61 protein-coding genes and 1 pseudogene are annotated in these 54609 nt (G+C 67.6%); 51 read left to right on the top strand and 11 right to left on the bottom strand.

All coding sequences use genetic code 11. The features are described from left to right. Nucleotides 1–179: 179 nt before the first annotated feature. The 21 genes from AB0O89_RS12160 to ccsB all read left to right on the top strand — a co-directional run bounded on the left by AB0O89_RS12160 (nt 180) and on the right by ccsB (nt 19163). On the top strand, nt 180–461 hold the full coding sequence (locus AB0O89_RS12160) for a metal-sensitive transcriptional regulator (protein WP_228179440.1): 282 nt from the start codon (nt 180–182) through the stop codon (nt 459–461). A 32-nt stretch (nt 462–493) separates the two neighbouring features. Continuing rightward, nucleotides 494–823 (top strand): cation transporter, encoded by a 330-nt coding sequence (locus AB0O89_RS12155; protein ID WP_228179439.1) that lies wholly within the window; start codon nt 494–496, stop codon nt 821–823. Next, nucleotides 820–3093, top strand: a complete 2274-nt coding sequence (locus AB0O89_RS12150) for a heavy metal translocating P-type ATPase (protein ID WP_228179438.1) — start codon at nt 820–822, stop codon at nt 3091–3093. Before AB0O89_RS12155 ends, AB0O89_RS12150 begins: the two co-directional genes overlap by 4 nt. A 217-nt stretch (nt 3094–3310) precedes the next feature. Next, on the top strand, nt 3311–5317 hold the full coding sequence (locus tag AB0O89_RS12145; RefSeq protein ID WP_228179443.1) for a heavy metal translocating P-type ATPase: 2007 nt from the start codon (nt 3311–3313) through the stop codon (nt 5315–5317). A gap of 35 nt (nt 5318–5352) precedes the next feature. Continuing rightward, entirely contained in the window at nt 5353–5790 is a 438-nt protein-coding gene (locus tag AB0O89_RS12140; RefSeq protein WP_363497899.1) for a DUF6153 family protein, read from the top strand. Nucleotides 5791–5886: 96 nt separating this feature from the next. Continuing rightward, nucleotides 5887–6498, top strand: coding sequence for a DUF305 domain-containing protein (locus tag AB0O89_RS12135; protein ID WP_363497896.1), 612 nt, complete (start codon nt 5887–5889; stop codon nt 6496–6498). A gap of 67 nt (nt 6499–6565) precedes the next feature. Further along, complete coding sequence (locus AB0O89_RS12130; RefSeq protein ID WP_292726264.1) at nt 6566–7396, top strand: F510_1955 family glycosylhydrolase; 831 nt, start codon at nt 6566–6568, stop codon at nt 7394–7396. Between the two features lie 326 nt (nt 7397–7722). Next, nucleotides 7723–8190 carry a hypothetical protein gene (locus AB0O89_RS12125; RefSeq protein ID WP_228179434.1) on the top strand — a complete coding sequence of 156 codons (468 nt, stop codon included), beginning with the start codon at nt 7723–7725 and terminating at the stop codon, nt 8188–8190. Nucleotides 8191–8281: 91 nt separating this feature from the next. Further along, nucleotides 8282–8947 (top strand): thioredoxin domain-containing protein, encoded by a 666-nt coding sequence (locus AB0O89_RS12120; protein WP_228179433.1) that lies wholly within the window; start codon nt 8282–8284, stop codon nt 8945–8947. Continuing rightward, nucleotides 8947–9966 carry an NAD(P)-binding domain-containing protein gene (locus AB0O89_RS12115; RefSeq protein WP_363497891.1) on the top strand — a complete coding sequence of 340 codons (1020 nt, stop codon included), beginning with the start codon at nt 8947–8949 and terminating at the stop codon, nt 9964–9966. The genes AB0O89_RS12120 and AB0O89_RS12115 overlap by 1 nt, the downstream gene beginning before the upstream one ends. 10 nt (nt 9967–9976) lie before the next feature. Beyond that, the gene (locus AB0O89_RS12110) at nt 9977–10483 is read left to right on the top strand and encodes a hypothetical protein (protein ID WP_363497888.1); all 507 of its coding nucleotides are present in this window, start codon (nt 9977–9979) and stop codon (nt 10481–10483) included. Next, nucleotides 10473–11015 carry a signal peptidase II gene (locus tag AB0O89_RS12105; protein WP_292712518.1) on the top strand — a complete coding sequence of 181 codons (543 nt, stop codon included), beginning with the start codon at nt 10473–10475 and terminating at the stop codon, nt 11013–11015. The genes AB0O89_RS12110 and AB0O89_RS12105 overlap by 11 nt, the downstream gene beginning before the upstream one ends. Then, the gene (locus AB0O89_RS12100) at nt 11012–11347 is read left to right on the top strand and encodes a DUF6804 family protein (protein WP_363497884.1); all 336 of its coding nucleotides are present in this window, start codon (nt 11012–11014) and stop codon (nt 11345–11347) included. Before AB0O89_RS12105 ends, AB0O89_RS12100 begins: the two co-directional genes overlap by 4 nt. Beyond that, nucleotides 11344–11946, top strand: a complete 603-nt coding sequence (locus AB0O89_RS12095) for a TlpA disulfide reductase family protein (RefSeq protein ID WP_363497881.1) — start codon at nt 11344–11346, stop codon at nt 11944–11946. The genes AB0O89_RS12100 and AB0O89_RS12095 overlap by 4 nt, the downstream gene beginning before the upstream one ends. After that, on the top strand, nt 11946–12710 hold the full coding sequence (locus AB0O89_RS12090; protein WP_292712527.1) for a cytochrome c biogenesis CcdA family protein: 765 nt from the start codon (nt 11946–11948) through the stop codon (nt 12708–12710). The genes AB0O89_RS12095 and AB0O89_RS12090 overlap by 1 nt, the downstream gene beginning before the upstream one ends. Beyond that, nucleotides 12691–14382 carry a cytochrome c biogenesis protein ResB gene (locus tag AB0O89_RS12085; protein WP_363497878.1) on the top strand — a complete coding sequence of 564 codons (1692 nt, stop codon included), beginning with the start codon at nt 12691–12693 and terminating at the stop codon, nt 14380–14382. Before AB0O89_RS12090 ends, AB0O89_RS12085 begins: the two co-directional genes overlap by 20 nt. Then, nucleotides 14379–14639 (top strand): zf-TFIIB domain-containing protein, encoded by a 261-nt coding sequence (locus AB0O89_RS12080; protein ID WP_363497875.1) that lies wholly within the window; start codon nt 14379–14381, stop codon nt 14637–14639. The genes AB0O89_RS12085 and AB0O89_RS12080 overlap by 4 nt, the downstream gene beginning before the upstream one ends. Nucleotides 14640–14661: 22 nt before the next feature. Beyond that, nucleotides 14662–15603, top strand: coding sequence for a cytochrome c oxidase assembly protein (locus tag AB0O89_RS12075; RefSeq protein WP_228179426.1), 942 nt, complete (start codon nt 14662–14664; stop codon nt 15601–15603). Continuing rightward, entirely contained in the window at nt 15603–17216 is a 1614-nt protein-coding gene (gene lnt / locus AB0O89_RS12070; protein ID WP_363497871.1) for an apolipoprotein N-acyltransferase, read from the top strand. The genes AB0O89_RS12075 and lnt overlap by 1 nt, the downstream gene beginning before the upstream one ends. A 191-nt stretch (nt 17217–17407) precedes the next feature. After that, entirely contained in the window at nt 17408–18115 is a 708-nt protein-coding gene (locus AB0O89_RS12065) for a M23 family metallopeptidase (protein ID WP_228179424.1), read from the top strand. Nucleotides 18116–18149: 34 nt separating this feature from the next. Next, the gene (ccsB, locus tag AB0O89_RS12060) at nt 18150–19163 is read left to right on the top strand and encodes a c-type cytochrome biogenesis protein CcsB (protein ID WP_363497867.1); all 1014 of its coding nucleotides are present in this window, start codon (nt 18150–18152) and stop codon (nt 19161–19163) included. A 40-nt stretch (nt 19164–19203) separates the two neighbouring features. On the opposite strand, the gene AB0O89_RS12055 is transcribed toward ccsB, so the two are convergent. Then, a complete protein-coding gene (locus tag AB0O89_RS12055; RefSeq protein ID WP_363497864.1) occupies nt 19204–21237 on the bottom strand; it encodes a heavy metal translocating P-type ATPase in 2034 nt (677 codons plus the stop codon). 80 nt (nt 21238–21317) lie between these two features. Between AB0O89_RS12055 and AB0O89_RS12050 the strand changes: the two genes are divergently transcribed. The 10 genes from AB0O89_RS12050 (at nt 21318) to AB0O89_RS12005 (ending at nt 29140) form a co-directional block, all read left to right on the top strand. Next, nucleotides 21318–21659, top strand: coding sequence for a metalloregulator ArsR/SmtB family transcription factor (locus AB0O89_RS12050; RefSeq protein ID WP_228179421.1), 342 nt, complete (start codon nt 21318–21320; stop codon nt 21657–21659). Nucleotides 21660–22124: 465 nt separating this feature from the next. Further along, complete coding sequence (locus tag AB0O89_RS12045) at nt 22125–23636, top strand: MATE family efflux transporter (protein ID WP_363497861.1); 1512 nt, start codon at nt 22125–22127, stop codon at nt 23634–23636. Nucleotides 23637–23827: 191 nt separating this feature from the next. After that, nucleotides 23828–24199 carry a DoxX family protein gene (locus AB0O89_RS12040; protein WP_363497858.1) on the top strand — a complete coding sequence of 124 codons (372 nt, stop codon included), beginning with the start codon at nt 23828–23830 and terminating at the stop codon, nt 24197–24199. Continuing rightward, nucleotides 24196–25095 (top strand): VOC family protein, encoded by a 900-nt coding sequence (locus tag AB0O89_RS12035; protein ID WP_363497855.1) that lies wholly within the window; start codon nt 24196–24198, stop codon nt 25093–25095. Before AB0O89_RS12040 ends, AB0O89_RS12035 begins: the two co-directional genes overlap by 4 nt. Before the next feature lie 42 nt (nt 25096–25137). Beyond that, on the top strand, nt 25138–25629 hold the full coding sequence (locus tag AB0O89_RS12030) for a MarR family winged helix-turn-helix transcriptional regulator (protein WP_363497852.1): 492 nt from the start codon (nt 25138–25140) through the stop codon (nt 25627–25629). 208 nt (nt 25630–25837) lie between these two features. Continuing rightward, on the top strand, nt 25838–26860 hold the full coding sequence (locus tag AB0O89_RS12025) for a TerC family protein (protein WP_363497992.1): 1023 nt from the start codon (nt 25838–25840) through the stop codon (nt 26858–26860). 113 nt (nt 26861–26973) lie between these two features. After that, entirely contained in the window at nt 26974–27201 is a 228-nt protein-coding gene (locus AB0O89_RS12020) for a hypothetical protein (RefSeq protein WP_228179416.1), read from the top strand. After that, nucleotides 27198–27638 carry a TA system VapC family ribonuclease toxin gene (locus tag AB0O89_RS12015; RefSeq protein ID WP_363497849.1) on the top strand — a complete coding sequence of 147 codons (441 nt, stop codon included), beginning with the start codon at nt 27198–27200 and terminating at the stop codon, nt 27636–27638. Before AB0O89_RS12020 ends, AB0O89_RS12015 begins: the two co-directional genes overlap by 4 nt. Before the next feature lie 49 nt (nt 27639–27687). Continuing rightward, nucleotides 27688–28431, top strand: coding sequence for an alpha/beta hydrolase (locus AB0O89_RS12010; protein ID WP_363497846.1), 744 nt, complete (start codon nt 27688–27690; stop codon nt 28429–28431). A 55-nt stretch (nt 28432–28486) separates the two neighbouring features. Further along, nucleotides 28487–29140 (top strand): hypothetical protein, encoded by a 654-nt coding sequence (locus tag AB0O89_RS12005; protein WP_363497843.1) that lies wholly within the window; start codon nt 28487–28489, stop codon nt 29138–29140. Here AB0O89_RS12005 and AB0O89_RS12000 read toward each other — a convergent pair. Then, nucleotides 29137–30042 carry a LysR family transcriptional regulator gene (locus AB0O89_RS12000; RefSeq protein ID WP_292708715.1) on the bottom strand — a complete coding sequence of 302 codons (906 nt, stop codon included), beginning with the start codon at nt 30040–30042 and terminating at the stop codon, nt 29137–29139. The two genes, AB0O89_RS12005 and AB0O89_RS12000, sit on opposite strands and share 4 nt — an antisense overlap. A gap of 139 nt (nt 30043–30181) precedes the next feature. Between AB0O89_RS12000 and AB0O89_RS11995 the strand changes: the two genes are divergently transcribed. From AB0O89_RS11995 to AB0O89_RS11965, 7 genes are all read left to right on the top strand, one after another. Then, nucleotides 30182–31210 (top strand): amidohydrolase family protein, encoded by a 1029-nt coding sequence (locus tag AB0O89_RS11995; RefSeq protein WP_331792402.1) that lies wholly within the window; start codon nt 30182–30184, stop codon nt 31208–31210. A 10-nt stretch (nt 31211–31220) separates the two neighbouring features. Continuing rightward, nucleotides 31221–31913, top strand: coding sequence for a 4-carboxy-4-hydroxy-2-oxoadipate aldolase/oxaloacetate decarboxylase (ligK, locus tag AB0O89_RS11990; RefSeq protein ID WP_292708719.1), 693 nt, complete (start codon nt 31221–31223; stop codon nt 31911–31913). A 2-nt stretch (nt 31914–31915) separates the two neighbouring features. Then, complete coding sequence (locus AB0O89_RS11985; RefSeq protein WP_363497838.1) at nt 31916–32851, top strand: amidohydrolase family protein; 936 nt, start codon at nt 31916–31918, stop codon at nt 32849–32851. A gap of 2 nt (nt 32852–32853) precedes the next feature. Further along, on the top strand, nt 32854–34212 hold the full coding sequence (locus tag AB0O89_RS11980) for a protocatechuate 4,5-dioxygenase subunit alpha/beta (protein ID WP_341578196.1): 1359 nt from the start codon (nt 32854–32856) through the stop codon (nt 34210–34212). Between the two features lie 82 nt (nt 34213–34294). After that, nucleotides 34295–35251 (top strand): Gfo/Idh/MocA family oxidoreductase, encoded by a 957-nt coding sequence (locus AB0O89_RS11975; RefSeq protein ID WP_363497835.1) that lies wholly within the window; start codon nt 34295–34297, stop codon nt 35249–35251. Continuing rightward, entirely contained in the window at nt 35248–36222 is a 975-nt protein-coding gene (locus AB0O89_RS11970) for an aldo/keto reductase (protein ID WP_363497832.1), read from the top strand. The genes AB0O89_RS11975 and AB0O89_RS11970 overlap by 4 nt, the downstream gene beginning before the upstream one ends. Next, nucleotides 36219–36926, top strand: coding sequence for a substrate-binding domain-containing protein (locus AB0O89_RS11965; protein WP_363497830.1), 708 nt, complete (start codon nt 36219–36221; stop codon nt 36924–36926). Before AB0O89_RS11970 ends, AB0O89_RS11965 begins: the two co-directional genes overlap by 4 nt. 17 nt (nt 36927–36943) lie before the next feature. Here AB0O89_RS11965 and AB0O89_RS11960 read toward each other — a convergent pair whose 3' ends face one another. Beyond that, complete coding sequence (locus tag AB0O89_RS11960; protein WP_363497827.1) at nt 36944–38233, bottom strand: NAD(P)/FAD-dependent oxidoreductase; 1290 nt, start codon at nt 38231–38233, stop codon at nt 36944–36946. Nucleotides 38234–38262: 29 nt separating this feature from the next. Beyond that, nucleotides 38263–38652, bottom strand: a complete 390-nt coding sequence (locus tag AB0O89_RS11955; RefSeq protein ID WP_228179403.1) for a TIGR03618 family F420-dependent PPOX class oxidoreductase — start codon at nt 38650–38652, stop codon at nt 38263–38265. A gap of 63 nt (nt 38653–38715) precedes the next feature. Between AB0O89_RS11955 and AB0O89_RS11950 the strand changes: the two genes are divergently transcribed. Beyond that, a complete protein-coding gene (locus AB0O89_RS11950) occupies nt 38716–39123 on the top strand; it encodes a helix-turn-helix transcriptional regulator (protein ID WP_363497824.1) in 408 nt (135 codons plus the stop codon). On the opposite strand, the pseudogene AB0O89_RS11945 reads toward AB0O89_RS11950, so the two are convergent. Further along, nucleotides 39101–39773, bottom strand: a pseudogene (locus AB0O89_RS11945) (hypothetical protein). The gene AB0O89_RS11950 and the pseudogene AB0O89_RS11945 sit on opposite strands and share 23 nt — an antisense overlap. Nucleotides 39774–39882: 109 nt before the next feature. Here AB0O89_RS11945 and AB0O89_RS11940 point away from each other — a divergent pair. Then, a complete protein-coding gene (locus tag AB0O89_RS11940; RefSeq protein ID WP_363497822.1) occupies nt 39883–40296 on the top strand; it encodes a VOC family protein in 414 nt (137 codons plus the stop codon). A 24-nt stretch (nt 40297–40320) separates the two neighbouring features. Here the strand turns inward: AB0O89_RS11940 and AB0O89_RS11935 are convergent, their stop codons facing one another. Then, nucleotides 40321–41010 (bottom strand): aspartate/glutamate racemase family protein, encoded by a 690-nt coding sequence (locus AB0O89_RS11935; protein WP_363497819.1) that lies wholly within the window; start codon nt 41008–41010, stop codon nt 40321–40323. Nucleotides 41011–41095: 85 nt separating this feature from the next. Here AB0O89_RS11935 and AB0O89_RS11930 point away from each other — a divergent pair, with 85 nt between their 5' ends. From AB0O89_RS11930 to AB0O89_RS11920, 3 genes are all read left to right on the top strand, one after another. After that, complete coding sequence (locus AB0O89_RS11930) at nt 41096–42052, top strand: LysR family transcriptional regulator (protein WP_363497816.1); 957 nt, start codon at nt 41096–41098, stop codon at nt 42050–42052. Nucleotides 42053–42099: 47 nt separating this feature from the next. Beyond that, nucleotides 42100–42903: an alpha/beta fold hydrolase gene (locus AB0O89_RS11925; RefSeq protein ID WP_363497813.1), complete on the top strand. Its 804-nt coding sequence runs from the start codon at nt 42100–42102 to the stop codon at nt 42901–42903. A 70-nt stretch (nt 42904–42973) separates the two neighbouring features. After that, a complete protein-coding gene (locus AB0O89_RS11920; RefSeq protein ID WP_363497810.1) occupies nt 42974–43897 on the top strand; it encodes a dienelactone hydrolase family protein in 924 nt (307 codons plus the stop codon). Between the two features lie 11 nt (nt 43898–43908). Here the strand turns inward: AB0O89_RS11920 and AB0O89_RS11915 are convergent, their stop codons facing one another. Together AB0O89_RS11915 and AB0O89_RS11910 are read right to left on the bottom strand one after the other, a co-directional pair. Further along, on the bottom strand, nt 43909–44202 hold the full coding sequence (locus AB0O89_RS11915; RefSeq protein ID WP_363497807.1) for a hypothetical protein: 294 nt from the start codon (nt 44200–44202) through the stop codon (nt 43909–43911). A 127-nt stretch (nt 44203–44329) separates the two neighbouring features. Beyond that, on the bottom strand, nt 44330–44785 hold the full coding sequence (locus AB0O89_RS11910) for a GNAT family N-acetyltransferase (protein WP_363497804.1): 456 nt from the start codon (nt 44783–44785) through the stop codon (nt 44330–44332). A gap of 71 nt (nt 44786–44856) precedes the next feature. On the opposite strand from AB0O89_RS11910, the gene AB0O89_RS11905 reads away from it, so the two are divergent. The 3 genes from AB0O89_RS11905 (at nt 44857) to AB0O89_RS11895 (ending at nt 46946) form a co-directional block, all read left to right on the top strand. Then, nucleotides 44857–45852: an aldo/keto reductase gene (locus AB0O89_RS11905; protein ID WP_363497801.1), complete on the top strand. Its 996-nt coding sequence runs from the start codon at nt 44857–44859 to the stop codon at nt 45850–45852. A 90-nt stretch (nt 45853–45942) separates the two neighbouring features. Beyond that, complete coding sequence (locus tag AB0O89_RS11900) at nt 45943–46596, top strand: acyl-CoA synthetase (RefSeq protein WP_363497798.1); 654 nt, start codon at nt 45943–45945, stop codon at nt 46594–46596. Continuing rightward, nucleotides 46593–46946, top strand: coding sequence for an amino acid transporter (locus AB0O89_RS11895; RefSeq protein WP_292706970.1), 354 nt, complete (start codon nt 46593–46595; stop codon nt 46944–46946). Before AB0O89_RS11900 ends, AB0O89_RS11895 begins: the two co-directional genes overlap by 4 nt. Before the next feature lie 14 nt (nt 46947–46960). Here the strand turns inward: AB0O89_RS11895 and purB are convergent, their stop codons facing one another. Together purB and AB0O89_RS11885 are read right to left on the bottom strand one after the other, a co-directional pair. Further along, entirely contained in the window at nt 46961–48370 is a 1410-nt protein-coding gene (gene purB / locus AB0O89_RS11890; RefSeq protein ID WP_363497795.1) for an adenylosuccinate lyase, read from the bottom strand. Between the two features lie 55 nt (nt 48371–48425). After that, nucleotides 48426–48932: a low molecular weight protein-tyrosine-phosphatase gene (locus AB0O89_RS11885; protein WP_300590964.1), complete on the bottom strand. Its 507-nt coding sequence runs from the start codon at nt 48930–48932 to the stop codon at nt 48426–48428. A 135-nt stretch (nt 48933–49067) separates the two neighbouring features. Here AB0O89_RS11885 and AB0O89_RS11880 point away from each other — a divergent pair, with 135 nt between their 5' ends. Beyond that, the gene (locus AB0O89_RS11880; protein WP_363497791.1) at nt 49068–49355 is read left to right on the top strand and encodes a hypothetical protein; all 288 of its coding nucleotides are present in this window, start codon (nt 49068–49070) and stop codon (nt 49353–49355) included. Then, on the top strand, nt 49352–50755 hold the full coding sequence (locus tag AB0O89_RS11875; protein WP_363497788.1) for a hypothetical protein: 1404 nt from the start codon (nt 49352–49354) through the stop codon (nt 50753–50755). The genes AB0O89_RS11880 and AB0O89_RS11875 overlap by 4 nt, the downstream gene beginning before the upstream one ends. A gap of 10 nt (nt 50756–50765) precedes the next feature. Here AB0O89_RS11875 and AB0O89_RS11870 read toward each other — a convergent pair whose 3' ends face one another. Then, complete coding sequence (locus AB0O89_RS11870; RefSeq protein ID WP_363497785.1) at nt 50766–51161, bottom strand: phage holin family protein; 396 nt, start codon at nt 51159–51161, stop codon at nt 50766–50768. A gap of 74 nt (nt 51162–51235) precedes the next feature. Here AB0O89_RS11870 and AB0O89_RS11865 point away from each other — a divergent pair, with 74 nt between their 5' ends. The 3 genes from AB0O89_RS11865 to AB0O89_RS11855 all read left to right on the top strand — a co-directional run bounded on the left by AB0O89_RS11865 (nt 51236) and on the right by AB0O89_RS11855 (nt 54508). Next, complete coding sequence (locus tag AB0O89_RS11865; RefSeq protein WP_363497782.1) at nt 51236–52339, top strand: histidinol-phosphate transaminase; 1104 nt, start codon at nt 51236–51238, stop codon at nt 52337–52339. A 10-nt stretch (nt 52340–52349) separates the two neighbouring features. After that, nucleotides 52350–53480 (top strand): thiamine pyrophosphate-dependent enzyme, encoded by a 1131-nt coding sequence (locus tag AB0O89_RS11860; protein WP_363497779.1) that lies wholly within the window; start codon nt 52350–52352, stop codon nt 53478–53480. A gap of 62 nt (nt 53481–53542) precedes the next feature. Beyond that, nucleotides 53543–54508 (top strand): alpha-ketoacid dehydrogenase subunit beta, encoded by a 966-nt coding sequence (locus AB0O89_RS11855; protein WP_363497989.1) that lies wholly within the window; start codon nt 53543–53545, stop codon nt 54506–54508. The last annotated feature ends 101 nt before the right edge of the window (nt 54509–54609 follow it).

Here is a 54609-nt window from a genome sequence, read left to right as displayed (position 1 = left end):
CGGAGATTGATGGCGGCAAGCAGCACCAAGGGCCACTGACCAATCCGTGCGGTGCTGCCTGCTGTCGCTTCACCGCATTTGCCCGGCGATCTCCGTCCCCCAAGTCACTGAAGGTTTCTGGGTGAGTCCGTGAATCGAATCGCTTGCTCTACATACGGTAGGGGGGTATGGTACTTGCCATGAATGGTTACACGGCGAGCAAGGATGACCTTCTGAAGCGGCTGCGTCGCGTGGAGGGTCAGGTTCGTGGGATCGCGCGGATGGTCGAGGAGGACAAGTACTGCATCGACATCCTCACGCAGGTCTCGGCGGCCACGAAGGCCCTTGAGTCCGTCGCGCTGTCTTTGTTGGGTGACCATCTTTCGCACTGTGTTGCCGAAGCCAGCGCCGAGGGTGGTGCCGTTGCGGACGAGAAGATCCGCGAAGCCAACGAGGCGATCGCCCGTCTGGTCCGTTCCTGACCCACCTGCCCACTCACGACGAGGAGACGATGATGAACACCGAGAACCGCAACGACCTGGGCTTGAAGGACACCGGCGCTGGTTGCGCCTGCTGCGCGACCGCATCAACCCCCGAGACCGCGGATGCGGCCACGGCGGCCGTGACGGCTGACGTGCTGGTGACGGGGATGACCTGCTCGCACTGCGTGTCGAGCGTCACCGAGGAGTTGTCCGCGATCGACGGGGTCGAGGGTGTGTCGGTGGACCTGAACGCGGGCGGCGCGTCGCGGGTGACGATCCGCAGCTCGACGGCGATCCCTGCTGCTGCCGTGGAGGCGGCGGTGGAGGAGGCTGGCTACGCCGTGGCCGGCAGCCCGTCATGAGCATGGTCGATGTCGAGCTCGACATCGCCGGGATGACCTGCGCGTCGTGTGCGACGCGGATCGAGCGGAAGCTCAACAAGCTGCCGGGTGTGGAAGCGACCGTCAACTACGCCACCGAGAAGGCTCGCGTGCGCGGTGAGGACGTCGATTCGGCCACATTGATCGCGGCGGTCGAATCCGCCGGCTACCAAGCGGCGCTTCCTGCGCCGACGGTCGTCGAGGCTGCGGGTGAACCCGGTGCGCCGGTGGACCGCGATCTGGTTTCGCTGCGGCAGCGTCTGCTGATCAGCGCCGCTTTGTCGGTGCCGGTCGCGGTGCTGTCGATGATTCCCGCGCTGCAGTTCGAGTTCTGGCAGTGGCTGGCGCTCACCCTCACCGCCCCGGTGGCGGTGTGGGGCGCGTGGCCGTTTCACCGTGCTGCGGCGGTTAACGCCCGTCACGGTGCCGCCACGATGGACACGCTCATTAGCGTCGGGGTGATTGCCGCGTTCGGCTGGTCGCTGTATGCCCTGTTCTTTGGTGGCGCCGGTATGCCCGGGATGACGATGACGTTTACTCTCATCGGCACCCCGCGGGCGGGCGGGCATGAGATCTACCTCGAGGTCGCCGCGTTGGTGACGGTGTTCATCCTCGCGGGCCGGTACGCCGAGGCCCGCGCCCGCAAGTCGTCCTCTGAGGCGCTGCGCGCTTTGCTGGAGCTGGGAGCGAAAGACGCCGTCAAGCTCGTCGATGGTGTGGAACAGCGAGTCCCGGTCAGCCAGCTGATGGTGGGGGATGCCGTTCTGGTGCGGCCGGGGGAGAAGATCCCCTCCGATGGACTCGTCGTCGACGGGTCCTCGGCGATTGATGCGAGCATGCTCACGGGCGAATCGGCCCCGGTTGAGGTCGGTGCGGGTTCCCGTGTGGTGGGTGCGACGGTCAACGTCGGCGGCCGGCTTACGGTGGAGATCACCCGCGTGGGCGTGGACACCGAACTGTCGCGGATGCGGCGGCTGATGGAGGAGGCGCAGACCGGCAAAGCCCGCGTGCAGCGTCTCGCGGACCGGGTGTCCGGGATCTTCGTGCCCATCGTGATGATGCTGGCTATCGCCGCGTTCGCGGGCTGGCTGCTGGTCGGCGGGTCTGTGGAGCTGGCGTTCACCGCCGCGATCGCGACGCTCATCATCGCGTGCCCGTGCGCGCTCGGGCTGGCCACGCCGACCGCTCTGTTGGTGGGCACCGGTCGCGGCTCTCAGATGGGAATCCTCATCCGGGGACCGCAGGTACTGGAGCAAACCCGCACGGTCGACACGATCGTGCTGGACAAGACCGGCACCGTCACCACGGGAACCATGGCCGTCACAGCCGTCCACCCCGCACCCGGAGTCACCCGGGAGCAGCTGCTGGCCGCGGCCGCGGCGGTGGAGTTCGGGTCGGAGCATCCTGTTGCCCGCGCGATCGTCGCCGGAAGCGTCCCCGTCCCGCCGGCGGAGACGTTCGACTCTCACGCCGGGTTCGGGGTGCAGGGCATCGTCGCAGGCTCTCTCGTCGTCGCCGGCCGTCCGTCTTGGCTGCAGGAGCAGTGGAGCATTCACCCCACCGCGCAGCTGCAGCACGACGCCGACGAGCTGCAAACCGCGGGAGCGACCGTCGTCGCCATCGGTCGTGACGGCACCCACCTGGGCATCATCGCGGTCGCCGACACAGTCAAACCCACCAGCGCGGAGGCGGTCGCCCGGTTCCGGGCGTTGGGTATGACACCGGTGCTGCTCACCGGCGACAACGATGGCGCTGCACGGGAGATCGCTCGACAGGTCGGCATCGACCAGGTGCACGCCGGGGTAACCCCGGCCGGGAAGCTCGACGTGGTCCGCCAGCTACAGGGCGACGGGCGTGTGGTGGCGATGGTCGGTGACGGGGTCAACGACGCCGCTGCTCTCGCTGCCGCTGACCTCGGTCTCGCGATGGGCGGGGGAACGGATGCCGCGATCGCTGCGAGCGATATCACCGTGGTCTCGGGTGACCTGCTGGTCGTCGCTGACGCGATCCGGTTGGCACGCCGCACCCTGGGGACGATCAAGGGCAACCTGTTTTGGGCGTTCGCGTACAACGTCGCCGCGATCCCGGTCGCGATGGCCGGGTTGCTGAACCCGCTGGTTGCCGCGGCCGCGATGGCCTTGTCCTCGGTGTTCGTCGTCACGAACAGTCTGCGCCTGCGCGGGTTCCGCACCATCCCGGCGAGCTCGACGACCGCTACCCCTGAACCGGCCCGCGTTTCCGCCCGGGTCTGACCTGCATCTGCTGGATGTGAACAGTGGAAGGACGCTCATCATGAGCCAGCACGATCACCACGCACACCACCACCCCACGGCTACCGGCGCCGGCGGTGATGACACTGCGCAGGAGCTGCGCGAGACCGTCGCCGAATCCGACACCGTCGACAACCCGCACGCACACCACACCACGCAGAACAGCCCTGATGAGGGACACGGCGGCGCGCACGCGGGGATGCAGCACGGTGCTCATGGTGGGCATGCCGGGCACGGCGCGGACCATGTCGCACGGTTCCGTCGATTGTTCTGGATCAACCTGATCCTCGCCGTCCCGGTGGTGGCGTTCTCGGGCATGTTCTCGATGCTGCTCGGCTATTCCCTCCCCGACGCAGCGTTGGTGGGGTGGATCTCCCCGGTTCTCGGCACCGTCATGTATGTGTGGGGTGGTGCCCCGTTCCTGACCGGCGCGGTCAGCGAACTGCGTGCCCGTAAGCCCGGCATGATGCTGCTGATCGGGCTGGCGATCACCGTCGCGTTCGTCGCGTCATGGGGGGCGAGTCTCGGGCTGCTGGATCACGAGCTGGACTTCTGGTGGGAGCTGGCGCTGCTGATCGTCATCATGCTCCTTGGGCACTGGATCGAGATGCGGTCGCTCGCGCAGACCACCTCGGCACTGGACTCCCTCGCCGCGCTCCTCCCCGACGAGGCGGAGAAGGTCGACGGGGACACCACTGTCACCGTCGCGCCCGCGGATCTGCAGGTCGGTGACGTTGTAGTGGTCCGCCCTGGTGGGCGGGTTCCGGCTGACGGTCGGGTGGTGCAGGGTTCGGCGAGCATGGACGAGTCGATGATCACCGGCGAATCCAAGCCGGTCCGCCGCAGCGATGGGGACGCGGTCGTGGCCGGCACCGTCGCCACCGACTCCGGAATCCGTGTCGAGATCAGCGCGGTGGGGGAGGACACTGCCCTCGCCGGCATCCAACGCCTGGTTACCGAGGCGCAGAACTCGTCCTCGAAAGCGCAGCGTCTCGCCGACCGTGCCGCCGGGTGGCTGTTCTGGTTCGCGCTGATCGCCGCGGCCATCACCGCGGTCGTGTGGACGGTAGTCGGGCTCCCCGATGACGCGGTGATTCGCACTATCACGGTTCTGGTGATCGCCTGCCCGCACGCCCTGGGTCTGGCGATCCCGCTGGTGGTGTCCATCGCCACCGAGCGCGCTGCCCGGGGCGGGGTGTTGATCAAGGACCGTCTGGCGTTGGAGAGTATGCGCACCGTGAACACGGTGTTGTTCGACAAGACCGGCACTCTCACCAAGGGCGCTCCCGCCGTCACCGCGGTGGAACCGGTCGACGGGATGGATGCGGACCGGCTGATGGCTCTCGCGGCCGCTGCGGAGTCTGATTCCGAGCATCCGCTGGCCCGTGCCATCGTCACCGCCGCGCGGGAGAAGGACCTGTCCGTGCCCAGGTCGACGGACTTCGAGTCCTCACCCGCGGTCGGTGTCCGCGCGACCGTCGACGGCCAGGTGGTGCAGGTGGGCGGACCGTACCTGCTCGAGCAGACCGGTGGCCAGGAGCTGCCGATCGCGGACGCCTGGCGGGAGGAGGGTGCGATCATCCTGCACGTCCTCGTTGATGGGAAGGTCGCCGGCGCGCTCCGATTGGCCGATGAGATCCGTCCCGAGTCCCGGCAGGCGATCGACGCACTGCACGCCCGAAACGTGCAGGTCGTGATGATCACCGGCGACGCCGAGGCCGTCGCCGCGTCCGTGGCCGCTGAACTTGGCATCGACCGGTTCTTCGCGGGTGTGCGGCCGGAGGACAAGGCGTCCAAGGTGAAGCAGCTGCAGGATGAGGGCCGGAAGGTCGCGATGGTCGGCGACGGTGTGAATGACGCGCCCGCTCTCGCGCAGGCGGATGTCGGTATCGCCATCGGTGCCGGCACGGACGTGGCGATCGCGTCGGCCGGCGTCATCCTCGCGAGCGATGACCCCCGCTCGGTGCTGTCGGTGATCGAGCTGTCCCGCGCGAGCTACCGGAAGATGAAGCAGAACTTGTGGTGGGCTGCCGGGTACAACCTCATTTCGGTGCCGCTGGCCGCCGGCATCCTCGCCCCGATCGGGTTCGTGCTGCCGATGTCGGTGGGCGCGATCCTCATGTCGCTGTCCACGATCGTCGTCGCTCTCAACGCTCAGCTGCTGCGCCGGTTGGATCTCAGCCCCGACGCGGTCATCCGTCGCTGACCGGTCTGACGTAGCGTGTAAGGGAGGGAGGTGACATGTCGCTGATCGCACTGACGGACCGGGTCCACACCGGCCGCTCCATGGCTCGCACCCTCCTGCTGCTCGTCGCAGTCACCGGCGCGATCATCGTGGGCCTGCTGGCCATGCATTCCCTCAACACCCACACCGCCACCGACACCAGTCATCAGACCACCGCCACCGCTTCTGCCACGACAGGTGCCGGCGATCACCACGCCGGCACCACCGCAACTGATGAGCCGTGCGCGGATTGCGGCAACGGACACTCCACCATGCTCGCGATGGCGTGCGTGCTGGCATTGCTGGTGACCGTGCTGTTGCTGGTGCGGCCCGGCGCGGCCATGCGATGGTTGTCGATCCTCCCTCGACCAAGATCCTCGGTCGCGTCGGCGCTGTTTACCGGGCCGGCCCTGCGGCCTCCTTCACTCACCGTTCTCTGCATCAGCCGTACGTGATGCGTCCGGGGCCGGACCTTTGTGCTGGCTCTTGCACCCGCACGCCCGTCATCCTGACCGGCGCTGCTTCACGTACCCCTGTATTGGAGAACTCTGATGAAGATTCGTACCGCGGCAACCGCCGCACTCACCCTCGCCGCTGCGCTCACTCTCGCGGGCTGCGCCGGCGACTCCGGCTCAGAGTCCATGCCTGGCATGGACCACGGCAGCTCGGCCCCGTCGTCCTCCTCGTCTGCCGCGACGGCGGACTTCAATGACGCGGATGTGATGTTCGCGCAGATGATGATCCCGCACCACGAACAGGCCGTCGAGATGTCGGACGTGGTCCTGGACAAGGAAGGCATCGACCCGGGTGTCCTCACCCTGGCCTCCGATATTAAAGCCGCCCAGCAGCCCGAGATCGACCAGCTGCAATCATGGCTGGAAGAGTGGGGTGCCGATAGCGACACCGGCTCCATGGAAGGCATGGACCACGGCGGCGGCATGATGAGCGGCGACGACATGGCGGCGCTGGAAGCGGCTACCGGAGCGGAGGCGTCGCGGCTGTTCCTCGAACAGATGACGATGCACCACGAAGGCGCCATCACTATGGCGCAGGATGAAGTCGATAACGGGCAGAATCCGGACGCGATCGCGATGGCGCAGACCATCATCGACACGCAGACCGCGGAGATCGCCACCATGCAGGAGCTGCTCGCGCAGCTCTGACCGCACCCGGTGAGGACGCCCCACCCGAGGGCGTCCTCACCCTGGACTCGAAAGGGTGCGTATGCGCATGCCCCTTCGCGCGACAACGAGTCTTGTCGCGCTTTCTGCTCTGACTCTCACCGGCTGTGCAGCTGCTGCACCGCCCTCCACCGGTGCCGAACACGCCCAGGTTGTTGCCCACGTGCACGCCATCGTTCCCGCACCTGACGGGGACGGGTTCCTCCTCGGCACCCACGAAGGCATCTTCACTGCCACCGCGGACGGCGAGATCGGTCCTCGTGTCGGCGGTAACGACTTCGACGCGATGGGGCTCACCGCGCTGAATGGGGATCTGATCGCTTCCGGCCACCCCGGCCGCAACACACCCGCCGAGCTGGGGGAGAGGAACCTCGGCATCATCCGCAGCCAAGACGGCGGCGAGACCTGGGAGCCGGTCGCGTTCACCGGAGAGAAAGACTTCCACGCCCTCACCGCCGGCCCGGACGGCACCCTTTATGGGCAAGACGCCGGAGACGGCGCCGTGCTCATCAGCACGGACGGCGGTGTCTCGTGGTCGCCCACCGGTAGCACCCTGCTCGCCTTCGGTCTGGAGGTGGATGCAGTCGGTCGGATCATCGCGGTCACTCCTGACGGCCCGCAGGTCAGCACGGACCGCGGTGAGAGCTTCGCGGCTCTCACCGACGCACCCAACCTGTTCCTCATGGCAGCCTCCCCGGACCGCCAGCGGTTGGTCGGCGTTGATGCCAACGACACGATCTGGACCGTCACGGGGGCTGGGTCATGGCAGGAGGTCGGCACCGTACACGGCACTGCCCAAGCCATCACGATCACCGACGAGGGCGACGTGCTCGTCGTCGACGACAGCGGACTCAGCCTGCTGCCCTCACCGCGTCAGTGAGGCACGCGGTCGTCTCATGGACAACTCAAGCCGGAGAGTGGAGGCGAATCGGCGGCCATCTGTCGCTGTAAATCCATCCCCGACACGGGCCACATGGACATCTTCCAGCGGTTCCTACAGTAGTAGTTGCCAGGCCGACCACTCCCGAGTCGGATCCGGCATGTCGCGCCGACGATGCGCCGGGCAGCCCAATCGTCCGACACGAGCAGGACCTTTCGGCACGGCGTGGCCGGGGGCAGGAGCTCGCGGCGGTGAAGGAGCGTCAGCTGGTCGGTGTCTGAGCCTGTTCATAGCCTAGAATGGGTGCCCACGGTAGGCTTTTGGTGATGACCCCGACGACTCGAACTCAGCGCGCAGCCGTGCTGAGCGAGCGTCTTCTGATAACGAGGATCGTTACTGCTCTCGGCCTGGCGCTCCTGCTGATGTTGGGCATCGCCGCTGCTGGACACCTCGAGACCGATGGCACCACGCCGGTGCCGCTGGGAATGTCCGCACTCGTGGACCCGCACGTCGAGCCGCTGAGTGGCGGCGCCACCGATGCACGCGACGGCAGAGAACAGCAGACGGTGGTTGGCGAATCCTCGGGGGCCAGCGCGCTGATGGGGGCAGCGCTGTGTGTTCTGGGAATGCTGTGCGGGCTGGTGCTCGCGGTGCTGACTTACCGGCTGTGGCGCAGCCGCGTCCTCCCTGATCGTGGGATCTGGCCGCGGGTACTCTCGCTCTTTCCCCACCCGTCGACGATTTCGCGGGTGAGCATCCTTTCGCTGACGCAGTTGAGCATCTCCCGAACCTGACATTCGGCGTGCCGTCCTTCCGGGACGGCGATTCGCCCCGGGCTCACGCCCGGGTTCTGTCATGTGTCGTGTCTTGGTTTGGAGTACTCGAATGAAAACCCCTGTGAAGGCGACGTTGGTCACTCTGGCTGTGGTCGTCGTGATGGTGCTGGTCGCGATCATCTATGCGCTGGTCAATCAGAACCCCACCCCGCCTCCCGGCGAAGGAAGCAGCACCGGCACCTCCGTGGTGGGAGAGAGCTCGCACGTTCTGGATGACGGTGGTCCGGATGCGGTGACGGTGGTGGAGTTCCTGGACTTCGAGTGTGAGGCGTGCGGCGCGTTCTACCCGATCGTCGAGGATATCCGGGAGAGGTACGCCGGCCAGATCACCTACGTGGTGCGATACTTCCCGCTGCCCGGTCATTTCAACTCGAAGAACGCGGCGATCGCCGCGGAGGCTGCCGCACAGCAGGACCGATTCGAGGACATGTATCACCGACTGTTCGAGACACAGGCGGAGTGGGGTGAGGCGCAGGAGTCTCGTGCCGAGCTGTTCCGCGGCTTCGCCGAACAGCTCGGATTGGACATGACCGCCTATGATGCGGCCGTTGCCGATCCCGCCACCACCGAACGCGTGGAGCTCGATTTCAACGAGGGACGCGCTCTGGGGGTCGGCAGCACGCCGACGTTCTTCGTCGGCGGGGAGAAGCTCGAGCTGCAGACGCTGAACGACCTCGAAGACGCAATCGCGGCTGCCCTCTCCGGTGGTCGGTGATGCAGACGAGCCTGTCGCACCGACGAGTGATCATCGTCGGAGCCGGGCAGTCCGGACTGGCAGTTGCCGCAGCGTTGAATGCCAAGGGCCTGCGCCCGCAGCAGGATTTCGTCGTGATCGACGCGGCTCGCAAGGGGCAGCGCAGCTGGGCATCTCGATGGCATTCGATGGAGCTGCTCAGCGACGCCCGGCATAGCGTGATCCCGCCTCGAGGGCTCCCCGGCGATCAGCGTCGGCGTCCCCGCGCTGACGAGATCGTCGACTATCTGGCCTTCGTCGAGGGGGGACTTCGTGTCGAGACGGTCTGGGGGGTCCGCGCCACCGGAGTAGAGCGTCCCGGCACCGGAACCACTCTGCTGCTGTCCACGACCGCAGGGGACGTACAGACCCGCAACGTCGTGTGCGCGACCGCCGCGGCAGCGTATCCGCGTGTGCCGGAGTGGGCTGCGACCCTGAGCGTTCCAGGCGTCGTGATGCACAGCAGCGACTACCTGTACCCAAACCAGATCGAGCCGGGACATGTGCTCGTCGTCGGAGGCGGCAACAGCGGGGTGCAGCTGGCACGTGAGCTGACCACTTCTCACACGATCACCTTGTCTATACGCACCCCGCGGGGGCACCGGCCGAGCGGCAGCTACCCGTCAGCTGCCGGACAGGCAGTCTCGTGGCTCACCCGCAGGCGGCATCCCGAACCGGTGTTCGGCGACAGCTACGAGCGGCTGCGCCGCGCCGGGGTCTCCATCGTTCCCGCGGCGACTGCCGCAGACGGCGGCGTGGTGACGCTCGCTGATGGCAGTGAGCTCTCACCGGACTCCGTGATCTTCGCCACCGGCTACGCACCGGGTGATGACTGGCTGCCGGATGCCGCGCACGCCGAGCGGGGAGCCCGTACCCGGACCGGGATCCCGGGACTGTTCGTCGCCGGTATGCCGCAGTACAGCGGCCGCGGTGCGGACACCATCACCGGGGTCTGGCGAGACGCCACCACAATCGCCCATCACATCATCAACCGTCCCTGAAAGCCACGCCATGTCATCCTCCCCGCCCACCGAGGCCGCCCCGATGCTGCTCAGATGTCGTCCTGTCGCATTCGTCGCCCTGGGGGTGAGCCTGCTGCTGGCAGCTGGCATGGTGCTCTCGACCGCATCATCCGCGGCCGCACATGACAGCATCGTCTCGGCCACCCCCGATGCTGACGCGACCATCGGCGTGGCGCCGCAGGAGATCTCGCTCACCCTCGAATCGGCCGCGGTTCCCGAGAGTGCCCCCACTCCCGAGCCCACCGCCACGAAGCAGGCGCTTGAGCCATCTCCTATCCGTTCCACCGCCGAATCCACGGACGACGGCTACGGCGGTCAGGCCTCCGGCGGGGGAGAGCTCTTTCCCGTGCTTGCTGTCATCAGCGGCGTGGTCATCATCGGCGGCGCACTGATCGTGGTGCTCATGGTGGCCTGGGAACGCCGCCGCCGCGACCGCGCCGCGACAGAAGCGACCCGGGCACAGCCCTCGACGGAGGAGAAGACCGATGGCTCGTAACAGCGGCACCCGACTCGCGGTCGCCTGCATGATCGCCGCGGTGGTCGTGGTGATCGACCAGGCCACCAAGGCGGCGGCGGTGTCGGGGCTGAGCACCCAGCAGCGCATCCCCCTGCTGGGTGACCTGCTCGGACTGCAGCTCGCGTTCAACCCCGGTGCGATCCTCTCCCTGGGCGCTGGCTTCACCGGGCTGCTGACGCTCGTCGGGGTGGCTGCCGTGGTGCTGCTGGTGATCGCCGTCGTCCGAGCTCGCACCGTGTGGTGGGCTGTGGGACTCGGGTTGATCCTCGGCGGTGCGATCGGGAACCTCATCGACCGGCTGTTCTCTCCACCCGGGTTCGGCGTCGGGCACGTCACCGATTTCCTCGCCTACGGCACCTGGTTCATCGGCAACCTCGCCGACGTCGCGCTCGGCGCTGGCGTGATCCTCCTCGCCAGCGTTCTCTGGGCACACCGGGGAGCAGCCACCGCGCGCCGCGCCGAAGCGGCGACGAACGAGCCCGAGCCTGTCGCGGAGGCGCGGAGACCATGATGGCCAAGCAACGCATGCCGTCCGTCTATCAGCGCAATGCTTTCGCCCCGGGGCTGCTCGCAGCCGTCGTCCTGTTCCTGGCCCCGGCGCTGATGAGCGGAGACTGGTTCCTCCTGGTGCTGTTCGTCATCGCGATCCTCGCTGTCATCGTCGGCTGGTTCGCCGTACAGGCCAGGCAGTGGTGGTGGCTTCCGGCGTTCGCCGCGATAGCGGTGCTGTGGAACCCGCTATTCCCGTTTCCGTTCTCCGGGCCACTCTGGTCGTTCGCGCAACCGGCTGCCGCGGTGATCTTCCTGGTCGCCGGAGCGATGATCAAGGTGCGTCGCTCGTGACTCGCCGCCGCGTCTTCGCCGCCGTCCTCGCGCTGCTGGCGGTCAGCGTGGTGACTGGCTGTGCGAGCAACGATTCGCTCGCCCAGCAGTATCGGGACGGGAACGAGAAGGGCTACATCGCCGGCGACTTCCAAGTGGTGCAGATCCTGGAGTCCGACCGCGGTGAACCGGTCGCTTTCGAGGGGCTCACCGAGACCGGCGAGAGAGTGACCAGCGACGACTACCGCGGCGGGGTGCTGGTGGTGAACTTCTGGTATGCCGCGTGCGGTCCGTGCATCGTCGAGGCGCCGCTGCTGGAAGAGGTCTGGCAGAGGTACCAGGACCAAGGCGTCGCATTCCTCGGCGTCAACACCTACGACCAGCCCGCCACCGCCCTGTCTTTCGCTCGCGACAACAACGTCACGTACCCGAGCGTGATCGACGTCAACGACGGCAAGGTCAAGCTCGCGTTCGCGCAGGTCACCCCGATCCAGGCCACCCCCACCACGCTGGTGCTCGACCGGGACGGGAGAGTCGCTGCCCGGGTCATCGGCCAGCTGGCCAGCGCCTCCATCCTGGCCACCCTGGTCGCCGACACCCTCGCCGAGGAGAATCCGTGATCAACCCCGGGCCTCTGGTCGTCGACGGTGCTCTGTGGATCGCGATCCCGATCGCGGCCCTCGCAGGCCTGGTCTCGTTCATCTCCCCTTGCGTGCTGCCTCTGGTGCCCGGCTACCTCGGCTACCTCGGCGGCGCCGCCGGCAGCAACCCGGGTGCCGCCGGGACCGGGTCGACGGTAAGGGCGGAGCGCACCCGCCTGCTGCTCGGCGTGGGCCTGTTCATCGCCGGGTTCACGGTGGTCTTCGTCACCGTGACGATCCTGGGCGGCACGTTCGGGCTCCTGCTGCTGCAGTACGCCAACATCCTCACGCGACTCCTGGGGGCGGTTGTGATCGTCCTCGGCCTGGTGTTCATCGGGTTCTTCGGTATCGCCCAACGTAGCCTCCGTCCTCGGATCCAGAGCCGCGCCGGCCTGATCGGCGCCCCGCTTCTCGGGTTTGCGCTCGGAGTGGGGTGGACCCCCTGTATCGGTCCGACGCTCGCGGCGATCCTGTCGATGTCATGGAACCTCGGCGATCCCACCCGAGCCGGCCTGCTTGGTCTTGCCTACTCGCTCGGGCTGGGTCTCCCGTTCCTCCTGCTCGCTATGGGCTGGGGGTGGGCTTCGCGCTCGGTGTCGCTTCTGCGTCGCCACATCCGCGCCCTGAACATCATCGGTGGCGTCCTGCTGGTGTCGCTCGGGGTTCTCATGGTGACCGGGTTGTGGACCATGCTGATGTCCGCTCTGCAGCAGGTGGTGATCAATGTCCCCGTCCCGCTCTGAGACCGGCACGGTTGTCGACCCGCTGCGCCCCGCTGATCACCGCGACTCCGACGCCCCGTCCGAGATCAACGGTCCTGCCCTCGGTGTGGGCGGCTGGGCCCGGTGGGCGTGGAGGCAGCTGACCAGCATGCGCACCGCCCTGGTGCTGCTGCTGTTCCTCGCGATCGCCGCCGTCCCCGGGTCGCTGTTCCCGCAGCGCACCGCCGACCCCAACGGGGTCACCCAGTGGCAGCGCGACAACCCTGACGTGTTCCCCCTTGCCGACGCGGTCGGCCTGTTCGATGTGTACTCGTCCCCCTGGTTCTCTGCGATCTACCTGCTGCTGTTCGCATCCCTCATTGGCTGCGTCATCCCCCGGGCCAAGCACCACTACAAGGCGCTCCGGTCCGTGCCGCCGCGCACTCCCGCACGACTGTCCCGCCTGGTCGACTATCAGGAGACGATGATCGCGACCGACGATGCCACTGCGGATCCGGCCGGGGATGCGGTACGGCTAGCGCAGCACCAGCTGCGTCGAGCCGGTTACCGAGTCCACCGTTACGACGAGCCGGGGTGGGCGTCGGTCTCGGCCGAGAGGGGGTATCTGCGGGAGACCGGCAATCTGGTCTTCCACATCGCGCTGGTCGGGGTGCTCGTCTCGGTCGCGATCGGCGGCGGGTTCGCCTACACCGGCCAGCGGGTCGTGGTGGAGGGCACGACGTTCGTCAACGCGCTCAGCGACTATTCCTCCTTCAACCCCGGCCGCTTCATCGACGGCACCCGCTTGGCCCCGTACTCGATCACCCTCGACGACTTCCGGGTCTCTTATCAGCTGCCCGGCATGCCCGGTGCCGGGCAAGCGGGTGACTTCTCCGCCGACGTCACGATCCGCAGTTCCGGTCGGGACGACCGGACCGAGAGCGTGATCGTGAACTATCCGATCACCGTCGCCGGTGACCGCATCTACCTGCTCGGCAACGGCTACGCTCCCACCCTCACCGTCCGTGACGCCGCAGGAGAGGTCGTGTGGAGCGAATCGCAGCCGTTCCTGCCGCAGGACTCGAACATGACATCGCTCGGGATCATCAAGATTCCGGACGGGCTTCCCGAGCAGCTTGGGCTGGTCGGCTTCTTCTACCCCACTCAGGGTGTGCTTCCCTCCGGAGCGTTCACTTCCGTTTACCCGGACGTGGTCAACCCGGTGCTCACTCTCAACGTGTTCAGCGGAGACCTCGGCATCGATGACGGCACACCCCGGTCGGTGTACACCCTCGAGGTCGACGGACTCACCCAGCACACCGGCGGCGACACGGGGCTGGACTCCCTCGAGCTCACCCCCGGCGCCACCGTCAACCTGCCCAACGGGTGGGGCACGATCACCTGGGAGGCAGCGTCCGAGCAGGAGCCGGTGAAGCGGTTCGCGTCACTGCAGATCCAGCACGATCCCACCAGCGGATGGGTGCTCGCCTTTGCGATTCTCGCCATGGCGGGACTGTTCGCCGCTCTGTTCGTGCCCCGCCGACGCATCTGGGTCAAAGCCCGAACCGTCCCCGCGGGCGTACACGTCGAATACGCGGGCCTCGCCCGCGGCGAAGACCCCACGCTCCACACGGCCGTCCGTGATATCGCGAACGACCACGCCGCCGCTCTGAACCGCGCGCGCGGCGCGAACCCCGAAGGAGAGACCCGATGAAATGCCCCGTTGATGACACTCTGCTGCTGGTGAGCGAGCGCGCCGGCGTCGAGATCGACTACTGCCCCGGGTGTCGCGGCGTCTGGCTGGACCGCGGCGAACTGGACAAGATCCTCGACCGGGCCACCGACACCCGTGCCCCGCGATATCCGGAACCCGGTACCCGTGATGTCCGCCACGACAGGGGCGACTCGCACCAGGGCCGGAACGGGCGTCGTCGCCGCGACGGGCTCCTGGGAGAGCTGTTCGACTTCTGATCGCCTGACCAGACATGACATCGTGAACGACTGGATCCCTGGCACGCCGCCGACTTTGCTTAGCTTGCTCAGCCCCGCGCCGTTGCCGTTCCCGCTGCTGCCGCTGGTCGCCGCCGTGCTTGCTGCCGCCTACCTCGCCGGCGCGATCCGACTGTGGATCGGCCGGCGGCGGTGGCCGGTGTGGCGCACGGTCAGCTTCTTGCTCGGTTGCGTTGCTCTGGCTGCGGTCACCGGTCTGGGTGTGGAGGCATATGGGTACGCACTGTTCTCGGTGTTCATGTTTCAGCAGCTGACCCTCATGATGGCCATCCCCCCGCTGCTGGTGCTCGGATCCCCGGGCACACTCCTGCTTCGAGCCACACCCCACCACGGGCTCGGCCGGCTCATGCTCCGCATAGCACACGCGGGACTGCGCAGCCGCGTCGCGCGGTGGGCACTGAGCCCCTGGGTGGCGCTTCCGCTGTACCTGTTCGCGTTCTACGGGCTGTACCTCGCCGATGCCGCCGACCGCATCCTCCAAGCACCCGGGGGACACGTGGGCCTCGAGGTCGGGTTCCTGGTGGCCGGGATCCTGTTCACCATCCCGGTGCTCTCCGCCGACCCACTGCCGGTGCGACTCAGCCATGGCGGTCGCGCGCTGGACGTGTTCGCCGAGGCCGCCCTGCATGCGTTCTTCGGGGTGTTCCTGATGGTGGCGACCACTCTGCTCGTCGACGCGTTCGCCGCGCCCACGCTGGCGCTGGGCATCGATCCGATCGAGGACCAGCGTCTCGCCGGCGGCCTGGCCTGGTCATACGGAGAAGCGCCGACCCTGCTGATGCTGATCTTCGTCATGCACCGCTGGTTCCGCGATGACACCGCCCGGGATGCCGCTGCCGCCCGCTACGCCGACACCCATGGCGACCCCGAACTCGACGCCTACAACGCCTACCTCGACACGCTTCGTCAAAAGGACAGCAGCTGATGGCCACGACCACTCTCGCCACCGCGTTTCCGCCGGAAACGACCACCGCGCCCCCTCTGGGTCGCACGGCACGGCTGCCATTGTGGGCAGCGATTGCGGTGGCTGGTGCTGGCGGGTTCGTGCTGGATCTGGCCACTCCGGCGATCGGGTGGTGGCCGTTGGCGCTGGTGGCAGTCACGATGTCCCTGGTTAGCCTGATCGGCCGCAGCGCCCTCACCGCATTCCTGGTCGGCACGGTTTTCGGCGTCGTGTTCTTCTTCACCCATCTGGTCTGGGTCGGGCAGTTCCTTGGCCCGGTGCCCTGGGTGGCTCTCGCCAGCCTGCAGGCCGTGCTGTTCGGTGCCGGGGCCATCCCGATCACCCTCGCCTACCGGTGGACGGAGCGGTATCGATCGCGTGGAGCTGTGCAGCTGATCGCCGTGCCGCTGCTGATCGGCGGGCTCTGGGCCACGCGTGAAGTCGTGATGGGGTCGTGGCCCTACGGTGGATTCCCCTGGCTGCGGATTGGTATGACACAGGTCGATGGCCCCCTGGTTCAGGCCGTCTCATGGACCGGAGTGACGGGACTGAGTCTGCTGGTCGTGGCCCTGTGCGCGGGCATTCTGCAATGGGTTCGCGCGGGCGGCATTCGGTTCTTGCGCGGGATCATCCCCGCCGCGATCCTTACACTCGTCCTCGTCGGAACCCCGCAATTTCCCACCACTGACGCTGGGACGCTTCGGGTCGGGTGGGTTCAGGGCAATGGCCCCGCCGGCTACTTCGACACCAAGGCACCCGGCGAAATGCTCGACGTGCAGGCAGCCGCCTCCCGACCGCTGCTCGGACAGCAGATGGACCTGCTGGTGTGGCCGGAAGGCAGCGTGGATGCTGACCCCCTGCGGACACCCACGGTCGCGACTCGGCTGGACCGTGTCGTGGCCGAGGCGGGGGCGCCACTGCTGATGAACGCGGCTACCACCCGCGGTGCGGACGTGTTCAACACGTCGCTGCTGTGGACAGCCGATGTCGATGCCCGCCAGTGGCACGACAAGGTGAACCCGGTTCCGTTCGGCGAATACGTCCCCGACCGTTGGCTGTATGAACGCATCGCCCCGGACCTCGTCGGGCTGATCCAGCGGGAGTACACCCCAGGCAGCAACCCGCCGATCGTCACCGTGAACGACGTCGGTGTCGGGCTGGCGATCTGCTTTGACGTCATCTACGACCAGGTGATCTGGGACGGTGCCCGCGCCGGCGCGGAACTCTACGTGTTCCAGACCAACAACGCCGACTTCCGAGGGACCGACGAGAACCTGCAACAGCTCGCCTTCGCGAGAATGCGCGCCATCGAAACCGGCCGGACTGTGGTCAACGTCTCCACCGTGGGCACCAGCGAAGTCATCGCGCCCGGCGGCGGCACGACCGACAGCGTCGGCGTCGACACCACGGCCGCGGAGATCAGCACGATTCCATTGCGCACCGGGCTCACCGCAGCCGTGTTCATCGGGCCGTGGCTGACCGGGTTGGTCCCCGTCCTCGCGGCCATCACCCTCATCGGGCTCGGGATCCAGGACCGCGTCCGGCCCCTCATCCCGCGTAAGCACGCCGAACCACGGAGGTCGACACCGCTATGAGAGCACCAAGACCCGTCGCGGAGGCCTGGTCCAGCCCGCCAGGTGGAGAACCGTCGAGCGACCAGCCTCGCGCGTTCCCCACACGTCGCAGTCTCCGGCAAGAAGGCTCCCCGTCGCGCACGATCGTGGACCCCACCCCGCGGCCGGCCGTCGCGGCAGCGCCATCGCGCGGTCCCCGGACGATGCATCCGGTGCGGAGACTGACTGCGCTCGCGATTGTCAGCGGACTGATCACGACCGTGGCGTTGCCCGCATACGGCGCCTGGCGGTCTACAGACCCCCTGCCACCGACAATGCAGCGGGTCGCCTCGGAAGACGCGCAGTCTCTCATCGTGGCGTCCGACGCGACGCAGACACAGCTCACGCGCGACAGCTACTCGGCTACGACCCCGGAGGAGATCGACCGGAGGGAGGCGGCGGAGGCCGCCGCGTCTCGTGCTCGCGCTTCGGAGCGCGTGGCGTTGGTGCCGTTCGACTACAGCATGGTCACCCCCGGCAGCGGCATCGTGCGGTGGCCGGTAGGCGGCCCGTTCACCGTGACCGACCGGTTCGGCGACCGCGGCGGTGCGCATATGGGCACCGACATGGCCGCCGCCGGTGGCACCCCGGTCTACGCGTCCCTAGGCGGTGTCGTCAGCGTCTCGCAGGACGGCTATGGCGCCTACGGCGTCACCGTCATGATCGAGTCCGTCCTGAACGGTCAGCGCGTCCGCACCGTCTACCCACATATGCAGACCGGGAGCCGACTGGTCTCTGTCGGCCAGACCGTCACTGCCGGTCAGACGGTCGGACTGGTCGGAACCACGGGACGCTCCACCGGCAACCATCTGCACTTCGAGGTGTACATCGACGAAACCGCCGTCGACTCACTGATCTGGCTGCAAGCGAACGCCGGCTGAGGCCCAAACCCCTGACAAAGAAGGCACCCACATCATGACCGGATCATCTGCGCTCACGCTCGATGGCATCTCACTGTTGCTGGTCTGGACCGCGATCGCCACCTACGTCCTCGCGTTCATCGCGTACACCATCGACCTCGCTCGTCGCTCCGTTCCCGTTGCCGTGCCGCTGAGGGACTCGGCGCTGGTCGGAGCAGCGACGGCACCCGCGGTCACAGATGCCTGGCAGGAACGGCGCCCGGTGACCCCGGAGCCGGCACGTTCTCAACCGAGGCCGCTGTGGGCACGGCTCGGAACGGCGCTGACAATGCTCGGTTTCCTGTTCCACCTGGCCGGCACAGTCCTGCGAGGGATCGCGGCCGGACGGGTGCCGTGGGCCAACATGTACGAGTTCGCGCTCACCGGAACCGTCCTGATCGTCGCGGTGTACCTGCTTGTGTTGCGCCGCTACGACCTCCGCTTCCTCGGCGCGTTCCTCATCGGGATGGTGGTGCTGCTGCTGGGTGGCGCCACCATCACCTTCTACGTCGACGTCGTCCCACTCATGGACCCGCTCAAAAGTGTGTGGCTGGTCATCCACGTCTTCGTCGCATCCCTTGCCACCGCACTGTTCGCGATCGCCTGCGGCCTGTCGGTCACCCAGCTCCTGCAAGCCCGCCGCGAACGCCTCACGGCAGCCGCCCCTGCGGATGGCGCGCCACGCAGCGGACCGCGGTTCCTGACCACGCTGCCGCCCTCGGGAGCGCTCGAGTCCCTCGCGTACCGGTTCGTGATCGTCGGTTTCGTGTTCTGGACTTTCACACTGGTTGCCGGCGCGATCTGGGCCAATGACTCCTGGGGAAGGTACTGGGGGTTCGACACCAAGGAGGTCTGGACCTTCGTGATCTGGGTGCTCTATGCCGGCTACATCCATGCCCGCGCCACACGGGGGTGGCGAGGTGCCCGCTCCGCGTGGCTGTGCATCGTCGGCTTCCTCGCGGTGCTCTTCAACTTCACGGTTGTCAACATGTTCTTCAAAGGACTTCACGCCTACTCCGGCCTGAGCTGACCCCAGGCGCACCGCACGGGTCGAGCGCTCGACCCGCAGGTCACAGGGCGGGCTTGTCCTCGTGGTCGATGCCGTGGTGTTCCTTACCGCGCTCGAAGGCGAGGAGCCGGAGGGCGTTGCCGACCACGATCAGGGTGGATCCCTCGTGGATGAGGACGACGGCGCCGATGTTCAGGCCGACGAAGGTGGCGATGATGAGGAAGACGACGACGGCGAGGCTGGCGATCAGGTTCTGGCGGATGATCCGGCTGGTGGCACGGCTGAGCCGCACGGCGAACGGCACGCGCCCGAGGTCGTCGCTCATCAGGGCGATGTCGCAGGTCTCGAGCGCGACGGTGGAGCCGGCGGCGCCCATCGCGATGCCGATATCGGCGCGCGCCATCGCTGGGGCGTCGTTCACCCCGTCGCCGACCATGGCGATCGGGCGGTGGGACTGGGCGAGGCGGGTGATCTCGGCGACCTTGTCCTCGGGCAGCAGCTCTCCGATGGCCGTGTCGACTCCGACTTCACGCCCGACGGCGTCAGCGACCCGCTGATTGTCGCCCGAGATCATCACGAGCCGCCCGACGTTCGTGCCGCGCAGCGCGGCGAGCACCTGGGCCGACTCCGCGCGGGAGGCGTCCATGACGCCGACGAGACCGAGGAACCGGTCGCCGCGCCGCACGATCATCAGCGTCTGCCCGGAGTCGCGGGCATGTCCGTACGCCGCGTCGAGCGCAGGAGGGAGGGTGATCTGCTGCTCGTCGAACATGCGGAGGTTGCCGACCTCCACCGTCTCACCGTCGATCGTGGCGCGCACACCGCGGCCGATGACCGCGTTCAGATCTGTGGCGTCGACCCGCTCGGATTCGGAGATGCGGTCGGCGAGATCGCGGACGATCGCTGTGGCAAGAGGGTGATCGCTGAGGGCTTCCACCGCGACCAGTGTCGGGATCAGCAGCGCTCCGTCGTCGCCGTCGACCGGGATGACGGAGGTGACGCGGGGAAGGCCCCAGGTGAGCGTGCCGGTCTTGTCGAATGCCATCGCCTTGACCCGGCCGAGGGTCTCCAGGGGCGCGCCTCCCTTGACGAGCACGCCGGCGCGAGCGGCGCGGGCAACCCCCGCGAGTACGGCTGCGGGGGTGGCGATCGCGAGAGCGCAGGGACTTGCGGCGACGAGCACGGTCATGGAGAGATAGAACGCGTCGCTGAACTGCTGCCCGAACCCGAACATCGCCACCAGCAAGGTGGCCGCGACGCCGATGATCACGGCGGGCACGTACCAGCGCTGGAACCGGTCGATGAACTGCTGGGTCGGGGATGTGGCTTGGTCGGCGGTCCGGACGAGCTCGACGACTTTGCTCAGGGTCGAGTCGGCCGCCGTGGCGGTGACCTCGACCTCGAGCACTCCTGATCCGTTGACGGTTCCTGCGAAGACTCGGTTTGCGGCCGGCAGGGTGTCTATGGTGCGCATCGCACGCTCGGGATCGGTGACGGGTTCCTTCTCCACGGGGATGGACTCGCCGGTGACCGCCGACTGGTCGACGGCAGAGACGCCCGAGATCACGAAGCCGTCCGAGGGGATTCGTGAGTTCGGGCGAATCACGATGATGTCCGCGACCGCGATCTGCTCGACCGGCACCTCCACCGGCTCCCCGCCGTCGCGGCGGACCAGCGCCGTGCGAGGAGCGAGCTCCGCGAGGGCCTCGATGGACTTGCTCGCCCGGCTCAGGGCGTACTCTTCCAGGGCGTGTCCCAGGCTGAACAGGAACAGCAGCACCGCTCCCTCGGCCCATTTTCCGATCAGTGCGGCGCCGATCGCGGCCACGAGCATGAGGAAATCGACCTCGAACTTGCCTCGCAACGTCGAGGTGATCGCCGACCGGAAGGTGAAGAACCCGCCGAAGAAGTAGGTGGCGAGGAAGAACGCCAGCGGCATCCCGAGCAAGGGCATCCCCAACGCGAACTCCGTGATCATCCCGGCCGCGTACGTCACGCCGGACGCGATCGCAAACCACAGCTCCCACCGTGTCGAGCCATGCGCATGCTCATGTGCGTCTGTGGAAGGTGCTGCAGTTCGAGAGGTGCCTGTCATGCGTTCACCATACATCACAACATCATGATATGTTGTAAATGTGTATGATTATCGTATTCGGCGGGGGCAGAATGGTGTCCATGACTGATGAGATCCTGCACGAAGCGGATGGCGTGCTGTCAGTTGCGGACGCCGAGCGACTCTCGGAGATCATGCAGGCTCTCGCCTCACCCGTGCGATTGCGTATCCTGAGCGTGCTGCGCGCCCGGCCGAGCACAGTCACCGAGCTCAGCGAAGAACTGGGGTCGGGACAGACCACCGTATCCAACCACCTGCGGCTGCTGCGACACCTCAGCCTCGTGGAGGGAAGCCGGGACGGACGCCACGTGCACTACGTGTTGTACGACGAGCATGTTGCAGAACTTCTGGATGAGGCCGTGGGCCATTTGTCTCACCTCGCCTCCGAATCCAAGCGGGGTTAGCGGGGCGGGTTCAGAATCCGTGCATAGGCAACGGCCGGATTGGCTATCAGTGGCACGACATGGAAAGGAACCCGGTGAGCGCGAGCGGTTCACGTCGATCCGACCGGCGGAAGTGGACATCTGCTGAATACGCCTACGTGGCCTTGGGATTGAACGGCCTTTGTCTGCTGATCTTGTTCTCGAACCTGCTCGCAGGCAACTCCTGGTGGCAGGTCGCAGTTCCGCTTGCCGCGGTGTGTCTCGTTCTCGGTGCCGTGTCAGGGTTCCAGACGAGGCGATTGAGGATGAGAGAGCGTCAGGGACGTGACTGAGACCTAGGAAGGCCTGGCCTCCGGTTGCAGGAGTTCGCCGCCGTGCGAACCGCCGGACCTCCCTTCCAGTGTATCGAATCGATTCGATACACTGGATCATGGTGCCCTCAACGACACCGTCTTCCCATCTTCGACGCACGACTCGAGGGCACGAATGGCGCGCAGCCTGATCACCGGACACCCCTGGCGGGTGATCCTTCTGTTCTCCGTACCGTTGCTGATCGGCAACGTCGTGCAGCAGCTCTACCAGTTTGTGGACGCGATCGTTGTCGGTCGCCAGCTCGGCGTGGATGCGCTCGCGGCAGTTGGCGCGACGGGCAGCCTGCTGTTCCTCTTGCTCGGCTTTGCCTGGGGAATGACGACGGGCTTCGCGATCCCGACGGCGCAGGCCTTCGGCGCGCATGACGCCGCAGGGGTGCGCCGGTCGGTAGCTGTCGGGACGGTGCTCACGGCCGCAGCATCCGTGGTCCTGACCGTTATCGCGCCGCTGGTCGCCGAACCGCTCCTCGTGCTGATGCAGACGCCCCCAGCTCTGATTCCCCAAGCGGCGGTGTTCGCGCAGGTGAGCTTCCTGGGCTCGGGCGCGATCATGTTCTTCAACTACCTCTCGGCGATCATCCGGGCGATCGGCGATTCGCGCACTCCCTTGGTGTTCTTGAGCATCGCTTGTGCGCTCAACGTCGCCTTCGTCATCGTCACGGTCGGACCCCTCCAGTGGGGTGTCGCCGGAGCCGCGGCATCCACCGTCATCGCCCAGGCTCTCTCGGTGATCTGGTGCCTGGACTACGTGCGTCGGCGGGTTCCCGCCCTCCATGTGCACCGCGCCGACTGGCGACTTCGACGCGCGGAGGTGATCGACCACCTGCGGCTCGGTTTGCCGATGGGCTTCCAGGCGTCGATCATCGCGATCGGCACCCTGACGGTGCAGGTGCGGCTGAACGAGCTGGGCACCGCCGAGGTCGCCGCCTACACCGCGGCTTCTCGGGTTGACGGGCTTGCTGTAGCCCTCCTCCAGTCGCTGGGGCTTGCGGTGTCGATGTACGTCGCCCAGAACTTCGGCGCGCGGCGACCCGATCGCATCCTGCGCGGCGTCAGGCAATCCCTGCTGATCTCGACGATCGCCGCTCTCGTGATCGGTCTCGTTCTCGTCGCCTTCGGCAGCCAGATCGTCGAGCTGTTTGTCGGTGGCGGGTCCGAGGATGTCGTCTCGATGGCGGCCGCGATGCTCGTCATCAACGCTTTCAGCTACATCGCACTCGGCATCCTGTTCGTGCTCCGCGGCGCCCTGCAGGGGCTGGGGCATGCCCTGATCCCGACGATCACCGGCGTCGTCGAACTGGTCATGCGCGTGGGCGCAGCGATCGTGCTGGGCGCGATGTTCGGGTTCATCGGCATCGTCTGGAGCAACCCGCTCGCCTGGATCGGTGCCACGCTCGTGCTCGTGCCCGCGTACCTTCACGCACGGCGCGCACTCCTGCGGATGCCGGTCTCGCCGCTCGCACCGACCCCGACCACGCCCATCCCGATCGTCGGACCGACAAACGGATCGCTGGCGGTTGATGCGGTCGTGACTGCTCCTGTCCCGGTCGTCGTCCCCGAGCAGCGTCGGCGGCTGCTCGGGCGTCTTCCCTCGATACGCCCGCGTCGTCGGCGGATGCGTCGTTGACCACCGCTCGAGACTAGCCCCAGGTGCTAAGCGCGGCCGGCGTTCTTGCGCCGCCGGAGCTCGAACAGCTCGCCGATCCGCACGGTGCGCAGCAGCGTCACCAGCCTGCGGAATAGGCGCACCCCTGAAAGTTGTTGCGTCAACTAATTGCCGATGCGGGGTCCCGCGCTGGCATCCACGAGAGGACCATCATGCTCATCGCCTACTGGATCATCGCCGGCCTGCTAGCGCTCATCTATCTGTTCGCCGGAGGGACGAAGCTCATTCGCCCACAGGAAGCACTTGCCTCATCGGGTATGGGCTGGGCCGCAGACTCTCCCGCGGGCGTCGTCAAGCTCATCGGCGCTGTCGAGGTGCTCGGTGCTGTCGGACTGATCCTGCCGCCCATCACCGGAGTCGCGCCGGTCCTGGCGCCGATCGCCGCGATCGGGCTCGTCCTGGTCCAACTCGGCGCGATGATCGTCCACGGGCGTCGAGGCGAGGCCAAGATGATCCCGGCGAACATCGTCTTGGCGGCTCTGGCGGCAGCCGCGGCGATCCTCGGATTCCTGGTGTGGTCATGACCGGCACGCAGCTCGGCTGGCGCCCGAAGGCGCTCCACACCGCGGGAGCCGCGGCCGATGAGACGCGCATGGACACCGTCGAGCTTCTCGTCGGTGACCTTGACGCGCAGACAGCGTTCTATCGCGACGCGATCGGGCTCGATGTGATGAACCAGTCCGGGGCTTCCGCGACCCTCGGCCGCTCTGGTACTCCCGTCGTGACTCTGACGCACACGCCGGATCTGCCGCCGTTCGACCGATCAGGTGCGGGGCTTTACCACACCGCTATCGCGTTCCCCGACCGAGTGAGCCTGTCGGCTGCCGTCATGAAGATGGCGCAGCATCCGTCTCACATCTACCAGGGAGCCACCGACCACACGTTCAGCAATGCCTTCTACTTCCAAGACCCGGAGGGCAACGGCATCGAGCTCTACTGGGACCGTCCCGCTGAGCAGTGGCAGAACATGCCCGCGGGGTGGATGCCGCGCAACACCGCGATCGATCCGAACGCGTTCCTGCGCACACATTTCGACACCGAGCGCCCGGAACCGGAAGACGCCACGGTCGGGCACGTCCACCTGCAGGTGGGGGACATCCCCACGGCGCGCCGCTTCTACGTCGATACCCTCGGGCTCGACATCACGTTCGATCTCGGGAGCGCGCTGTTCGTCTCCGCCGGCGGCTACCACCACCACATCGGGCTGAACACCTGGCACAGCGCGGGTGCCGGGCCGCGTGCAGCATCCCTGGGGCTCGGAGATGTACGCCTGCGGATGCCGGCGCGCGACGACATCCTCTCCTTGGCCGACAGGGCCCGCCATGCTGGCGTCGCGGTGGAGGATGACGGGCATGCCGTCCGCCTGCGCGATCCCTGGGGAACGGTGCTGACTGTCGCGCCGGAGGCACCGGGTGCGTGAGATGCGCTGACGCCCGGCGTCGGGAGCGAGGATAGGTGGACCATGACCTTCCCTGTTCCGCGGATGAGCCCGAGCGAGGCCGAGGCGTGGACCGGCCTGATCCGCGTGTGCATGCTTCTTCCTGCCGAGCTCGACTCGCAGCTCCAACGCGATTCCTCGATGACGCACTTCGAGTTCGCCGTACTGACCTTCGTGCGATGGGCGCCGGAGTCAAGAGCCTCGATGACGGCGATCGCGGAGGCCACGAACTCCACGCTCTCGCGTCTCTCGCACGTGTGCACGCGTCTGCAAAAGCGCGGTCTCGTTGAGAAGAGCGCGTCGGCGTCGGATGCGCGCGTGACCGAGGTGACCCTCACATCCGCGGGCCGCCGCGAGCTCGTGCGTGCAACACCCGGCCACATCGAGACGGTGCGTCGATTGGTGATCGACGTGCTCTCCGACGACGACCTCGCCGCTCTCGCGCGAATCACCCGCATCCTCGGTGAGCGCCTTGACCCGAGCTGCCGGGGTGACGGAGAAATCCCCGGCCAGTAGCGTCGACGCGCTGATAACCGCAGCTCCCAGCGCCTTCCCAGACACAGGAACTGTGATTCAGGTAACGTCGCGCGTAACCAAGGGGAGTACTCCACCACGGTCGGCTCGTCATTACGGACGCTCTCGCGTCCCGGGTCACCGGTTCTCGGCAACGGGGATGGAGAAGACCTTGGCGGATATCTTCATCACGCCAAGGCAGGAGTCCCTTGTGAACGTCACCCTGACGGTCTGGCTCATCACGATCGCGGTCACTATCGCGTTCTTCGTGTACGAGTTCTATGCGCACGTGCGCAAGCCCCACGAGCCGACCCTGGGCGAATCGGCCCGGTGGTCGGCCTTCTACATCGGACTTGCGCTGTTGTTCGGCGTCGGAGTCGGGCTCGTCTCGGGTTGGGACTTCGGCGGCGAGTACTTCGCCGGCTACCTCACCGAGAAGGCCCTCTCTGTCGACAACCTGTTCGTCTTCCTCATCGTCATGACCGGCTTCGCGGTGCCGAAGATCTATCAGCAGAAAGTGCTGATGATCGGTATCGTCATCGCCCTGATCATGCGCGGGATCTTCATCGCGGTGGGCGCCGCGCTCATCGAGAACTTCTCGTGGATCTTCTGGGTCTTCGGCGCACTGCTCCTCTACCTCGCCTACCGCCAAGCGTTCACCCACGGCGAGTCCGACCCAGCCAACGGCCGGTTCATGCGCTTCATGCGACGCATCCTGCCCGTCAGCAACGAGTACAACGGCGACAAGCTGACGGTGAAGAAAGACGGACGACGCTTCGTCACCCCGATGCTGCTCGTCATCATCGCCATCGGGTTCGTCGACCTCATCTTCGCCGTCGACTCGATTCCCGCGATCTATGGGCTCACGCAAGAGGCCTACATCGTCTTCACCGCCAACGCCTTTGCGCTGATGGGTCTGCGCCAGCTCTACTTCCTCATCGGCGGTCTGCTCGAGCGTCTGGTCTACCTCGCCCAGGGGCTCGCGGTCATCCTGGCCTTCATCGGCGTCAAGCTCCTCATTCACGCGCTGCACAAGAACGAGTTGCCGTTCCTGGGCGGCGGTGAGCCGATCACGGTGATCCCGGAGATCCCGATCTGGGTGTCGCTCCTGTTCATCGCGGGCACGATCGCCGTCGCCACGGCGCTGAGTCTCGCGAAGACCCGCAAGGACGCCAGAGCCGCCATCGCCGGCGAGACGGATGCCGACAGTGACGCATCCGTCGAAAGCCGCTGATGGGCGACCTGTGTTGGAACATCGCGCTGATAGTCGATCGGCTCTATGGGGCCGTTCGCGGTGACGATCACGAAGCCGTTGACGACGGATGCGTGATGCGTGATGCTTGATGCATGCGCACGACTCTCACGATCGATGACGACGTTCTCGCCGCGGCGAAGCAGTTCGCCGATGCCCGGGGAATCACCCTCGGAGAGGCGGTTTCGCAGCTAGCGCGTGCCACTCTGACTGAGCGCAGGCGCTTCGACAAGCGCAACGGCATCGTTCTGCTGCCGACCACGCCTGCGGCCGGTCGCGCTACCCTTGACGATGTCAACGCACTGCGAGACGACAACCAGTGACGCGCCACCTGCTGGATGTCAACGCGATCATCGCTCTGATCGACCCGTTGCACGTCCATCACGAACGTGCGCACGCCTGGTTCGCCGCGCGAGTGGAGCGGGACAGGGCCGATGCCTGGCACACGTGCCCGATCGTGCAGAACGGCGTCGTGCGGGTGGTCAGTCACCCGAAGTATCCGAATACTCAGCCGGTTCCTGTCGTCCTCGCGAGTCTCGCGAGCCTGACCGCGAGAGACGACCACGTCTTCCTCGCTGATTCGGTGAGCCTGCTCGACACGTCGATTCATACCGAGCGACTGCTCGCCAGCTCACAGGTCACGGACACCTACCTGCTGCACCTGGCCGCATCGCACGACGCTCTCCTGGCAACCTTCGACACCCGCCTCGTGACAGCAGCTGTGCCGGGCGGCAAGGCAGTGCTGTTCCCGATACCCTGACTCCCGTCATCCGCATCGATGCGCTGACACTGTCTTGAGAGGTTCGCCCATGTCGTCATCCGCCCCTACCCTCGTTCTGGTTCACGGTGCCTGGGGAGGCGGCTGGGTCTGGCGCCGCGTGCTGACGCCGCTGCGCGAGGCCGGATTCGAGGTGCACACCGTGACCCTGACCGGCGACGGTGAGCGGGCTCACCTGCGCCGACCCGACATCGATCTGCACACGCACATCGCGGACGTCATCGGCCTGGTCGAGATGGAAGAGCTCGGGAACGTCGTGCTGGTCGGGCACAGCTACGGCGGCATGGTCGTCACGGGCGCCGCCGTCGAACTCCAGCAGCGGCATCCGGGGGTGCTCTCGGGCCTGGTCTACGTCGATGCGATGTTCCCGAAGCCGGGCGACGGATGGGGTGTCTCGCATTCGCCCGAGGTTGCTGCCGCGCGCCTGGCTGCCGCCGCCGAGAACGACAACGCCCTGCCGGCGCCCAACGCCGAATCAGGCTTCGACCTCACTCCCGAGGATGCCGCGTGGCTGAACCGCCGGCACGTGCCGCATCCGTTCGGGATGTACCGGCAGCCGCTCGACTACGACGCAGCCTTGCTCGAGGCGGTCCCACGCCTGTTCATTGACTGCACGGATCCCGCCTATCCGACGATCGAGCCGGTGCGGCGCCTCGTGCGCGAAGAGCCCGGATGGCAGGTCGTCGAAATCGCGACGGGGCACTTCCCGATGGTCACGACGCCGACCGAACTTGTCGCGCACGTGCGCGGGTTCGCCGAGTCCTTGCCCGCCTGAGCGGCAGTCCCGGCCCTCCTGAGCGGAAGCCGCGGTGGCGGAGCACAATAGGACCATGACCGACTCACTGCCGAGCCTCGACACCCCGTGGACGCGGCTCGACGCGGCATCCGTTGCTGACCTGCTCGCCGACACCGATGCGCGCTGGTGGCTCTCGGGTGGGAGCGCCTACGACCAGTGGCGTGGCGAGCCCCTGCGCGAGCGCGACCGCACCACGATCAGCACCGTCTACACCCAGCTCGACGACCTCGTGGGTTCGCTCCCCGAGGGGATGAGCTGCTGGGCGCGGATCGGTGACGACCTCGTCCGGTGGTCCGACCTGCCCGACGGTGCCGACATTCCGTCGGCTTGGATCTTCGACGAGGCGATGGATGCCTGGGTGCTGCAGATCAACCTCGAGGACGGCACCGCCGACCGCTGGGTCTACCGGCGCGATCCTCGCCTGCAGCTCCCGTGGGAGAAGGCAGTCCTCGAGATCGATGACATTCCGACCGGCGCGCCTGAGGTGCAGCTGGTCTGGAAGGCGCTGCGGCCCTACCCCGACGACGAAGCCGACAAGGACGTGATCCTCCCTGAGCTTCCCGAGGAGGCGCGGACGTGGTGGGAGAAGGCGATCCTGTCGATCCATCCGCACTCGACGTGGTCGATCCACGTCCGCAGTCCCTTCGCCCCGGCCAAGGCGAGCTGGAACCGCACCCGCCGCAGCTAGATCTCGGTGCCGGGCTCGACGACCGCGCCGTGGACGAGACGGCGGAACCAGCGCTGCGCCGGCGTGAGGCTCGACTCACGCCGGGTAAAGATCGCCACCGGCGTGCTCTGGCCCGGCCAGGGCAGGTCCGCGATGCGGAGCGCCGGGAACCAGCCGCAGAAGACCTCGGCAACGTGGCGCGGGAGGAACGTGACGAGGTCAGTGTCTTGCAGCACCGCAGGGAGCGTGCCGTACTCCTCGACAGTCAGTGCGACCTGCGGCATGAGTCCGTGTTCGAGAAGCAGCTGCAAGGGGTAGGTGTGCCCGCCCCGGGATGACACGCGCACGAACCCGCGGCCGTCGAACATGTCGGGACCTGGCGGGGGCAACGGATGCCGCCGCGACGTGAGCGCCACGTACTCCACAGCGCGAACCGGCGTGCGCCAGAGGCGTGCGGCATCCATCAGCGCCACGGTGATGGCGAGATCAAGGTGTCCGCGCACCAGCTCTTCCTCCACCTCGTCGGCGTCCAGCCGCTTCACCGCCAGGCGCGCAGTCGATCGCTCGCGAGCCAGTGCCGCCATGATCGGAGGCAAGAACGTTTGCTCGCCGATCGAGGTCAGCCCGAGGGAGAGCTCTCCCGTGAATGCTGATGGATCGAAGGATGCCGTCTCGCTCACCGTCGACTCGATCTGCGCGAGCGCTTCGTGCAACGGCCCGAACAGCTGGGTCGCGCGGGTCGTCGGCACCATGACGTGCCCTTCGCGCCGGAACAGATCGTCGCCGAAGCGCTCTCTCAGACGCGCGAGTGTATAGCTCACCGTGGGCTGCGTGACATGCAGGAACTCCGCGGTCGCCGTGAGGCTGCGCAGTTCGTAGAGCACCACAAAAGTGCGCAGTTGATTCAAATCCGGGATGGTCATGCATCGACTCCGTCTATGGAGAGGGACTCCGGAATCTATTGGACCACACTGAAGCCTCGACTTACCCTCGAAACAAGCATCCGCTCGCGACAGCGCCACTCCAGTGACTGCGCCAATCCAGTGACAAGGACGACACTCGGTGATCATCGACATCCACGGCCACTACACGACCGCCCCCTCGCAGCTGGGCGCGTGGCGTGACCTGCAGATCGCCTTCGCGAACGGTCAGGGCGAGGCTCCCGACCCCGCAGCGTTGCACATCAGCGACGACGACATCCGCGAGACGATCGAGGCCAACCAGCTGAAGCTCATGAACGAGCGCGGCTCCGACCTCACGATCTTCAGCCCGCGGGCATCCTTCATGGCCCACCACATCGGCGACCTCGCGGTCAGCCAGACCTGGGCCCGTATCTGCAACGACCTCGTTGCGCGGGTCAGCGAACTGTTCCCCGACCGGTTCATCATGGGCGCGATGCTCCCCCAGTCGCCGGGCGAAGATCCCGCCACCTCTCTGCCGGAGCTCGTGCGCGCCGTCGAAGAGCTCGGAGCTGTCGAGATCAACCTCAACCCCGACCCCTCCGGTGGGCTGTGGACCGCCCCGGCGCTCACCGACCGCTCGTGGTACCCCATCTACGAGAAGCTCGTCGAGTACGAGATCCCCGCGATGATCCACGTGAGCACCTCGTGCAAGCCGCAGTTCCACACCACCGGCGACCACTACCTCGGCGCCGACACCACGGCCTTCATGCAGTTGCTCAAGGGTGACCTTTTCCGCGACTTCCCTGACCTGAAGTTCGTCATCCCCCACGGCGGCGGTGCCGTTCCCTATCACTGGGGCCGTTTCCGGGGCCTGGCGATGGCGCTCGGCAAGCCCGAGCTCGAAGACCACCTGCTGAACAACGTGTTCTTCGACACCTGCGTCTACCACCAGCCTGGCATCAACCTCCTGACCGAGGTCATCCCGACCGAGAACATCCTGTTCGCCAGCGAAATGATCGGCGCCGTGCGAGACATCGACCCGCGCACCGGTCACTACTTCGACGACACCAAGCGCTACGTCGACGCGACCCCGAACCTGACGGATGCCGAACGAGAACTCGTCTTCGAGGGCAACGCCCGCCGGGTGTACCCGCGGCTGGACCGGGCGCTGACGGCCCAAGGTAAGTGAGAGGACCATCATGCGACTGAACAACCTCGGCATCGTCCGCACGAAGATCGACCGGCCCGACCCGGCAGATGTCGCACGCCTCTCGCAGTTCGGCGTGGCGACGATCCACGAGGCGATGGGTCGCGTCGGACTGCTGCGTCCCTACATCCGTCCCGCCTACACCGGCGCGAAGCTCTGCGGGCCGGCGGTGACCGTGCTGCTGCAGCCGGGCGACAACTGGATGTTCCACGTTGCTGCCGAGCAGGTGCAGGAGGGTGACGTGATCGTCGCCGGGTGCACCACCGAGTCCGAAGACGGCTTCTTCGGCGAACTGCTCGCCACTTCGCTGACGGCCCGCGGATGCAAGGGACTGGTCATCGACGGGGGCGTGCGCGATGTCGCCGACCTCGAGAAGATGAACTTCCCCGTCTTCTCCCGCGCGATCAACTCGAAGGGCACGGTCAAGGCGACCCTCGGCTCCGTCAACGTCGATGTCGTCGTCGCGAACGCGCTGGTTCACCCCGGCGATGTCGTCGTCGCGGATGTCGACGGTGTCGTGGTCGTACCGCGCGAGCTCGTCGGCGCTGTGGCTGACGCAAGCCAGAAGCGCGAAGACAACGAAGAGGCCAAGCGCCAGAAGTTCCGCGAGGGCGTACTGGGCCTCGACATCTACGGCATGCGCGAGCCGCTTGCCGCCGCCGGCCTCGAGTACGTGGAGGACTGACGATGGCTCACGGCGACACGAGTGGGGGGTTCGAGAAGACCCCCGGCTGGCTGGACTGGTACGACGGTCCTTCCACGCCCAGCTTCCAGGTACCGGCCGGTGCGGTCGACGCGCACTGCCACGTGTTCGGTCCCGGAGAGCAGTTCCCGTACGCCCCCGAGCGCAAGTACACGCCGTGCGACGCCTCAGCCGACCAGCTCTTCGCCCTGCGCGACCAGCTCGGCTTCGACCGGAACGTCATCGTGCAAGCCACCTGCCACGGAGCCGACAACCGAGCCCTCGTCGATGCGCTTGAGCGCAGTGCGGGACGCGCTCGGGGCGTGGCCACCGTGCGCCGCGATGTCACCGCCGTGCAGCTCGCCGAGCTGCACGAGGCGGGGGTCCGCGGGGTGCGCTTCAACTTCGTCAAGCGACTGGTCGATCGTGTGCCGACCGACTCGCTGGACGAGATCGTCGCGAAGATCGCCCCCCTGGGCTGGCACGTGGTGATCTACTTCGAGGCCGAGGACCTTCCTGACCTCTACGACTTCTTCTCCGCCATCCCCACCGACGTCGTCGTGGACCACATGGGCCGCCCCGACGTCAGCAAGGATCCGGACGGTCCCGAGTTCGGACTGTTCCTGCGCTTCATGCGCGAGAACCCGAACGTGTGGACGAAGGTGTCGTGCCCCGAGCGCCTGAGCATCACCGGGCCCCGGGCTCTCGACGGTGAACAGCACGCCTACACCGATGTCGTGCCGTTTGCCCGACGCGTGGTCGAGGAGTTCCCCGACCGCGTGCTGTGGGGAACCGATTGGCCCCACCCCAACCTCAAGGACCACATGCCCGATGACGGGTTGCTGGTCGACTACATCCCTCAGATCGCCACGACCCCCGAACTGCAGCACAAGCTGCTGGTCGAGAACCCGCGGCGACTGTACTGGCCAGAAGGAGACTGACCATGGCACTGGACAAGCCGTACAAGAACGTCCCCGGCACGATCATTTTCGACGCCGAGCAAGCCCGTAAGGGCTACCAGATCAACCAGCTCTGCATGTCGTTCATGAAGCCGGAGAACCGCGAGCGGTACCTCGCCGACCGTGAGGCCTACCTCGACGAATGGCAGCTGACCCCCAAGGCGCGGCAGGCGATCCTCGACCTCGACCTGAACTCCGCCATGGAAGAGGGTGGCAACATCTACTTCCTCGCCAAGCTCGGAGCCACCCACGGTCTGAGCTTCCAGCAGATGGCCGGTTCGATGACCGGCATGAGCGAGGCCGCATACCGCGACATGATGATCTCGGGTGGCCGCCGCCCCGAGGGCAACCGCATGAAGGACCTCGACGGCTGGACGCCGCCGCAGCCCGGCGAGAAGGCCGAGACGATGCGGCCGGATGCTCCCGCCAAGCTGACCTCGGCGCTGTACACCTCGCACGTGCCGGCAATCGGCGCGGCGATGGACCTCGGCAAGACCGAAGAGCCGTACTGGAAGAAGGTCTTCGACGGCTACACCTGGACGCGGAAGTGGGCCAAGGAGAACACCCCGGATGTCGTCATCCTGGTCTACAACGACCACGCGACGGCTTTCGACTCATCCCTGATTCCGACCTTCGTGCTCGGTACCGGCGCTGAGTACGCGGTTGCCGACGAGGGCTACGGCCCGCGCCCGGTGCCGGACGTGAAGGGGTACCCCGAGTTCGCTGCGCACCTGGCACAGTCGGTCATCCAGGATGACTTCGACCTGACTCTCGTGAACGAGATGGTCGTCGACCACGGGCTCACGGTGCCGCTCTCGCTCGTGTACGGCCAGGTCGAGGAGTGGCCGGTCAAGGTCATCCCGCTCGCGGTCAACGTCGTGCAGTACCCGGTGCCCTCGGGGCGTCGCTGCTACGAGCTCGGCAAGGCGCTGCGCCGCGCCATCGACAAGTGGGACGGCCCCGAGCTGAATGTGCAGATCTGGGGCACGGGCGGCATGAGCCACCAGCTGCAGGGCCCCCGCGCGGGCCTCATCAACCAGGAATGGGACAACGCGTTCCTCGACATGTTGATCTCCGACCCGCTGGGCCTGACCGAGTGGCCGCACATCGACTACGTCGATGAAGCCGGTTCGGAAGGTATCGAGCTGGTCATGTGGCTCATCGCCCGCGGCGCGATGGACGACCAGTTCGGTGGCGGCGCTCCCGAGGTGAACCACCGGTTCTACCACGTGCCCGCCTCCAACACGGCGGTCGGTCACCTCGTGATCACGAACCCCGTCGCAGCCTCCACCGCGGCCGCCGATGTCGAGGAAGAGAAGGTTCCCGTCGGCGCAACGGCCTGACAGGCTGACACTAGACCCGCTCCGTGGGGATCGATCGCGCGATCCCCACGGAGCGCACCACGTTCGAAGGAAGAGACACCGAATGAGCAGTGACAAGGTCCGAATCGCCGTCGTGGGCGCGGCAGGCGCCTTCGGCATGAAGCACCTCGACGGCCTGGCTAATATCCCCGACGCAGAGGTGACGGTCGTCAGCGGCACCAAGCCCGAGGCCACGCAGGCCGTCGCCGAAAAGTACGGGGTTGCGAACGCCGTCGTCGGTTACGACGCCGTCCTCGAGCGCGACGATGTGGATGCCATCATTCTCGCCACCCCCACCGGGATGCACGCGTCGCAGACGCAGGCCGCGCTTGCCGCAGGCAAGCACGTGCAGGTCGAGATCCCGCTGGCCGACTCGCTTGCGGATGCCGAAGCCACGCTCGCCGCCGCCGAGGCATCCGATCGCGTCACCATGGTGGGGCACACGCGCCGTTTCAACCCGTCGCACCAGTGGATCCACCAGCGCATCCAGAGCGACCAGTTCCACATCCAGCAGATGGATGTGCAGACCTACTTCTTCCGTCGCACCAATACGAACGCGAAGGGCGAGCCGCGGTCGTGGACCGACCACTTGCTGTGGCACCACGCCGCCCACACCGTCGACCTGTTCGCCTACCAGGCGGGACGCATCGTGCAGGCCAATGCCATCCAGGGCCCGATCCACCCGGAACTCGGGATCGCGATGGACATGTCGATTCAGCTCAAGGCTGAGACCGGTGCGATCTGCACCCTTTCGCTCTCGTTCAACAACGAGGGACCTTTCGGCACGTTCTTCCGCTACATCGGCGACACCGGCACCTACATCGCCCGCTACGACGACCTCGTCAACGGCAAGGAAGAGCCGATCGACGTGTCGCAGGTCGCGGTCAGCATGAACGGCATCGAACTGCAAGACCGCGAGTTCGTGGCTGCAATCCGTGAGGGCCGCGAACCCAACTCGTCAGTGCGGCAGGTCTTCGACTGCTACCGCGTGCTCGGGATGCTGGAGGAGCAGCTCGCATGAACCTGCCCCGCTACGGGCTCGGGTGCATGTCGCTCAGCCACGCGTACGGGGTGGCGCCGTCGCCTGAAGAGGGGCTGCGGTTGTTGCAGACCGCGCTCGACGAAGGCGTCACGTTCTTCGACACCGCGACCCTGTACGGAGGCGGCCGCAACGAGGAGTTGGTCGGCAAGGCCATTGCGGGTCGACGGGATGAGATCATCCTTGCCAGTAAGGGCGGGATGGCGATTGTCGACGGTGCGCGGGTGATCGACGGACGCCCGGAGACGCTCCGGGCGCAGGTGGATGCCTCGCTTCGCCGACTCGGCGTCGACCACATCGATCTCTACTACCTGCACCGCTGGGACAAGTCGGTACCGATTGCCGATAGCGTCGCGGCGCTCGCGGAAGCCAGGGATGCCGGCAAGATCGGAGCCATCGGGCTGTCGGAGGTCTCGGTGGCCAGACTTCGGGAAGCGCAGCAGGTAGCGCCTATCGCCGCGGTGCAAAACGAATACTCCCTGTGGAGCCGCAACGCGGAGCTCGGCATGCTCGAGGCGACGAAGGCCGACGGCGTCGCGCTCGTCGCGTTCTCGCCGGTCGCGCGAGGGTTCCTTGCCGACGCGATCCATGATCCCGACGGGCTCGTGGCGAAAGACATCCGTCGCGGGATGCCGCGGTTCCAGTCGCCGCACTGGGAGGCCAACGCCGCGTTGCTGCCGGCATGGCGCGCTCTCGCTGCCGAGGCAGGGGTGAGCCCTGCCCAGCTCGCCCTCGCGTGGCTGTCGTCGCGAGGCGAGCACGTCGTGCCGATTCCCGGAACGACGAACATCGACCACCTGCGCGAGATCATCGCCGCCGAGCAGCTCGAAGTCGCGCCCGACATCCTGGAGCACGCGGGGCGCCTCATCGACACGGCAACGGTGTCGGGTCCCCGGTACCCGGCGAACAACGCTGTCGAGGTGGATGCCGAGACCTTCGAGGATGCCGCGTGAAGGCGATCTCATCGATGGCGACGCGGCTGCTGCTCGCCGACCTCATGGCGGCCGCCGACGATGCCGGGCTCGGGCACGTCGAGATCGAGTCGGTCGGTGGAGTCGACGCGGCTGACCGGGTCGCCGCCGGCGAAGAGTTCGACCTCGTCTTCCTTGCCGACGGTGCGCTAGCGAAGCTCGCCGCCGGCGGACACGTCGTGGCGGCATCCGTGGCGCCCCTCGTGCTGTCGCAGGTGGCAGTGGGCGCTCCGTCGGGCACTGACGCTCCGGCGACCGCGGTCTCCGATCCCGCATTCCCAGATGCCGCCGCTGTGCGGGAGGCGATTCGGGAGGCGAGGAAGATCGGGTACTCCACGGGGCCGAGCGGTACAGCGCTGGTGTCGATGATTGAGGACTGGGGCTTGAGCGCGGAAGTCGGTGATCGGCTGGTCCAGGCGAGGCCCGGCATCCCTGTCGCGCGCCTTCTCGCCGATGGCGACGTCGATCTCGGCTTTCAGCAGCTGAGTGAGCTCGTCGGCAGCCCGGGTGTCACTGTGCTGGGCGTTTTGCCCCAGGACTGCGCGATCGACACCGTGTTCTCGGGTGCGATTGCCGCGACGTCGTCGGAGCCGGAGGGCGCGGCCGCAATCCTCGCCTTCCTGCGCACCGACGCTGCTCGCGACATCGCGCGCTCGCGCCACTTCGCGCCACCGCCCGCGCCGTAGCGCGCTGGCGGCGTCTTTCAGCTGGGCGCCCCGGCGATAAGAGCGCGGGCAACCCGGTCGCCGGAAACCAGCGCGCCCTGAATCGACGCGGTGTCGCGGTGATCGCCCGCGATGTAGACGCGTTCCGAGAGTCGCGCGCGCGTGACGGTTCGCAGCGGCACTGACTGCGCCGGCAGCGCGTGCGGGATGTCATCGCGTCGCAACAAGCGCCAGTCAGTGGCATCCGTACCCCAGATCTGAGAGGCGTGCCGCCGTACCTGCGCCTCGGTCGGAGAATCGAAGGAACCTCGGTGTGTCGCCGGCGGCAGCAGGCAGGTCGCCTGGACGAGGTGCATGCCCTTCGGCGCATACGAGGGCACGGCGTGCGACATCACCGCCGTGTTCACGACCGGTCCGGCGCGCGTGCCGTCCACCGCGATCATGCCGGATGCCGACGGCGCGGCATCCGTCGCGAACCACCACGTCTGCAGGCCGCGGGTCCTCGGCACGGGAATCGGCGCGAGTCCTGATGCCGCCTCCGGTCCGACGGCGACGATCACCGCGTCAGCGCTCACCGGGTCTGCCCCGGCAACAGCGACCTCGACGCCCGCGGCAGTCTCACGGAGGGCGGTCACGCGACGCTGCACGGCGATTTCGGCGCCGAGCGTCCGGGCGTAGGCGGCGAGCTGTTCGGGAAGGGCCTGGATGCCGCGCTCGGGCAGGCCCGGGCGGCCCAGCGCGAACATGCGAATCAGCAGCCGAACGAAGGCGTCGGAGGTCTCGAAGCTCCCGTCAGCAATGACGCCGGAAAGGAACGGCTCGAGCACCGCGGTTCTCAGCGGGCCGGTCAGTCCGGCACGATCCCACGCCTCATGCACCGGCAGATCGCGGCCGGCGGCGGCTTGGCGGATCACGCGCCGGGGAGCGCTGAGCGCCGTTGCGGCCCAACGCACCAGTCCGGCAACGTCCCGTGGCGCGAGAAGACCACTGCGAAGTGTCGCGGCGAGAATCGACGGATGCCGGCGCGGATCTGCCAGCGTCGCGAGGCCGCGCTCGCGCCGCACCTGCACCCCGACGGGGAACGGCTTCAGGCGTAGCGCCTGAATGTCCACCCAGCGCCGCACCGCGGGATAGGCGGGATTGAGCACTTGGAACCCGCGATCAAGCAGAAAGCCGTCGACGGCGTCAGTGCGCTGCCGGCCACCGACGGTGTCTGCAGCCTCGAGAACGACAACGTCGCGTCCGGCGTGTCCGAGCGTGATCGCTGCCCGAAGTCCTGCCAGCCCGGCACCGACAACGACCACATCATGCTGCGGCGTTCGTGCCATGACTGTCCTCCGGGCTCAGTACTACGACGCTACGGTGCCACGAGTCCCGCGGAACCCATGATCTTCTCGGGCCGCAGCTCGATCGCCACCCGGCGCGGATTGGGCTGCGGCTGCCGGTACCGCGCCGCATAGAGTTCCACGGCGCGCGCGACGGCATCCGGATCGCGCGACACCGTCGCGTGCCCCGCAATGCTCAGCCACTGAGGGCCCGCGATCTGCGCGACGGTAGCGCGACCATCCCGTTCGATGTTGCGCACCTTCTGGCTACCGTCCATCGTGATGATCCGCACCAGACCGTCTGCGAAGCTGAATCCGACCGCGACGACGTGGAGGAGCCCGGAGGGCGCGAGCGTCGACAGTGTTGCGAGGTGGTAGTCCGAGACGAAGCGCTGCCCGTCGTGGGTGAGAGCCGTGGCCATGCCCTCGATCCTGCCGCACCAGCGTCGACAGCGCGCGCCACATCGTGTGAGACTCGGGGCACCATGCCTCCGAATCCCGACGATCTTCGCGATCTCGCGCTCCTGCGCCGCGTCCGGGACCGCATCGACCGCGAGTACGCCGCGCCCCTGGATGTCGAGGAACTCGCCCGGGGCGCCCACATGTCAGCGGGGCACCTGAGCCGAAAGTTCAAGGCGGCCTTCGGCGAGAGCCCGTACTCGTACCTCATGACCCGCCGGATCGAGCGCGCCATGACACTGCTGCGACGGGGACATCTCAGCGTCACCGAGGTGTCGCTGGCGGTGGGTTGCGCGTCCCTCGGCACCTTCAGCACCCGGTTCACCGAGCTCGTCGGAATGCCGCCGAGTGCTTATCGGGCGCTCGCCGAACATGACGCGGCGGGCCTGATTCCCTGTGTCGCGAAACAGGTCACGCGGCCGATCCGGCGCTGACCGCAGCATCCCAGCGCTGAAGCGCGCGCAGCGCGAGAAACGTCACCCACTTCGACGGTTCACCCGGTTCGACGTCCAGGGGGAACCACACTGCGCCCTCGAGTTTGTCGCCTTGCAGCCATCTGCCGTCGGGCTGCCGCGCGTCCCGAACTCTGTCGATGGTCTCGGCAATGCGGAGGTCGGGTCGAACGCCGTCGTGAGCGGCAGCCTCGGAGAAGTAGTCGACGGCCTTCAGCGCCGTATGCGGGTGCCGGTAGGGGTACATCAGCAGATCCGCCCACGTCCCCACCGGCTCGCCCGTCGACAGGCGGTAGCGCAAGCGGCGCTCGAGCAGATACTCCTCCCCGCGATGACGGACCTTCGCCAGGGTGTCATCGCCCGTGAGTTGCTCATACGCCAGGATGCCGCGCACCGGTCCACGGCTGGCCTGGTCCCTCGCCCGTATACCCCGCCGGAAAGTAGGCTCCTCCCGCCCACTGGCCATCGGCATCCTGCACCGCGAGCAGCCGCGCAGCATCGCCCTCGCGAGCCATGATCGCCCGCGTCGCCTGCCACACGTCTTCGGGCGCGCCGATCAGATCGCGCTGAACCTGCCACCGCAGTGTCGGGTCGGAATCCAGCAGCCACCGCTCGAGGTCGTCACGGTTCATGCCCGAAGGCTAGGGCACGCCGCCGACACGCGACAGGGGATCGTGAGGAGTTCCGCGTCGATCAGGAATCGAGAAGCGCAAACCGGATGCGGCGACTACCGTGACCGGTATGCAGACCACGATCCACTCGAGCTTTCTACCCCACCTCGACCCAGAGGAGTCTCTCGCCTTCTATCGGGACGTTCTCGGATATGAGGTGCGGCTGGATGTCGGGTATGAGGACATGCGCTGGATCACGGTGGGCCCGGCCGGCCAGCCCGACACCGCGATCGTGCTGCATCCGCCGGCAGCCACCCCGGGCCTGACCGACCAGGAGCGCACGACGCTGCTTGAGCTGATCACGAAGGGCTCGTACTTCGGGATCAACCTCGCAGCCCGCGACCTCGACGCAACCTTTGCGGCACTCGAGGCCGCCGGCGCCGAGATCGTGCAAGAACCGATCGATCAGGCCTACGGGCTGCGGGACTGCGCGGTGCGTGACCCCGCCGGCAACCTCATCCGCATTCAGCAGCTCACCGACTGACGCGCCGCACTCCCGGGCTCCGGCTCACGCGAAGGCTGCCTCGACGGCTGCCTCGATGTGCAGGCGGGCTGTCGGAAAGACCGGTACGGGGCAGTCCTCCCCCGTCACGAGCAGTTCGATCTCGGTGCAGCCCAGGATGATTCCCTCGGCGCCCTCAGCGACCAGATCCTCGATGATCCGCCGGTACGCGGCGCGGGACTCATCGCTGACGATGCCCATCGCGAGCTCGTCGAAGATCACGCGGTGCACGAGCTCGCGGTCTTCGTCTCCGGGAATCACGACATCCAGGCCATGCTCGGCCAGGCGCTCCCGGTAGAAGGGCTGCTCCATGGTGAACGCGGTCCCGAGGAGCCCGACCCGAGACAGGCCAGCGGTGCGGACTGCAGCTGCGGCGGCATCCGCGATGTGCAGCAGCGGAACATCGATTGCCGCCGAGACCTCGGGCGCGACCTTGTGCATCGTATTGGTGCAGATGAGCACCATGTCGGCACCGGCATCCTGCAATCCACGCGCGTGGCTCGCGAGAAGGTCGGCGGCATCATCCCACCGATCCTCGCGTTGCATGAGGCCGATCTCGGCGAAGTCGACCGAGTCGAGCAGGATCTTCGCCGAGTGCAGACCGCCCATCCGGTCGCGCACTGTCTGGTTCGCGATGCGGTAGTACTCCGCCGTGGATTCCCAGCTCATGCCGCCCAGCAGCCCGATCGTTCTCATGCTCCAACGAGACCACTGGGTGATACCTCAGTACAACGGCATACTTGTATGGCAAAACCAAAGCTGCGCTAATGAATGGGGTGAGATGGAGCCGCACGAAACGCACACCGACCTCGACGCACCGCGGTCACTGCCGGCCCTGGATCCGCGTAGCATCCTGATCTTCCGCGAGGTGGGACGCACCGGATCGCTCACGGGTGCTGCGCAGGTTCTCGGCTGGACCCAGCCCGCGGTGAGCCAGCACGTGAGGCGCCTCGAGGCTGCCGCTGGCGTTCCGCTTCTCGCGCGAGAGGGGCGCGGGGTCGTGGTGACGGATGCCGGGCGTGCTCTGCTGCGCCATGCCGACGCGCTTGCTGCAGCTCTGCACGACGCCGAGCACGAGCTCGCCGACCACGCGCACCTGCGCGCAGGCCGCGTGCGGATCGCATCCTTCCCCTCGGCCAGCGCCACGATCGCGGCGCGTGCCGTGAGCGACCTGGCCGAGAGGTTTCCGGGGATCGATCTGCGGCTGGAGCAGCTCGAACCGCCCGAGGCTCTGCGCGCGCTCGAAGAGGGTGCGTGCGACATCGCGATCGTGTTCGAGTACGACGACGGGCACGTGTCGATACCGGCTGATGCTGACCGCACGCCGCTGGCCGTCGATCCGTTGCAGATCGTTCTTCCCCCCGGGCATCCGCTGACGGCACGAGCAGAAATCCGTCTCGACGACCTTGCCGACGAGCAGTGGGTCACCGGATGCATCAGCTGCCGCCGACACCTGCTGACCTCCACCTCAGCCGCAGGGTTCACTCCCGACATCCGTCACAGCACCGATGACTACGTCGTCGTCCAGGCGCTGGTCGCGACGCGTATGGCAGTTGCCGTGCTGCCGTCCCTCGCGCTGCGTGCGAGCCGGAACCCCGACGTGACAGTCCATCCCCTCGCCGACCATGCCCCGCGCCGGGTCTCGGCGATCACCCGACGCAGTGCCCGGACAGTGCCGTCAGTCGGAGCAGCGCTCGCCGCGATCCAGCGGGCAGCCCAGGCTCTTGAGAGCGCCTGATCTCGACATCCGACCCTGTTTCCTCGTGCCCGCGGAAGAATGGGGCCATGGATGCCGCACCGCGCCCCCTGACCGAGATGCCCGACCCGCAGTACGTGATGGTGGGCGAGGGGTACCGCGTCGCCACCTATTCGTGGGGAGACCCTGACGCCGAGACTGTCCTTGCAGTCCATGGGTTTTCGTCGAGTTGCCGCGACAACTGGGTGAACACGGGGTGGGTGCGTGACCTCACCCGCGCTGGCTTCCGCGTTCTCGGCGTGGATCAGCGCGGTCACGGCGCGAGCGACAAGCCGCACGACCGACGTGCCTACGAGATGCGGGCGTTCATCGACGATCTCGCGACAGTGCTTGACACGTACCTGATCGACTCCGCGCGGTATCTCGGTTACTCCCTCGGTGCGCGGGTCGGATGGCAGCTTGCCGTCGACCGTCCGCAGCTGGTGACCCGCGCGGTGCTCGGGGGCATCCCCGACGGTACGCCGCTTGCCCGGCTCCAGCTCGACCAGGCGAAGGCCTACGTCGCCGACGGCACGCCGGTCACCGACAAGGTGACCAACAACTACGTGACCCTCGCCGAGCGGGTGCCGGGCAATGATCTGTCAGCACTCGTGGCGCTCGCCGAGGGGATGCGGTTCGGTGAGGCGGGCGACCCCGATCCTGGGCGGCCGCCCCAACAGCCGGTGCTCTTCGCCACCGGCAGCGAGGACGCGATTCTTCCTCGATCCCGGCGACTTGCCGACGCGACCCCGAACGGCACCTTCGTCGAGATCCCGGGCCGCCACCACTTCAACACCCCTGGTTCCCGCGACTTCCGCGCCGCGGGCCTCGAGTTCTTCACCGCCACCGACTGACCGCATCCGTCGTCCGTCATCCGGAGCGCCGGCATCCGGCATCCGGGCCTGCCACCGGTCGCAACGGCGCATGGGTGATGCGACGCGCCGGATGATGGATGCCGCGGCGCGGCGTGTCGGCGAAAAGGTGCGCCGTTGCGATGGCCGGGTCGTACCGGATGATGCGCCGTTGCGACCGTCCGGTGCCGCCGGGTGGTTGACTAAGCGCGTGAGCGAGCTTCTCGCGCAGTGGCAGGTGGTCCCCTTCGAGCACGACGGGGTACATCACGACGTCTATTACCGTGGAGACGGGCCTGGAGTCATCCTGGTTCCCGAGCTGCCCGGCGCGACCCCCGAGGTGATCGCCCTCGGCGAGCGCCTGGTCGCGGCGGGATTCCGCGTCGCGATGCCCTCGGTCATCGGTACGCCGGAGCGTCCCATCAGCGGCGGCTACATCGCGGGGTCGGCCCTTCGCATGTGCGTCTCGCGGGAGTTCGCAGCCTTCGCACGCCGCGCTGACCGGCCGATCGCCCACTACCTGCGGGCACTCGCCCGTCACCTGCACGCCGAATGCGGCGGACCAGGCGTTGGCGTGATCGGGATGTGCTTCTCGGGCGGATTCGCGCTGGCCGCTGCCGCGGACGACAGCGTCCTCGCCCCCGTGCTCTCGCAGCCGGCGATGCCGCCTCCGATCGGGGCGGGCCGCGCAGCGACCGGTCTGAGCATCATCGAGGAGGCGGCAGTAAGCCGCCGCGCAGCCGACGGCCTGTGCGCCCTCGGGCTCCGGTTCACGCAGGACCGCAGCGTGCCGCCGCAGCGCTTCGCCGCCTTCGAGCGTCTACTCGGCGATGGCTGGCGTGCGTTCGAGATCGACTCGTCGCCCGGCAACGCTCACGGCATCCCCGCGAACGCGCACTCCGTACTGACGGATGCCTCGGCCGAGGTCCCCGGCCACCCGACTTATCGCGCCAACGAACTGCTGGTCGACTTCCTGCGCGAGCGACTGGCTGGTTGAGCCGCAGGCCGTCAGATCGTGAGGTCGACGGTTCCCTCGTGGGGACCGCCGCACTGCTCGGATCCGCCGACGCGCACCCACTCCGGCGAGATCACGACTTCTGTCAGGAGCGCATCGTCGACGCCGAAGGCGCGAACGGTGACGGGGTCTGGGGTCGACATCCCGAGGTTGAAGTTCCAGGTGCCGCCGTCCCGGTCGACGTAGGACCAGAGGTCAGCCGGGGTGTCGCCGGGGCCCCTGACGCAGGTCTCACCGTCACAGATCTCGAGAGAGGTTACGGACGCGGAATCGCCGTGCACGGTCACGGTGACGTGTAGCCTCGGCACCTGGCGCGCAGCAGCGAACAAGCCAACGCGCGCCGAACGAGCCGGCAGCGCGGGCTGGCTCGACGAGATCGGGCTTGTTCGGGGGGCGGCCGGGTGCGGAGAGCCGTCAGCCGCGGAGCGCCGGGCGGAGCATCGGAACGTGCGGAATGTCGTCCTCCGAGAACGCCGGGCCCGATACCGCGAATCCGAAACGCGCGTACCAGTCCGCGAGCTGGGATTGGGCGTCGAGCACGATCGGCAGGCCAGGTTCGCGCTCCTCGCATCGGGCCACGGCAAGGAGCATGAGCTCCGCCGCGATGCCACGCCCGCGGGCGGCGGCGTCCGTTGCCACACGTCCAATGCGCATCTGCGCCGGGTCGCGCAGGATCCGCAGGGTCGACAGCACCTCGTCGCCGTCGCTCGCCCACATGAGCTCAGCGCCCGGCTCGATGTCGCGGCCGTCGAGTTCGGGGTAGGCCGCGCGCTGCTCGACCACGAACACGCGAAGCCGAAGCCACAGCATCCGGTAGAGCGTCTCGGACGGGATGTCCGCGGCGGCGGCTCGGTGGTACGTGACGGGCATGGCCATACCCTAGAGCCTTCCGCGGCGGGCTCCGGGGCCCGGGCGTCGGCGGCGGGTGGCAGAGTGGATGCATGCAGCAGCGACCCCTCGGAAGAACCGGCCGTCTCGTCTCAGCGATCGGCCTCGGTACGTGGCAGCTCGGCGCCGACTGGGGTGCGGTCGACGAGGATGACGCGCTGGCGGTGCTCGCGGCATCCGCTGATGCTGGGGTGACCCTCTTCGACACCGCCGATGTGTACGGTGACGGCAGGTCGGAGAAGCTCATCGGACGGTTCCTCGCCGAGCGGCCCGATCACGGCATCACCGTGGCCACGAAGATGGGCCGGCGCGTCGACCAGCTGCGCGAGAACTACACCGAGGAGGCCTTCCGCGGCTGGACCGAGCGCTCGCGCGAGAATCTCGGCGTCGACACCCTTGATCTGGTCCAGCTGCACTGCCCGCCGACCGAGGTCATTGCCGCCGACGAACTCTTCGATGCGCTGGACCGCCTCGTCGAAGACGGTCTCGTCGGTGCTTACGGCGTCTCTGTGGAGACGTGCGAGCAGGCGCTCGCCGCGATCGCGCGCCCGGGCGTGACCAACGTGCAGATCATTCTCAATCCGTTCCGCCTGAAGCCGCTCGACGAGGTCCTCCCGGCGGCGGAAGCCGCACATGTCGCGATCTTCGCGCGGGTGCCGCTGGCATCCGGCCTGCTCTCGGGCAAGTACACGACAGCCACGACGTTCGCGAGCGATGACCATCGCTCGTACAACCGTCACGGCGAGGCGTTCGACCGTGGCGAGACCTTCTCGGGCGTCGACTTCGAGGTCGGGATCGCCGCGGCATCCGAGCTGGCGGCCGCGCTGCCCGCGGGAGTCTCGCTTCCCGCCGCGAGCCTCGCCTGGATCGCCGCGCAACCTGGTGTCACCTCCGCGATCCCGGGCGCACGAACCTCCCAGCAGGCCGAAGCCAACGCTGCCGCGGGTGCGTTGCTCGAGCCCGGAGTCTTCGACCTCGACGCATTCGACGCGGCAGTTCACGCCGTCTATGACCGTCACCTGCGCGAAGCGATCCACCCCCTCTGGTGATCCTGCGCTGCTGTCAGCGCGGCCACAGGGGGTGACCGAGAAACCCGGGCCCGCCGAGAAGGCGCGCCGCGGCGAATAGAATCGAGAGTTGTGACCAGCGCTGCACCCCTCCGCACCCTCGAGGTGAGGCATCTTCAGCTGGCGCGAGCCTTCTTCGCCGCGCTGGCAGCGGTCATGATCACTTTCTCACCCGATCACTCGGCGGCGGTCGGTCTCGCCGTGTTCAGCGGCTTCGCGATCGCGACGGGTCTGGTGTGGTTCGCAGCCGTGTGGCTGATCTTCCCGAAGGGCGACCGGTGGGCAGCGGTGCTCCTCGGCATCCTCGCCCTCCTCGCGGGAATGGCAACCGGGATGCCGGGGCTTCGCACCGACACCATGTACTTCGTCGTCGTCATCGCCTGGGCTGTGCTCAGCGGCATCGTCGAGCTGGTCGCGGGAATCCGGGCCCGACGGATGACGCACCTGCCGCGCTCGCAGAGCCGTGATGCCATCACGATCGGCGCCCTCGGCATCCTGCTCGGTCTCGGCCTCCTGGCCGTTCCGGTGCAGTACGCCCTGACCTACACGATCGAAGAAGCGGGACAGACCTTCACCCTGACCGGAATCACCATCGCCGTCGGCATTTTCGGCGGGTACGCGGCGATCGTCGCCGTCTACCTCGGTATCGCCGCGTTCTCGCCGCGCCAGACGGATGCAGAGGCTATCGAGCCCATCGCCGAGGCACCGGCGGAGAGGAAGCCATGACCGACAAGCCCACGCGCCGGGAGATCATGCGCCCCGTACAGCTCCTCGGTCTCGCTTTCGCGGCTGCCCTGTTCGCGGGAATCGTGACGCTCGTGTCGATGGGGTTCTTCCAGCAGATCCCCGCGGAAGACGTGCAGAACGCTCTGGTCGTTGCGCTCATCGTCGCCGGAGTGACCTTCGTGGTCACCCTCGTCGCGCTCGCACTCCTGCTGCTGGCGATCGACCCCGCGCAGGTGACCAAGACCATCGATCGGCCCGTGCTGCTGGACGAGGAGCCCGACGGCGACGCCGCATCGGCGAGCACGCCCGATGACCGCGAGGCCGGCGGCTCGACAGCACCAACCGCCTAGCGCGCGGTCGGGGCTCAGTCGATCTCGGAGACCAGCTCCGACGCGAGACCCGTGTACGTTGCGGGGGTGAGCGCGAGTAGGCGCTCCTTCGCGGCATCTCCGATGTCGAGACCCCGCACGAACTCCGCGAGTTCGGCAGCTCCGACCCGGCGCCCCCGGGTGAGGTCCTTCAGCAGCGCATAGGGGTCGCTGATCTGCGAGCGTCCCGCGACGATCTCGGCGCGCACCACGGTCTGGATCGCCTCGGCCAGCACCTCCCAGTTGCCATCGAGGTCGGCATCCAGCGCGGCTTGCGCGAGCGAGATCTCGGTGAGCCCCCGGGCGAGGTTGTCGAGCGCGAGAAGGGAGTGGCCCAGGGCGACGCCGATGTTGCGCTGCGTCGTCGAGTCGGTGAGATCCCGCTGCAGGCGCGAGGTCACGAGTGTCTGCGCAAGGGTGGCCAGCAGCCCACCCGAGATTTCGAGGTTAGCTTCGGCGTTCTCGAAGCGGATCGGGTTGATCTTGTGCGGCATGGTCGACGAGCCCGTGGCGCCCGCAACGGGGATCTGCGAGAAGTACCCCAGCGAGATATACGTCCACACGTCGGTCGCGAGGTTGTGCAGGATGCCGCCCGCGTGCCGGATCCGGTCGTAGAGCTCGACCTGCCAGTCGTGTGACTCGATTTGGGTCGTAAGCACGTTGAACCCGATCCCGAGCGACTCGATGAACTCCCGCGAGAGAGCAGGCCAGTCGGTGTCGGGCTCTGCGGCGAGGTGGGCTGACCAGGTTCCGGTGGCGCCCGAGAACTTCGCGAGGAACTCGGATGCCGCAATCTGCCGCTCGACGCGCTCGAGCCGCCACACGAAGACGGCAAGTTCCTTGCCCATCGTGGTCGGGGTCGCCGGCTGCCCGTGGGTGCGTGAGAGCATCGGGGCATCCCGGTGGTCGTGGGCGAGCGCCGCGAGCCGGTCGATCACGACGCGGAGTCGGGGCAGCCAGACCTGGGTGACGGCGCGCTGCACCGTGAGGGCGTACGAGGCCGAGTTGATGTCTTCGCTCGTGCAGGCGAAGTGCGTGAGTTCGGCGATGTGCTCGAGCCCGAGCTCGGCGAGCCGGTCGCGCACGAGGTACTCGACGGCCTTCACGTCGTGGCGAGTCACTGCCTCTTTCTCGGCCAGCCATGCGATCTCGTCGGCGCCGAAGCCGCGGTACAGGGCGCGGAGGCGCTCCTTCTGTGCCTCATCGAGCGGTGCCGTGCCGAAGAGCGAGCGGTCGGTGAGGGCGATCAGCCACTCGACCTCGACCTCGACGCGAGCCCGGTTGAGGCCGGACTCCGAGAGGTAGTCGCTCAGGGGTGCCACCGCGGTGCGGTACCGCCCGTCGAGGGGACTCAGCGGCTGCTCGCCGAACGAGATGGCGTCGTGCTCACGGGGCAGGGAGGTCACGGTACTCCTGTCGGATCTGCGGTCCGGGCTCCCGATACGCCGGGCGATGATCGCCTCAGGGCGCGGGGCGAAGCGCCGGCTCCAGCTGGCGGAAGAGTGCGCGGCTGGCGCTCTCGATCATACCGAGCACCTCGTCGAACATCGCTTCGTCGGCGTAGTAGGGGTCGGGCACGTCGAGGGTTTGGGCTGCAGCGTCGAAGGACATCAGCAGGGCGATCTTGTCAGCATCCGCGTCGGAGTGTGCCCAACCCCGCAGGATCCGCTCGTGACTGCGATCGAGTGCCAGCACGAGGTCGCTGCGGTCGAAGTCTGCCCTGCCGAACTGGCGTGCTCGATGGCGGGCGCCGTCGTACCCGCGCCGCGCGAGCGCCTCGATGGTACGTTCGTCGGCGCGCTCGCCGACATGCCAGTCTCCGGTGCCGGCGCTGGTGGAGAGCACACGGTCGCCGACGCCCGCGCTGTCGGCCAGGGCGCGGAACACGACCTCGGCCATGGGAGACCGGCAGATATTGCCGGTACAGACGAAGACGACGCGAAACGGCTCGACGGCGTTCGCAGTCATGCGTTCATTCATACCCCTCCTGCCCGGCGAGCGCATCAGTTCGTCGTCTCCTCCCCGGTTTCGCGGGAGGCCGAACCGTCGACAATACGTCACGGATGCCGCCTCCCGCGCCCCGAGGGTCGGGACCGTGGAGGAATGGATGAGCTCTGGGCGTCGCCAGCGGCCAGCGTCGTGCAGGCACAGCTCGCGGCACTCGCATCGTGGGCTGACGACCTCGCTGCCGACGCGGAGGCGATCGCGCGGGTCGGCGGGTGGGAGACAGCGGCAGTCGCGGAGTTCCAGATCGAGATGGCGAACCTCGTTGCAGCGTTGCGGGGGCTGCGAGAGCGCGCCCTCGATCTTCGTGCTGACGTCGGGGCGCCGCATCCGTGGCCTGCCCTCGGCGGGTACCCCGGATTCGGCCTCGCCGGAGGTGGGGCGTGAGCGATCTTGAGATCCGCAGCGGGGGCGCGATCGCTGTCGACACGGAGGAGCTGCGAGCGGTGGCTGGTCGGCTACGTGCGTTCGGCGTCAGTCTGGGCGAGTTCGCGGACCGAGCGCGCTGGGTGGCGACGGATGCCGCGGCAACCGCGTCCGGGTTCGGCATTGACCTCGAGGCACGGTGGCTGGCGAGCGGCGCCGACCGGGTCGCGGAGCAGCCGGCTGCGCTCGCCGGGGCGCTCGAAAGCCTCGCTGCGGCGTACGAGCTCATCGAACTGCGGGTGCAGCAGGCGGCGGCGACAGCGGCTGGTGATACCGACGCGGCGAGAATTATCGAGGTTCGGATGGCGGTGCTGCAGCAGGACTACCCGGATGCTGCGCATGCCGCCGATGCTGCGCTGGACGGCTGGCGGGGGGACGGGCCGATCGAGATGGCTCGTCAGGTGGCGGCTGCCACGTGGTGGATTCCGGGCATGGCGGTCCCGCTCACGGTGGGTACCGGCGTGCTCTGGAGCGGGGTGGCGCTCGCGGGGCTCGGCCGGATGTCGCGGGCACCCGTATCGCCGGGCGCCCCGGCGGCGGATGCGGGGGCCATCGGAACACCGACCCCCGGCGCGGGGCACCGCAGCGGGACGCGGCATCCTGCGGCAGGTGGCCCGGTGCCCCCGCCGTCGCCCGCGCCGACCACCGTGCGCGCGGTGGCCCCGGCGCCAGTCTCGGGCCCGGTGTCAGGGTTGGCGGATGCCGCGCGTCGCGTGCCCGGTGCCGCCGGAGCGCGGGTGCGCGTCGAACGGTACGCCATGCCCGGCGGCGGGTCGCAGGCGGCTGTCTATGTCGCCGGAACGCAGGCAGTCTCGGGCGGTTCGGGCGACCCGTTCGATATGCGGTCGAACCTCGAGCTGTACCGGGGTGAGCGTTCGGCGTCCCTCGAGTCGGTCGAACTCGCCCTCCGTGAGGCGGGAGTCGATCCGGGCGAGCCGGTTCACGTGTTCGGGCACTCGCAGGGAGCGATGCTCGCTTCGGCTCTTGCGCTCGAAGGCACCTACGACGTGCAGACCCTGATCACGTACGGCTCACCCGTCGAAGCTGCAGTCCCCGACGGCGTGCTCAGTGTCGGCATCCGTCACACCGACGATCCCGTCGCGGGACTCGCCGGCGGCGGTCATGCCGAGACGGTGGGCGCACCGGGCAGTTTCGTTGCCGAGCGCGTGGCCGACCCGGTCGGGGGTGTACAGGACCTCGCCCTGGCTGCGCACGGCATCGAGCGCTACGCCGAAACGGCGGCGATGGTGGATGCCTCGAGCGACCCGCGCGCCGCAGCACTGCGAGATCTGTGGAGCACGCTCGGCTCGGCCGAACGCGTCACCGTCACCGAATACGCCGCGAGTCGCGGCAGCGGCTAACCGTCAGCGGTCAGTCGTTGTTGCGGCGGGGCCGAAGGAGGATGCCGATGAACCAGTTGATGATCGAGATCAGAAGGGCAGCGACCACGCCCCACCAGAAGTCCTCGACCCGCAGACCCCAGTTCCACCACTGCGTGAACCAGGCAGTCAGCCACAGCAGGAAGCCGTTGATCACGAGGGAGATGAGCCCCAGCGTCAGGATGTAGATGGGGAATGCGAGCACCTTGATCACCGTGCCGATGATCGTGTTCACGAGCGCGAAGATGAGCGCCACGAGCAGCAGCGTCAGGACGAGCTGCAGCGTCTCACCCGGGGCGAACGGGATCACGGTGACCCCGAGCGCGGGAATCAGGGTGACGATCCAGATCGACAAGGCATTCACGACGATGCGGACGAGAAAGCTCATGTCCGCAGTCTTTCACGAGGGCGCAGACGGGTAACAGCCCGGTCGCACACTCACCCCGGTCCTAAAATCGCAGAATGACCGACCCCGACCCGATCCCCGTTCGCGTCCGCCCCGCGATCGCGGCCCTGCCGCCCTACAAACAGGGTCGGCAGGCGGCTCCCGACGCATTCAAGCTCTCGAGCAATGAGAATCCGTACGATCCGCTTCCGGGCGTCATCGACGCGATGCGTGCGGTGACCGGGGTCAACCGCTACCCCGACGCGAGCGCGGCGCGGCTGCGCGACCGACTCGCCGCCGACTATGGAGTGAGCCCCGACGCCGTGCACATCGGCGCCGGAAGCGTCTCGCTCATCGCGCAACTCATCTCGGCGACCGCCGGGCCCGGCGACGAGGTGGTCTACGCGTGGCGATCGTTCGAGGCCTACCCCTCCCTCGTGGAGGTGTCGGGCGCGACATCCGTACGCATACCGCTCACCCCGGATGCGGGCCACGATCTGGCAGCGATGGCGGATGCCGTCACCGACCGCACCCGCATGATGCTGGTGTGCAGCCCCAACAATCCGACCGGACCCGTGGTCACGCAGTCCGCCTTCGACGACTTCGTCACACGTGTCCCCCGCGACGTACTGATCGTGCTCGATGAGGCGTACGCGGAGTTCGTGACGGCCCCGGATGCCGTCGACGGGGTGCGGGTGCTGCAGGCGGGGCATCCGAATGTCGTCGTGCTACGCACGTTCTCGAAGGCCTACGGTCTCGCGGGGCTGCGCGTCGGCTACGGGATCGGTCACCCTCGAGTGCTGGATGCCGCGCGCAGCACCGCGATTCCACTGTCGGTCACTGCCCACGCCGAAGAGGCTGCCCTCGCGAGCCTTGACGCGCGCGCCGAGTTGCTTGAGCGCGTCGCCGAGATCACCGAGCGCCGCGATGCGCTCGCGGCTGGCCTGCGTGAGCAGGGATGGCGGGTCCCCGACGCCCAAGGAAACTTCGTGTGGCTGGCCACGGGACCCGACACGCTGGCGGTGGCTGATGCCTTCCACGACGGCGGAATCGTCGTCCGGCCGTTCGCGGGCGAGGGGGTGCGCATATCCGTCGGAGAGCATGAGTCTGTGGACAGAGTGCTACGGATCGCGGGTTCCGTTGTAGAGGACCTCCCGGAAGGGCACCCCGCACGCGGGTAGCGTAGGGACCGTGACCCAGCCAGAAGAACCTGAGCTCGTCCGCATCCTCGCCGCTGACGGCTCCCTCGCGCCCAATCCGGCAGCGGAGCCCTACCTCGATCTCGTGAACGGGCTTGCCGACTCGGACCTCGAGACGCTGTACCGCGACATGGTCGTGATCCGCGCGATCGACCGACAGGCGACGAATCTTCAGCGCCAGGGTCAGCTTGCCCTCTGGCCACCGAGTCTCGGGCAGGAGGCAGCGCAGGTCGGCTCCGCTCGCGCGGCCCGACCGCAGGATCACCTCTTCCCCTCCTACCGCGAACACGTCGTCACCCGCATCCGTGGCGTCGACCCGATCGGCATCATCAGACTGATGCGCGGACTCTCACACGGCGGATGGGACCCGGCAGACCCCTCGAACGGCAACACCCACATCTACACGCTGGTGCTCGGGGCCCAGACGCTGCACGCCACGGGCTACGGCATGGGCCTGGTCTTCGACGGACGCTGTGGCACCGGCGACCTCGACCGTGACGAAGCCGTCATCGTCTACTACGGCGACGGCGCCTCCAGCCAGGGTGATGTGCACGAGGCGATGGTCTTCGCCGCGAGCTACCGCACACCCGAAGTCTTCTTCCTGCAGAACAACCAGTGGGCCATCTCCGTACCCGTCGCAACCCAGTCCCGCACGCCCCTCGTGCGGCGCGGCGAGGGCTACGGGATGCCGAGCATCCGCATCGACGGCAACGATGTGCTCGCCAGCTACGCCGTCACTCGGCGTGCCCTCGACGAGGCGCGGAGCGGCGAAGGGCCCCGCGCGATCGAGGCGATGACCTACCGGATCGGGGCCCACACCACGAGCGACGACCCCACGAAGTACCGCACCTCCGACGAGGAACAGTCGTGGGCACAGCGGGACCCGATCGCACGGATGCGGGCCTTCCTCGAGAATCGCGGCGCCCCCTTCACCCTCTTCGACGAGGTGGATGCCGAGGCCGCCGCTGCCGCCGACGATCTGCGCGTGCGCACGAATGAGCTCGGCGGACTGGAACGCGACTCGATGTTCGCTCACGTCTATACCGACCCGCATCCGCTGATGGACGAGCAACGCCGCTGGCTTGCCGAGTACGAGGCATCCTTCGAGGGAGGCACCCGATGACCACCGTCTCGACCTCCACTGACACGGCGACAGCTGCGACGGCGGCTCCGGTCTCCGGACCCATGCCGCTCGGGCGAGCGCTGAATGCCGGCATGCGACAGGCTCTGGCCACGAACGACCGCGTCCTGCTCATGGGTGAAGACATCGGCCGGCTCGGCGGTGTGTTCCGGGTGACCGAGGGTCTGCAGGCAGAGTTCGGCGAGCGGCGCGTGCTCGACACGCCCCTGGCCGAGTCCGGCATCGTCGGCACGGCCATCGGGCTGGCGCTTGCCGGATTCCGTCCGGTGTGCGAGATCCAGTTCGACGGATTCGTGTTCCCCGCGTTCGATCAGATCACCTCGCAGCTGGCCAAGATGACCAACCGCCTCGAGGGCGCAGTCCCGATGCCCGTCGTCATCCGTATCCCGTACGGCGGGCACATCGGCGCGATCGAGCACCACCAGGAAAGCCCCGAAGCTTACTTCACGCACACGCCGGGGCTGCGGGTGGTGAGCCCGGCCACCGCAGGAGATGCGTACTGGATGATTCAGGAGGCAATCGCCTCGAACGATCCGGTGATCTTCCTCGAGCCGAAGAGCGCGTACTGGCACAAGGGTGAGGTGGACACCACTGCCCCGGCGCTGCCGCTGCACGCCTCTCGCGTCGTTCGCCGCGGCACCGATGTCACCCTCGTCGGCCACGGAGCGATGGTCGGTACCTTGCTGCAGGCGGCGGCACTCGCCGAGTCCGAGGGCACGAGCTGCGAGGTCGTCGACCTGCGCTCGCTCTCGCCGGTTGACTACGGTCCGATCCTGGACTCGGTCCGCCGCACGGGACGCATGGTCTACGCCCAGGAGGCCCCTGGGTTCACGAGCCTCGGCAGCGAGATCGCCGCGACCGTGACTGAGCGCGCGTTTTTCTCGCTCGAGGCGCCGGTACTGCGGGTGTCGGCGTTCGATACCCCGTTCCCGCCCGCCAAGCTCGAGGGTACGTACCTCCCGGATGCCGACCGCATCCTCGAAGCCGTCGACCGCGCCCTCGCTTACTGAGCGCCGCGAAAGGAATCTCAATTGGCTTGTCAAGCGGCGATGGGCGTGGTGGGTGGTGATTCCTGATGGAAGGTTGTGCCGTCGCGCAGGAGTGCCCAGAT

This window comes from Microbacterium sp. NPDC076895 (genome assembly GCF_040687115.1).
In the GTDB taxonomy this organism is placed as follows: Bacteria; Actinomycetota; Actinomycetes; order Actinomycetales; family Microbacteriaceae; genus Microbacterium.
Note: the sequence above shows the minus strand (reverse complement) of the source record. Positions and strands in the feature narration are given on the sequence as shown.

Coding starts and splice junctions, on each gene's coding strand:
- AB0O89_RS12160 (WP_228179440.1), top strand. CDS start 180: ATGAATGGTTACACGGCGAGCAAGGATGACCTTCTGAAGCGGCTGCGT.
- AB0O89_RS12155 (WP_228179439.1), top strand. CDS start 494: ATGAACACCGAGAACCGCAACGACCTGGGCTTGAAGGACACCGGCGCT.
- AB0O89_RS12150 (WP_228179438.1), top strand. CDS start 820: ATGAGCATGGTCGATGTCGAGCTCGACATCGCCGGGATGACCTGCGCG.
- AB0O89_RS12145 (WP_228179443.1), top strand. CDS start 3,311: ATGCAGCACGGTGCTCATGGTGGGCATGCCGGGCACGGCGCGGACCAT.
- AB0O89_RS12140 (WP_363497899.1), top strand. CDS start 5,353: ATGTCGCTGATCGCACTGACGGACCGGGTCCACACCGGCCGCTCCATG.
- AB0O89_RS12135 (WP_363497896.1), top strand. CDS start 5,887: ATGAAGATTCGTACCGCGGCAACCGCCGCACTCACCCTCGCCGCTGCG.
- AB0O89_RS12130 (WP_292726264.1), top strand. CDS start 6,566: ATGCCCCTTCGCGCGACAACGAGTCTTGTCGCGCTTTCTGCTCTGACT.
- AB0O89_RS12125 (WP_228179434.1), top strand. CDS start 7,723: ATGACCCCGACGACTCGAACTCAGCGCGCAGCCGTGCTGAGCGAGCGT.
- AB0O89_RS12120 (WP_228179433.1), top strand. CDS start 8,282: ATGAAAACCCCTGTGAAGGCGACGTTGGTCACTCTGGCTGTGGTCGTC.
- AB0O89_RS12115 (WP_363497891.1), top strand. CDS start 8,947: ATGCAGACGAGCCTGTCGCACCGACGAGTGATCATCGTCGGAGCCGGG.
- AB0O89_RS12110 (WP_363497888.1), top strand. CDS start 9,977: ATGTCATCCTCCCCGCCCACCGAGGCCGCCCCGATGCTGCTCAGATGT.
- AB0O89_RS12105 (WP_292712518.1), top strand. CDS start 10,473: ATGGCTCGTAACAGCGGCACCCGACTCGCGGTCGCCTGCATGATCGCC.
- AB0O89_RS12100 (WP_363497884.1), top strand. CDS start 11,012: ATGATGGCCAAGCAACGCATGCCGTCCGTCTATCAGCGCAATGCTTTC.
- AB0O89_RS12085 (WP_363497878.1), top strand. CDS start 12,691: ATGTCCCCGTCCCGCTCTGAGACCGGCACGGTTGTCGACCCGCTGCGC.
- AB0O89_RS12080 (WP_363497875.1), top strand. CDS start 14,379: ATGAAATGCCCCGTTGATGACACTCTGCTGCTGGTGAGCGAGCGCGCC.
- lnt (WP_363497871.1), top strand. CDS start 15,603: ATGGCCACGACCACTCTCGCCACCGCGTTTCCGCCGGAAACGACCACC.
- ccsB (WP_363497867.1), top strand. CDS start 18,150: ATGACCGGATCATCTGCGCTCACGCTCGATGGCATCTCACTGTTGCTG.
- AB0O89_RS12055 (WP_363497864.1), bottom strand. CDS start 21,237: ATGACAGGCACCTCTCGAACTGCAGCACCTTCCACAGACGCACATGAG.
- AB0O89_RS12050 (WP_228179421.1), top strand. CDS start 21,318: ATGACTGATGAGATCCTGCACGAAGCGGATGGCGTGCTGTCAGTTGCG.
- AB0O89_RS12045 (WP_363497861.1), top strand. CDS start 22,125: ATGGCGCGCAGCCTGATCACCGGACACCCCTGGCGGGTGATCCTTCTG.
- AB0O89_RS12040 (WP_363497858.1), top strand. CDS start 23,828: ATGCTCATCGCCTACTGGATCATCGCCGGCCTGCTAGCGCTCATCTAT.
- AB0O89_RS12035 (WP_363497855.1), top strand. CDS start 24,196: ATGACCGGCACGCAGCTCGGCTGGCGCCCGAAGGCGCTCCACACCGCG.
- AB0O89_RS12030 (WP_363497852.1), top strand. CDS start 25,138: ATGACCTTCCCTGTTCCGCGGATGAGCCCGAGCGAGGCCGAGGCGTGG.
- AB0O89_RS12020 (WP_228179416.1), top strand. CDS start 26,974: ATGCGCACGACTCTCACGATCGATGACGACGTTCTCGCCGCGGCGAAG.
- AB0O89_RS12010 (WP_363497846.1), top strand. CDS start 27,688: ATGTCGTCATCCGCCCCTACCCTCGTTCTGGTTCACGGTGCCTGGGGA.
- AB0O89_RS12005 (WP_363497843.1), top strand. CDS start 28,487: ATGACCGACTCACTGCCGAGCCTCGACACCCCGTGGACGCGGCTCGAC.
- AB0O89_RS12000 (WP_292708715.1), bottom strand. CDS start 30,042: ATGACCATCCCGGATTTGAATCAACTGCGCACTTTTGTGGTGCTCTAC.
- ligK (WP_292708719.1), top strand. CDS start 31,221: ATGCGACTGAACAACCTCGGCATCGTCCGCACGAAGATCGACCGGCCC.
- AB0O89_RS11985 (WP_363497838.1), top strand. CDS start 31,916: ATGGCTCACGGCGACACGAGTGGGGGGTTCGAGAAGACCCCCGGCTGG.
- AB0O89_RS11980 (WP_341578196.1), top strand. CDS start 32,854: ATGGCACTGGACAAGCCGTACAAGAACGTCCCCGGCACGATCATTTTC.
- AB0O89_RS11975 (WP_363497835.1), top strand. CDS start 34,295: ATGAGCAGTGACAAGGTCCGAATCGCCGTCGTGGGCGCGGCAGGCGCC.
- AB0O89_RS11970 (WP_363497832.1), top strand. CDS start 35,248: ATGAACCTGCCCCGCTACGGGCTCGGGTGCATGTCGCTCAGCCACGCG.
- AB0O89_RS11960 (WP_363497827.1), bottom strand. CDS start 38,233: ATGGCACGAACGCCGCAGCATGATGTGGTCGTTGTCGGTGCCGGGCTG.
- AB0O89_RS11955 (WP_228179403.1), bottom strand. CDS start 38,652: ATGGCCACGGCTCTCACCCACGACGGGCAGCGCTTCGTCTCGGACTAC.
- AB0O89_RS11950 (WP_363497824.1), top strand. CDS start 38,716: ATGCCTCCGAATCCCGACGATCTTCGCGATCTCGCGCTCCTGCGCCGC.
- AB0O89_RS11940 (WP_363497822.1), top strand. CDS start 39,883: ATGCAGACCACGATCCACTCGAGCTTTCTACCCCACCTCGACCCAGAG.
- AB0O89_RS11935 (WP_363497819.1), bottom strand. CDS start 41,010: ATGAGAACGATCGGGCTGCTGGGCGGCATGAGCTGGGAATCCACGGCG.
- AB0O89_RS11930 (WP_363497816.1), top strand. CDS start 41,096: ATGGAGCCGCACGAAACGCACACCGACCTCGACGCACCGCGGTCACTG.
- AB0O89_RS11925 (WP_363497813.1), top strand. CDS start 42,100: ATGGATGCCGCACCGCGCCCCCTGACCGAGATGCCCGACCCGCAGTAC.
- AB0O89_RS11920 (WP_363497810.1), top strand. CDS start 42,974: ATGGGTGATGCGACGCGCCGGATGATGGATGCCGCGGCGCGGCGTGTC.
- AB0O89_RS11910 (WP_363497804.1), bottom strand. CDS start 44,785: ATGCCCGTCACGTACCACCGAGCCGCCGCCGCGGACATCCCGTCCGAG.
- AB0O89_RS11905 (WP_363497801.1), top strand. CDS start 44,857: ATGCAGCAGCGACCCCTCGGAAGAACCGGCCGTCTCGTCTCAGCGATC.
- AB0O89_RS11895 (WP_292706970.1), top strand. CDS start 46,593: ATGACCGACAAGCCCACGCGCCGGGAGATCATGCGCCCCGTACAGCTC.
- AB0O89_RS11885 (WP_300590964.1), bottom strand. CDS start 48,932: ATGACTGCGAACGCCGTCGAGCCGTTTCGCGTCGTCTTCGTCTGTACC.
- AB0O89_RS11880 (WP_363497791.1), top strand. CDS start 49,068: ATGGATGAGCTCTGGGCGTCGCCAGCGGCCAGCGTCGTGCAGGCACAG.
- AB0O89_RS11870 (WP_363497785.1), bottom strand. CDS start 51,161: ATGAGCTTTCTCGTCCGCATCGTCGTGAATGCCTTGTCGATCTGGATC.
- AB0O89_RS11865 (WP_363497782.1), top strand. CDS start 51,236: ATGACCGACCCCGACCCGATCCCCGTTCGCGTCCGCCCCGCGATCGCG.
- AB0O89_RS11855 (WP_363497989.1), top strand. CDS start 53,543: ATGCCGCTCGGGCGAGCGCTGAATGCCGGCATGCGACAGGCTCTGGCC.